The 56,317-nt window shown below is 63.2% G+C and carries 42 protein-coding genes and 1 tRNA gene; 14 read left to right on the top strand and 29 right to left on the bottom strand.

Going from position 1 to position 56,317, the window contains the following annotated elements; all coding sequences use genetic code 11:
- Positions 1-67: 67 nt before the first annotated feature.
- On the bottom strand, positions 68-709 hold the full coding sequence (locus ACO59D_RS07220) for an IS110 family transposase (protein WP_485126415.1): 642 nt from the start codon (positions 707-709) through the stop codon (positions 68-70).
- 485 nt (positions 710-1,194) lie between these two features.
- Here ACO59D_RS07220 and ACO59D_RS07215 point away from each other — a divergent pair, with 485 nt between their 5' ends.
- Complete coding sequence (locus ACO59D_RS07215) at positions 1,195-2,061, top strand: ORF6N domain-containing protein (protein ID WP_485126414.1); 867 nt, start codon at positions 1,195-1,197, stop codon at positions 2,059-2,061.
- Positions 2,062-2,379: 318 nt separating this feature from the next.
- Here ACO59D_RS07215 and ACO59D_RS07210 read toward each other — a convergent pair.
- The 7 genes from ACO59D_RS07210 to ACO59D_RS07180 form a co-directional block, all read right to left on the bottom strand.
- A tRNA-Met gene (locus ACO59D_RS07210) sits at positions 2,380-2,456 on the bottom strand.
- Positions 2,457-2,591: 135 nt separating this feature from the next.
- On the bottom strand, positions 2,592-3,389 hold the full coding sequence (locus ACO59D_RS07205; protein ID WP_130810742.1) for an HAD family hydrolase: 798 nt from the start codon (positions 3,387-3,389) through the stop codon (positions 2,592-2,594).
- Positions 3,386-4,237, bottom strand: a complete 852-nt coding sequence (locus tag ACO59D_RS07200; protein WP_485126413.1) for an HAD family hydrolase — start codon at positions 4,235-4,237, stop codon at positions 3,386-3,388. Before ACO59D_RS07200 ends, ACO59D_RS07205 begins: the two co-directional genes overlap by 4 nt.
- Before the next feature lie 168 nt (positions 4,238-4,405).
- Entirely contained in the window at positions 4,406-4,963 is a 558-nt protein-coding gene (locus ACO59D_RS07195) for a hypothetical protein (protein WP_485126412.1), read from the bottom strand.
- Positions 4,960-6,210, bottom strand: a complete 1,251-nt coding sequence (gene pepT, locus ACO59D_RS07190; protein ID WP_485126411.1) for a peptidase T — start codon at positions 6,208-6,210, stop codon at positions 4,960-4,962. The genes ACO59D_RS07195 and pepT overlap by 4 nt, the downstream gene beginning before the upstream one ends.
- A 494-nt stretch (positions 6,211-6,704) precedes the next feature.
- Positions 6,705-11,402: an acyl-CoA dehydratase activase-related protein gene (locus tag ACO59D_RS07185; protein WP_485126410.1), complete on the bottom strand. Its 4,698-nt coding sequence runs from the start codon at positions 11,400-11,402 to the stop codon at positions 6,705-6,707.
- Positions 11,402-12,121 carry a TetR/AcrR family transcriptional regulator gene (locus ACO59D_RS07180; RefSeq protein WP_485126409.1) on the bottom strand — a complete coding sequence of 240 codons (720 nt, stop codon included), beginning with the start codon at positions 12,119-12,121 and terminating at the stop codon, positions 11,402-11,404. The genes ACO59D_RS07185 and ACO59D_RS07180 overlap by 1 nt, the downstream gene beginning before the upstream one ends.
- A 153-nt stretch (positions 12,122-12,274) precedes the next feature.
- On the opposite strand from ACO59D_RS07180, the gene ACO59D_RS07175 reads away from it, so the two are divergent.
- Complete coding sequence (locus tag ACO59D_RS07175) at positions 12,275-12,490, top strand: DUF1905 domain-containing protein (protein WP_485126408.1); 216 nt, start codon at positions 12,275-12,277, stop codon at positions 12,488-12,490.
- On the top strand, positions 12,435-12,779 hold the full coding sequence (locus tag ACO59D_RS07170; RefSeq protein WP_485126407.1) for a DUF2200 family protein: 345 nt from the start codon (positions 12,435-12,437) through the stop codon (positions 12,777-12,779). The genes ACO59D_RS07175 and ACO59D_RS07170 overlap by 56 nt, the downstream gene beginning before the upstream one ends.
- A gap of 23 nt (positions 12,780-12,802) precedes the next feature.
- On the opposite strand, the gene ACO59D_RS07165 is transcribed toward ACO59D_RS07170, so the two are convergent.
- The 3 genes from ACO59D_RS07165 to ACO59D_RS07155 all read right to left on the bottom strand — a co-directional run bounded on the left by ACO59D_RS07165 (position 12,803) and on the right by ACO59D_RS07155 (position 17,955).
- Positions 12,803-13,165, bottom strand: coding sequence for an arsenate reductase family protein (locus ACO59D_RS07165; RefSeq protein WP_485126406.1), 363 nt, complete (start codon positions 13,163-13,165; stop codon positions 12,803-12,805).
- Between the two features lie 60 nt (positions 13,166-13,225).
- On the bottom strand, positions 13,226-14,743 hold the full coding sequence (locus ACO59D_RS07160) for a Wadjet anti-phage system protein JetD domain-containing protein (protein WP_485126405.1): 1,518 nt from the start codon (positions 14,741-14,743) through the stop codon (positions 13,226-13,228).
- Between the two features lie 707 nt (positions 14,744-15,450).
- Positions 15,451-17,955 (bottom strand): phosphoketolase, encoded by a 2,505-nt coding sequence (locus ACO59D_RS07155; RefSeq protein ID WP_485126404.1) that lies wholly within the window; start codon positions 17,953-17,955, stop codon positions 15,451-15,453.
- Between the two features lie 313 nt (positions 17,956-18,268).
- Between ACO59D_RS07155 and ACO59D_RS07150 the strand changes: the two genes are divergently transcribed.
- Positions 18,269-19,432, top strand: a complete 1,164-nt coding sequence (locus tag ACO59D_RS07150) for an IS110 family RNA-guided transposase (protein WP_485126403.1) — start codon at positions 18,269-18,271, stop codon at positions 19,430-19,432.
- A gap of 511 nt (positions 19,433-19,943) precedes the next feature.
- Here the strand turns inward: ACO59D_RS07150 and ACO59D_RS07145 are convergent.
- On the bottom strand, positions 19,944-20,966 hold the full coding sequence (locus ACO59D_RS07145) for a LacI family DNA-binding transcriptional regulator (RefSeq protein ID WP_485126402.1): 1,023 nt from the start codon (positions 20,964-20,966) through the stop codon (positions 19,944-19,946).
- Positions 20,967-21,169: 203 nt separating this feature from the next.
- Between ACO59D_RS07145 and ACO59D_RS07140 the strand changes: the two genes are divergently transcribed.
- Entirely contained in the window at positions 21,170-21,838 is a 669-nt protein-coding gene (locus ACO59D_RS07140) for a hypothetical protein (RefSeq protein WP_485126401.1), read from the top strand.
- 363 nt (positions 21,839-22,201) lie between these two features.
- Here ACO59D_RS07140 and rhaD read toward each other — a convergent pair whose 3' ends face one another.
- The 3 genes from rhaD to rhaB are packed head-to-tail and all read right to left on the bottom strand — an operon-like array spanning position 22,202 to position 25,766.
- On the bottom strand, positions 22,202-23,020 hold the full coding sequence (rhaD, locus tag ACO59D_RS07135) for a rhamnulose-1-phosphate aldolase (protein ID WP_485126400.1): 819 nt from the start codon (positions 23,018-23,020) through the stop codon (positions 22,202-22,204).
- 33 nt (positions 23,021-23,053) lie between these two features.
- Complete coding sequence (locus ACO59D_RS07130) at positions 23,054-24,337, bottom strand: L-rhamnose isomerase (protein ID WP_485126399.1); 1,284 nt, start codon at positions 24,335-24,337, stop codon at positions 23,054-23,056.
- On the bottom strand, positions 24,330-25,766 hold the full coding sequence (rhaB, locus tag ACO59D_RS07125; RefSeq protein WP_485126398.1) for a rhamnulokinase: 1,437 nt from the start codon (positions 25,764-25,766) through the stop codon (positions 24,330-24,332). Before rhaB ends, ACO59D_RS07130 begins: the two co-directional genes overlap by 8 nt.
- A 299-nt stretch (positions 25,767-26,065) precedes the next feature.
- On the opposite strand from rhaB, the gene ACO59D_RS07120 reads away from it, so the two are divergent.
- Positions 26,066-27,571 carry an MFS transporter gene (locus ACO59D_RS07120; protein ID WP_485126397.1) on the top strand — a complete coding sequence of 502 codons (1,506 nt, stop codon included), beginning with the start codon at positions 26,066-26,068 and terminating at the stop codon, positions 27,569-27,571.
- A gap of 361 nt (positions 27,572-27,932) precedes the next feature.
- On the opposite strand, the gene ACO59D_RS07115 is transcribed toward ACO59D_RS07120, so the two are convergent.
- The 5 genes from ACO59D_RS07115 to ACO59D_RS07095 all read right to left on the bottom strand — a co-directional run bounded on the left by ACO59D_RS07115 (position 27,933) and on the right by ACO59D_RS07095 (position 37,853).
- A complete protein-coding gene (locus tag ACO59D_RS07115; RefSeq protein WP_485126396.1) occupies positions 27,933-30,428 on the bottom strand; it encodes a glycoside hydrolase family 2 TIM barrel-domain containing protein in 2,496 nt (831 codons plus the stop codon).
- Positions 30,429-30,430: 2 nt separating this feature from the next.
- On the bottom strand, positions 30,431-33,001 hold the full coding sequence (locus ACO59D_RS07110) for an alpha-L-rhamnosidase (protein WP_485126395.1): 2,571 nt from the start codon (positions 32,999-33,001) through the stop codon (positions 30,431-30,433).
- A 98-nt stretch (positions 33,002-33,099) separates the two neighbouring features.
- Complete coding sequence (locus tag ACO59D_RS07105; RefSeq protein ID WP_130810777.1) at positions 33,100-33,552, bottom strand: hypothetical protein; 453 nt, start codon at positions 33,550-33,552, stop codon at positions 33,100-33,102.
- Positions 33,552-36,650: a glycoside hydrolase family 3 C-terminal domain-containing protein gene (locus tag ACO59D_RS07100; RefSeq protein WP_485126394.1), complete on the bottom strand. Its 3,099-nt coding sequence runs from the start codon at positions 36,648-36,650 to the stop codon at positions 33,552-33,554. Before ACO59D_RS07100 ends, ACO59D_RS07105 begins: the two co-directional genes overlap by 1 nt.
- 333 nt (positions 36,651-36,983) lie before the next feature.
- Positions 36,984-37,853 (bottom strand): MurR/RpiR family transcriptional regulator, encoded by an 870-nt coding sequence (locus tag ACO59D_RS07095; RefSeq protein ID WP_485126393.1) that lies wholly within the window; start codon positions 37,851-37,853, stop codon positions 36,984-36,986.
- 153 nt (positions 37,854-38,006) lie between these two features.
- Here ACO59D_RS07095 and ACO59D_RS07090 point away from each other — a divergent pair, with 153 nt between their 5' ends.
- Positions 38,007-38,642, top strand: a complete 636-nt coding sequence (locus ACO59D_RS07090) for a TMEM175 family protein (protein WP_485126392.1) — start codon at positions 38,007-38,009, stop codon at positions 38,640-38,642.
- Positions 38,643-38,951: 309 nt separating this feature from the next.
- On the opposite strand, the gene ACO59D_RS07085 is transcribed toward ACO59D_RS07090, so the two are convergent.
- Positions 38,952-39,329 carry a peptide chain release factor-like protein gene (locus ACO59D_RS07085; protein ID WP_485126391.1) on the bottom strand — a complete coding sequence of 126 codons (378 nt, stop codon included), beginning with the start codon at positions 39,327-39,329 and terminating at the stop codon, positions 38,952-38,954.
- Positions 39,330-39,576: 247 nt separating this feature from the next.
- Between ACO59D_RS07085 and ACO59D_RS07080 the strand changes: the two genes are divergently transcribed.
- Positions 39,577-41,508 (top strand): subtype A tannase, encoded by a 1,932-nt coding sequence (locus ACO59D_RS07080; protein ID WP_485126390.1) that lies wholly within the window; start codon positions 39,577-39,579, stop codon positions 41,506-41,508.
- Between the two features lie 131 nt (positions 41,509-41,639).
- Positions 41,640-42,143, top strand: a complete 504-nt coding sequence (locus ACO59D_RS07075; protein ID WP_485126389.1) for a pyridoxamine 5'-phosphate oxidase family protein — start codon at positions 41,640-41,642, stop codon at positions 42,141-42,143.
- 41 nt (positions 42,144-42,184) lie between these two features.
- On the opposite strand, the gene ACO59D_RS07070 is transcribed toward ACO59D_RS07075, so the two are convergent.
- Both ACO59D_RS07070 and ACO59D_RS07065 read right to left on the bottom strand, forming a co-directional pair.
- Complete coding sequence (locus ACO59D_RS07070) at positions 42,185-43,006, bottom strand: purine-nucleoside phosphorylase (protein ID WP_485126388.1); 822 nt, start codon at positions 43,004-43,006, stop codon at positions 42,185-42,187.
- Between the two features lie 134 nt (positions 43,007-43,140).
- The gene (locus tag ACO59D_RS07065; protein ID WP_485126387.1) at positions 43,141-44,655 is read right to left on the bottom strand and encodes an ATP-binding protein; all 1,515 of its coding nucleotides are present in this window, start codon (positions 44,653-44,655) and stop codon (positions 43,141-43,143) included.
- Positions 44,656-44,932: 277 nt separating this feature from the next.
- Between ACO59D_RS07065 and ACO59D_RS07060 the strand changes: the two genes are divergently transcribed.
- Together ACO59D_RS07060 and ACO59D_RS07055 are read left to right on the top strand one after the other, a co-directional pair.
- Positions 44,933-45,646: an SDR family NAD(P)-dependent oxidoreductase gene (locus ACO59D_RS07060; RefSeq protein WP_485126386.1), complete on the top strand. Its 714-nt coding sequence runs from the start codon at positions 44,933-44,935 to the stop codon at positions 45,644-45,646.
- 123 nt (positions 45,647-45,769) lie between these two features.
- Positions 45,770-46,759, top strand: coding sequence for an AraC family transcriptional regulator (locus tag ACO59D_RS07055; protein WP_485126385.1), 990 nt, complete (start codon positions 45,770-45,772; stop codon positions 46,757-46,759).
- A gap of 112 nt (positions 46,760-46,871) precedes the next feature.
- On the opposite strand, the gene ACO59D_RS07050 is transcribed toward ACO59D_RS07055, so the two are convergent.
- Positions 46,872-49,958 (bottom strand): glycoside hydrolase family 3 N-terminal domain-containing protein, encoded by a 3,087-nt coding sequence (locus tag ACO59D_RS07050; protein ID WP_485126384.1) that lies wholly within the window; start codon positions 49,956-49,958, stop codon positions 46,872-46,874.
- Between the two features lie 183 nt (positions 49,959-50,141).
- Here ACO59D_RS07050 and ACO59D_RS07045 point away from each other — a divergent pair, with 183 nt between their 5' ends.
- Genes ACO59D_RS07045 through ACO59D_RS07035 form a run of 3 tightly spaced genes read left to right on the top strand, consistent with a single transcriptional unit; the run spans position 50,142 to position 52,263 of the window.
- Positions 50,142-50,666 carry a LytR/AlgR family response regulator transcription factor gene (locus tag ACO59D_RS07045; RefSeq protein WP_485126383.1) on the top strand — a complete coding sequence of 175 codons (525 nt, stop codon included), beginning with the start codon at positions 50,142-50,144 and terminating at the stop codon, positions 50,664-50,666.
- Positions 50,558-50,860 (top strand): LytTR family transcriptional regulator DNA-binding domain-containing protein, encoded by a 303-nt coding sequence (locus tag ACO59D_RS07040; protein WP_485126382.1) that lies wholly within the window; start codon positions 50,558-50,560, stop codon positions 50,858-50,860. The genes ACO59D_RS07045 and ACO59D_RS07040 overlap by 109 nt, the downstream gene beginning before the upstream one ends.
- Positions 50,857-52,263 carry an ATP-binding protein gene (locus tag ACO59D_RS07035; protein WP_485126381.1) on the top strand — a complete coding sequence of 469 codons (1,407 nt, stop codon included), beginning with the start codon at positions 50,857-50,859 and terminating at the stop codon, positions 52,261-52,263. Before ACO59D_RS07040 ends, ACO59D_RS07035 begins: the two co-directional genes overlap by 4 nt.
- Before the next feature lie 440 nt (positions 52,264-52,703).
- Here the strand turns inward: ACO59D_RS07035 and ACO59D_RS07030 are convergent, their stop codons facing one another.
- The 5 genes from ACO59D_RS07030 to ACO59D_RS07010 form a co-directional block, all read right to left on the bottom strand.
- Entirely contained in the window at positions 52,704-53,939 is a 1,236-nt protein-coding gene (locus ACO59D_RS07030) for a glycoside hydrolase family protein (RefSeq protein WP_485126380.1), read from the bottom strand.
- An 81-nt stretch (positions 53,940-54,020) separates the two neighbouring features.
- Complete coding sequence (locus ACO59D_RS07025) at positions 54,021-54,230, bottom strand: hypothetical protein (protein WP_485126379.1); 210 nt, start codon at positions 54,228-54,230, stop codon at positions 54,021-54,023.
- Positions 54,227-55,129: an alpha/beta hydrolase fold domain-containing protein gene (locus ACO59D_RS07020; protein WP_485126378.1), complete on the bottom strand. Its 903-nt coding sequence runs from the start codon at positions 55,127-55,129 to the stop codon at positions 54,227-54,229. The genes ACO59D_RS07025 and ACO59D_RS07020 overlap by 4 nt, the downstream gene beginning before the upstream one ends.
- A 2-nt stretch (positions 55,130-55,131) precedes the next feature.
- A complete protein-coding gene (locus ACO59D_RS07015) occupies positions 55,132-55,872 on the bottom strand; it encodes a GDSL-type esterase/lipase family protein (RefSeq protein ID WP_485126377.1) in 741 nt (246 codons plus the stop codon).
- Positions 55,873-55,882: 10 nt separating this feature from the next.
- On the bottom strand, positions 55,883-56,317 hold a 435-nt coding region (locus ACO59D_RS07010), incomplete at its 5' end, for a hypothetical protein (protein ID WP_485126376.1).

The raw sequence follows: 56,317 nt of genomic DNA, 5'->3' as shown, positions 1-56,317 counted from the left end.
TGACTCCGAGGAAATCACCCCGTGAATCCGGCCATCTCTAAGCTATCTCAGACACTCTTCTGCCTTGCTACGGGCGGCCCCCCTCCCCCCGCCTCGAGGCATCTTGGATGTTTCGGGCAAGTGAGCCCTGCCTTCTGCGCCTGAGCCCGAAGGGCAAAGGTGACTTTGAGAGCACGGCCCTGGCGCCTTGGGAGAACATGTCCGGGAAGACGCCGTCGAACTCGGAGAAGTAGGAGTCCATAAGACAGATGCACTGGGTCTTTATCTCAGCAAGCTCTGCTTTGAGCGACTGCAGGTAGCGCGAGAGCGTGCGCAGCGGCTGCACCTCGTCGGTGGCGAGTCTGGTCGTGTCGAACTGCCCTATGCGCAGGGTCTCGGCCATGAGGCGGCTGTCCACCCGGTCGTTCCTGGCGCCGGAAAGCCCCTTGAGCCTGCGGACGGCCCTGTCCTGCATGGGGTTGATGACGCAGACCGCATAGCCGCGGGACGAAAGGTAGGCGTAGCGGGCCATCCAGTAGTGGCCGGTGGCCTCCATGCCGACGACCACGTCCTTCGGCTCCTCGGCCACCCCCTCGAGCCAGCTTACAGCACGCTCGAGGCCTTGGACCGAGTTCTTGAAGCCCATTGGCTTGCCAAACTCTTTTCCATGTTCGTCCACTGCCGCAATCACGTGGTCTATCTTTGCGATATCCACACCTGCGTAGATCATCCTGACCTCCTCCTGTGACTGCGGCGGGCCTACCCAGCACCTAGAACCGCAACCTCCTAAAAGAGATCCGAGGTAACGAGAAGCGAAGTTCCTCATCCAGCTCATTCGCGGCCTGCTCTAGATGGGGTAGGATGCCACTCTCCTTCGCGAGGTCTTGTAGCCTTAGCTGACATGTCGGCATCCCTACCCGCCAGATTCTGCATTGCATCTGGAAGCATTCGATATTCAGCTCTCAAATGCAACAACTAAAAGATAGGAGGCTTCCCATGGGCGTCCTTAGGCTCGTCTGGCGCTTCGTGCGCTGGCTCTTCCGCGCCGTTTCGCGGTGGATGTGAGCGCGCTTGATAGAATTGCATCAACGGTTCGAGGAGAAAGACTAAAGCCACGCCCGACAGAGAACTCGCCGGGAACGAAACGGCAATCATCGCTTCCAGCGATGCGCATATCAGGGACATGATCTACACCGTGCGGGGGGCCGGCAGGTCATGCTCGACAGCGACCTTGCCGAACTATACGGAGTTGAGACGAAGGCACTCAATCGCGCTGCCAAGAGCAACGAGGACCGCTTCCCCGAGGACTTCCGCTTCCGGCTTACAAGAGAGGAGCTGGACAATCTAAGGTGCCAGATTGGCACCTTAGCAGGGCAGGGCACCGATTCTTCAGTCGGCCGCACGTACCTCCCCCGCGTGTACACCGAACAAGGCGTAGCGATGCTCTCAGGCGTGCTCCGCAGCAAAGTAGCAGTCGATACGAGCGTCCGCATCATGCGTGCATTCGTAGAAATGCGCCACTTCATCGCCGATAACGCTCATTTGTTCAAACAAATTAGGACCATCGACCGCAGGCAGGTTGAGTTCCAGGCGAAGATGGGACATCGCATAAGCGACCTCGAGCGCTCGACCTACGAGCGCTTCGAGCGCGTCTTCGACTACATGGAGGCCCACGAGGCACCGAGCCAGAAGGTCTTCTTCGAGGGCCAGGTCTATGACGCGTTCGGGCTCTTGGCCTCCCTCGTGCAGAGGGCCAGGCGCGAGATCGTCCTGATCGACGGCTACGTGGGCACGGGGGCCCTCAACATCCTCGCCAAGAAGGCGTCAGGAGTTGCCGCCACCGTGTGGACGCACCCAAAGACCAGCCTCACCGAGGGCGATGCCGCGACCTTCAACGCGCAGTACCCGAACCTGGGAGTCCACCGGACCACGACGTTCCACGACCGCTACCTGATCCTGGACGGCGCCGAGGGTTACTTCGTCGGCGCCTCGTTTAAGGACGCAGGCAAGAAGAGCTTTGCAATAACCAAACTTGAGGATTCTTCTATCGTAGGACCGATTGTCGCCGCGCTTGACGAGTAGGTGGACAGGGTGTCCAACCTCTAAGGTCACAAAGGTACAGAGATTGCTTCCGAGGCGTCTCGCCCCCCGAGGAGATAGTCGCAGCACCTGCGTCCGGTTCCTGGCGACACCAAAGAAAACGGAGCGATCGCACCTGCCATCCCCCAATAGGGCGCAGCCTCGCCTCGGTGTTCATGTCCAATTCCCAGATGCTGGGCCGCCACACAAAATGGGCCCAGCCAAATCGAGGTTCATTCCAAGGCCGTTCCGGCCTCATTCGCAGGGCCAATGTAGTACCAAGAAAGTAGGGACCCTCACGAGTCCCTACCAAGTGTTTTATGGTCGCGGGGGTAGGATTTGAACCTACGACCTTCGGGTTATGAGCCCGACGAGCTACCAAACTGCTCCACCCCGCAATGGGTTGCGCCTCAGCGCAAGAAGTAACTATAAGCTCGCAGGAACAGACGGTCAACGCAATGCAGCATCTTCACAGATTGGACAAACGCCGCAGCTGAACCGAGAGCCGAGAGACGCACACCATCATCGCTCCCCTACTCCAACCCCTTGAGAATCGCGCGCATCTCCTTCTGCACGGCGTGCTCGACGTTGGTCCCCACGACCTTCTCGGCAATCTGCTTCACGGCGTAGCGCGCGTTGCCCATCACGTAGGGATGCCCCACATACCGAAGCATCGCGTAGTCGTTCATCGAGTCGCCGAACGCCGCCACGTCCGCACGGTCAATTCCGTAATAGCCAATCAACGTCTCCAGGCCCGTGGCCTTGCTTATCCCCTTTGGCGTCACGTCAATCCACGTGTTTCCCGACGGCATGAACGAGAAGACATCGCCCAGCTCGCGCTCGAGCACATAGACCATGTCCATGATCTCGCGCGGGCGGTCGTAGCAGATTGCGGCCTTAATGATGCTCACGTCCGGTGACGGCGGGTCAAAAACGCGCTCGGCGTTGGGCAGGTCCTTGTCCAGCTCGCGCACGTAGCTGCTCTGGTCGTTCAGCAGGAAGGTGTGCGTCCGGTCGTAAAGCACCAGGTGGAAGCAGTCGAACTCCTGGCAGGTGCGGAAGAGCCTCAGCACCGCCCGCGTCGAGAAGACCTCGCGGCCAAGCAGCTGCCCATCCGCATAGACCTGCCCGCCGAGAGACGCCACGTAGTCAACCCTGTCCGCCACGGGCTCGAACATCCAGCGCAGCGTGTCGTATCTGCGCCCGGAGCTCGCACAGAACATGACGCCTCGCTCGCGCAGCGCTTCTATCAGCTCAAACGTCTCCACCGGAAGTTGTGAGTTCTCGTCGAGCAGCGTGCCGTCCATGTCGGTCGCGATGAGTCGTATCATTGTCTCTCCTTCAAAAACGCCGGCATCTCGTGCGACCGCGCCGCACGGGCAATCTCGAAGAGCGCATCTGCCACGCCTTCGTCCGCGGACGCGCCGCAGGAGAAGTTCGCAACATCTCTGACCTCGGGCGTCGCGTTGGCCACGGCAACGGAGTAGTGAACCTCGCTCAAGAGCGCGATGTCGTTGCCGGAGTCACCAAAGACCACAACCTCGTCGCGCGTCGCCCCCACGGCATCAAGAATGGTATCGAGCGCCGAAGCCTTGTTAATCCCACGGGGCAGCACGTCAAACCAGTTGGGAACCGCCATCACGGTCTCCATCTCGGGACATGCCTCGGCGATGAGCTTCTCGCAATACGCGCGTCGCTTCTCGTCCCCGTTGCAGGCAATCGCCGCGGCAATGAAGTCGATCTCGGGCACCTCGTCCACGCGGCCGCCATTGAAGTGGATGAGCCGCTCGTACTTGCTCATCTCCTCCTCCGTGGCGTGCACGGCATAGGCGGGGTTCATGAGGTTCGAGTCCATAGGGAAGCACACGAGAAACATCCCGCGCTCGTGCCGAAGGGCATCCGCGATGCGGCACAGCCACTCGTGTGGGATGACGTAGGTCCACACGTCTCGCCCGTCCACGCGCACGCGCTTGCCATTGGACATGATGCCCGTCATGAAGCACGACTCGTCCATGTGGAAGAAGCGCATGAGTTCAACATAGTCGCGGCCGGTAGCAGGACCAAAATGGATGCCGGCGTTGGTGACGTCGTGGATGGCCTCGAGCGTGCGCGGCGAGACGTGCTGCGCCCCAAACGGGATGAGCGTGTTGTCCATGTCGGAGAGAACGAGCTTGATCACGGCGATAACCCCCGAAAACGCGATTGTGCAACTACGTACCATGATAGGGGTGCGCGGCCGCAGAACGAACGACAGATATCAGGAGCAGGCAAGCTCCGCACAAGCGGGTCGCTGGAGGCGTACCGTGGCGAGAGGGCGCAGACAATCAGGACACGGCGGGCCTCTCGCCTAGCGGTCCTGCGACATGCCGCCCACCAGCGCGTCGTCGCGGTTGATGCGCACAAGGATGTGCTCCAAGTCGAGCACGCCGGGAAGCCTTACCGGACGTTCCCCTGCCGGGCGAATCTCGAGGCTCCTAAAGCCCGTACCGCATCGCACGCCGCGCCACTCCATGCGCTCTATCTGGTCGTATCTCACCGTGCGGAGAGGCCCAATGTAGGGCCTCACGTCCATGAAGTCATCGTAGAGAGAGACCCGGTAGCGACGCATGAACGCCCACAGGGCAAAGACCACGATCACGAATGACGAGAAGAACGGCACCACGATGTCTGCACTGGCGTTGAATGCGCCAACGTCGCAGAGCCAGCCCAACATGAGCCCGATGGCCCCCATGAGCAGCATCGCAAACGCCAGGGAACGCAAAAGCGCCGAGGAGATCACAAAGGTGTCGTGATGGCTGTGGTGCCGCTCCGAGATATCAACGCTGCCCACCCACTCGACAAGGCCTGCGAGCACCGGCAACACCGCAGCCGCCACGGAGAAGAGGTCTGCCGCCTGGGGACTCATCGCACTACCTTCTGCGGGACGGCGAACTTGGCAACCAGGTTCTGGAGTATCTCGACCGTGGCCTCAAGCGAGAAGACCGGGATGAACTCGCGCACCGAGTGCGCGTTGTAGCCGCCGGTCGCGATGTTGGGGCACGGCAGGCCGCGCAGCGAGAGTTGCGAGCCGTCGGTGCCGCCACGCACAGCGACAACCGTGGGCTCCACGCCAGCCTCGCGGTTTGCCTCGAGGGCATCGTCGATGAGGAACGGGCAGTCGCCAAAGGCCTCGACCATGTTGCGGTACTGCTCGCGCAGCGTCACCGTGACGGTGCCCTCGCCGTAGCGCTCGTTCAGGAACGCAGCGATGTCTCGCAGCGCCTGCTGGCGACATTCGAAGGCCTGGGCGTCATGGTCACGCACGATGTAGGCAAGCGTGACCTCGGCGGCAGTGCCGCGAATCACCGTGGGATGGTAGAAGCCCTCGCGGCCGCTTGTGTGCTCGGGGCGCTCGGCGGCGGGAACAAGCTGGTCAAACTCGGCAGCCAAGGCGATGGCGTTCACCATCACGTCCTTGGCCATGCCCGGATGGACCATCACGCCGCGCACGTGCACCAGGGCCTCGGCGGCATTGAACGTCTCGTAGTTGAACTCGCCCAGCACCTCGCCGTCGACCGTGTAGCCCCAAGCGGCACCGAGCTTTTCGAGGTCGAGCAGGGCGGCACCGTGACCGATCTCCTCGTCGGGAACAAAGGCCAGCTTGAGGGTGGAGTGAGGGATGGTTGGATTTGCGAGAAGGCGAGCAGCAAGCGCACAGATTTCGGCGACGCCGGCCTTGTCGTCTGCACCCAGAAGCGTCGTGCCGTCAGAGCACACGATATCCTGACCCGCGAAGTCCTCAAGATCTGGCACCTGCTCGGGCGTGGTCACGACAGGCTGGCCGTCCACGATGCCGGCTACGAGGTCACCGCCCTCGTAGCGGACCACGTGCGGACGCACGCCCAGCGAGGGTGCGTCGGTGGTGGTGTCAAGGTGCGAGCAGAGGCAAAGCGCGGGCAGCCCCTCGGCGCCCTCAGACGCCGGTACCGTGCCCAGGACGTAGGCGTGCTCGTCGACGCTCACGTCCTGGCAGCCCATCTCCATGAGCTCGTCCGCCAGAAGACGGGCCATGCCGTGCTCCAGTGGGCTCGAGGGCACCTCCTCCTCGTTGTCCGGGTCGGAGGGGGAGTCAACCTGCACGTAGCGCAAGAAGCGCTCGAGGACATCGCTCATGCGGCCTTCCTTTCGGCTTGCGTGTGACGGCCCGCAGCCCGTGGGCCCGATTTCTCATCAGGCGAAAGTCTACACCGTTGTGGAGTGTGGGGAGTGCGGTCGTGAGGCGGGGGCGCGGGCCTCGGCGGCGCAGCGGAGGCAGGGCGGAGAACCCCGGCAAAAGCGTGCGGTCGTGCGTACTCACTAGTCGGGTCTTTTGCCGAGAAGGGCCCCCAAGGAGGCCGGTCTGGCAGGTTTTACGGCTCATGCGTGCGCACGAGTGAGGCTTTCTGGCAGCCGTTCGGCGTTCGCCCAGGTGGGCGAGAGGGGCCTGGCAGCAGGCGGGGCTCGTGCGTACGCATGACCAGACTTTCTCGCCAGCCCGTGGCCCAACTCGTGGATTCTCGCCGGTTAGGACCAGATAACCGTTCGGGATTTACGGCACGCCCAGCACCTACGCGCCCGCGGGAAGCAGCGCGCAACACCGGATGAGACAAAGGGACTGTCCCTTTGTCTCACTTCACGCCGGCGCGGCGCTTGGCATCCTCTATCTGGGCGAGCTGCTCATCCGTGAGGCGAAGCGCCGACACATCGTGGCCCAGGTCGTACCCCATGCCGCCCCCGTTCACGATGGAGTCGTGGCGGTAGCGCGACTCGTCCACGTACGGCGTCACGGCATCGTTCACCGTAGGGTCGTTGGGGTTCTCCAGGCGGAAGCCGCGCGAGTGGTCGTTGCGGTAGTTCTCCTTGGCCACGCTGATCATGAGCTTGATGCGGTTGAGCTGGTTCACCTCGGACGCACCTGGGTCGTAGTCCACAGCCACGATGTTGCTCTCGGGGTGCATCTGGCGCAGGCGCTTGATCACGGACTTGCCCACCACGTGGTTGGGCAGGCACGCAAACGGCTGGGCGCACACGATGTTGGGCGTGCCATGCTCGATGAGGTCGACCATCTCGGCCGTGAGCAGCCAACCCTCGCCCATGGTGTTGCACAGCGACAGGACCTGCTCGGCCTTGTCGGCAAGGTCGAAGATGTCCTCGTAGGGCTCGAAGCGCGACGACTGCGCCAGCATGCGGTCCATCGGCTTGCGCGCGGCCTCGATGAGCTTGATGCCCGCCATGTGCGTCAGGCGCTTGGAGGCCTTGGAGCCAAGCTCGCCCTTCATGTTGATGGGACCCATGAGCCCGAAGAGGAAGAAGTCGACAAGGCCAGGCACGTTTGCCTCGCAGCCCTCGGCCTCGATGACCTTGACCAGCTGGTTGTTGGCCGTGGGATGGAACTTGACGAGAATCTCGCCCACCACGCCAACGCGTGGCTTGGAGCGGTCGTTCACCAGGGGAATCTGGTCGAAGGCGGTGATGGTCTCCCGGCAGATTGCCTCGAAGCTGCGCCTGTTGAGCGTGTGCACGGCCTCCTTCATGCGGGCCATGCACTTGTCGTGCAGCGCATCAACCGAGCCCCTCCCGGCCTCGTACGGACGGGTGCGATAGACGCACTGCATCATGAGGTCACCGTAGAGGAGGATGTAGGTTGCCTTGGTGAGAAGCGCGGGGTCTTTGATGGACCAGCCAGGGTTGTCCTCGTCGAGGCCCGTTGCCATGTTGATGGAGATCACGGGGATGTCGGGGTGTCCGCTCTCGCGCAGGGCCTTGCGGATGAGGGCGATGTAGTTGGTGGCTCGGCAGCCGCCGCCTGTCTGGGAGATGAGGACGGCCGTGTGCGAGAGGTCGTACCTGCCGCTCTCGACGGCCTCCATGATCTGGCCCACCGTGAGGATGGACGGATAGCAGATGTCGTTGTTCACGTACTTGAGGCCTGCGTCCACCGCACCCTGGTCAACGGAGGGCAGAAGCACCAGGTTGTAGCCATAGTCGCGCAGCAGCGCCTCGGCAAGGTCGAAGTGCACGGGGCTCATCTGCGGGGCAAGGATGGTGTAGTGGGCGTCCTGCATCTCCTTGGTGTAGCGCACCTTCTGGAAGGCCGCGCTCTTGGCATCGCGGTAGACGGGCGTGCGGCGGGAGAGATCGGTCTTGCGGGCATGCTCGAGCGAGCCGTCGGCCAGGTGCACGCCCACGGGCTCCACCTCGTGCGCCTCTCCCTCGGCGGTCTCCTCCTCGAGCTGCTCCTGCCGCTCCTTGAGTGCCGCCATGAGCGAGCGGATGCGGATGCGCGCGGCGCCAAGGTTCGAGACCTGGTCGATCTTGAGCACCGTGTAGATCTTGCCCGAGGCCTCGAGGATCTCCTGGACCTGGTCGGTGGTCAGGGCATCAAGTCCGCAGCCAAACGAGAAGAGCTGGATGAGGTCAAGGTCGTTTCTCGTCGCCACAAAGCGCGCGGCGCGATAGAGCCGGCTGTGGAACATCCACTGGTCAACCACGCGGATGGGTCGCTCGGGGCCCATCTTGTGCGCCACCGAGTCCTCGGTGAGCACGGCAAAGCCAAAGGAGTGCACCAGCTCGGGGATGGCATGGTTGACCTCGGGGTCGTTGTGGTAGGGGCGACCCGCCAGCACGATGCCATGGGCGTTGTGCTCCTCCATCCACCTCAGGGCCTCGTCACCGGCGCGGTGCATGGCGCTCTTGAAGTCGAGGTCCGCCTGCCAGGCAACGTTCACGGCCTCGTCGATCTCGGAGCGCGTGATGTGGGGACCGCGGAAGCGACCCTTGCCCTTGGCGGCGTCCTCCTCGCGCTGGACCGAGATGAGCTCGTAGAGGCGGCGCTTGAGCTCGCGCTTGTCGTCGTACGGCACGAAGGGGGCGAGATACTCAACGCTCGGGTCCGAGAGCTCGTCCACGTTCAGACCCAGAGCCTGCGGGTAGCTCATCACGATTGGGCAGTTGTAGTGGTTGGTGGCGGTGTCGTCCTCCTTGCGCTCCCAGCGGATGCAGGGCATCCAGATGAAGTCCGGGTTCTTGGAAAGGAGGTCCATGATGTGGCCGTGGCTAAGCTTGGCCGGGTAGCACGCAGACTCCGACGGCATGGACTCGATGCCGTCGTCGTAGGTCTTCGACGACGTCTGGTCCGAGATCATCACCGAGAAGCCCAGCTTGGTGAAGAACGCGTGCCAGAAGGGGTAGTTCTCGTACATGTTGAGCGCGCGCGGAATGCCCACCGTGCCGCGCGGTGCCGTGTCGGCGTCGAGCACGGGACGGTCAAAGAGCAGCTTGTTCTTGAACTCGAAGATGTTTGGGGCGTCGTTCTTGGTCTTGCCCGAGCGGCCGGCACCCTTCTCGCAGCGGTTGCCCGTGATGAAGCGGTGTCCGCCGCCAAAGTCGTTGATGGTGAGCAGGCAGTTGTTCGAGCAGCGTCCGCAGTGGACGTTGGTGTGCTTGACCTTGAGGTTGTCGATGCCCTCGCGCGAGAGGACCGTCGAGGTACCCGTGGCGCCCGCACGGTCACGGGCGAGGAGGGCTGCGCCATAGGCGCCCATGCAGCCGGCGATGTCGGGACGGATGACCTGACGGCCGGTGAGCAGCTCGAAGGCGCGCAGGGTGGCGTCGCTCATGAAGGTGCCGCCCTGGACCACGCAGTACTTGCCAATCTCGTCAAAGTCGCGCAGCTTGATGACCTTGAACAGCGCGTTCTTGATTACGGAGTACGAGAGGCCCGCGGCCACGTCGCCGATGGTCGCGCCCTCCTTCTGGGCCTGCTTGACACGCGAGTTCATGAAGACGGTGCAGCGGCTGCCCAGGTCAACGGGGGCCTTGGCCGTAACGGCCACCTTTGCGAACTCCTGGACGGTCATGTCCATGGACTTGGCAAAGCTCTCGATGAACGAGCCGCAGCCCGAGGAGCACGCCTCGTTGAGCATGATGTGCTCGATGACGCCGTTTCTCACCTGCAGGCACTTCATGTCCTGGCCACCGATGTCGAGAATGAACTCGACGCCGGGGACGAAGGCCTTCGCGCCGCGCAGGTGCGCGACGGTCTCGATCTCTCCGGAGTCGGCGCGCAGGGCCTCGATGAGGATGCCCTCGCCGTAGCCGGTGGTGGTCACGTGGCCGATGGTCGTGCCCTCGGGCATCACGTCGTAGATGCCGTCCATGATGTGGCGAGCGGTGCCCAGGACGTCGCCGTCGTTGCTGCCGTACCAGGTGTAGAGAAGCTCGCCGGCATCGCCCACAACGGCGCACTTCATGGTGGTGGAGCCGGCGTCGATGCCGATGAAGGCGCGGCCGTGGTAGCTGGCCAGGTCGCCCTTGGGCACGACCTCCTTGTTGTGGCGTTCCTTGAACTCCTGGTAGTCCTTCTCAGTGGCGAAGAGCGGGTCCAGACGCTGGACCTCGGAGCCCTGGACGTCCTTGAGCTGCTCGAGCGAGCGGATGACGTCCGCGAAGGTCACGAGCTTGTCGGACTCGCCGGCAAGCGCCGCGCCCGTGGCCACGAAGAGGTGTGCGTTGGTGGGCACCACACGGTGCTCCTCGTCGAGGTTGAGCGTGACGTAGAAGCGGTGGCGCAGTTCGGAGAGGTATTGGAGCGGTCCGCCGAGGAAGGCCACGTAGCCCTTGATGGGGTGTCCGCACGCCAGGCCCGAGACGGTCTGCGTGACCACGGCCTGGAAGATCGAGGCGGCCACGTCCTCGGGGCGGACGCCCTCGTTGAGCAATGGCTGGACGTCTGACTTGGCAAAGACGCCGCAGCGGCTTGCGATGGGGTGAATCTGCGTGGCACCCTTGGCCAGCTCGTTCAGGCCCATCGCATCGGTCTTGAGCAGCGTTGCCATCTGGTCGATGAAGGCACCCGTGCCGCCGGCGCACGTGCCGTTCATGCGCTGCTCGATGCCGTTGTCAAAGTAGATGATCTTGGCGTCCTCGCCGCCCAGCTCGATGGCTACGTCGGTCTGGGGGATGAGCGCCTCGACGGCGCGCTTGGAGGCGATGACCTCCTGGACGAACTCGAGGTCAAGCCACTTGGCAAGCAGCATGCCGCCGGAGCCGGTGATCGAGACGCGCATGGGGACGTTGCCAACGATGCGCTGGGCGCCGGCGAAGAGCTCCTTGGCCGTGGCGCGGATGTCTGTGTGGTGGCGCTCGTAGTTGGCATAGACCAGGCTTCCGGACTCATCGATAACGGCAAGCTTGACCGTAGTCGAGCCCACGTCGATGCCCAGGCGCAGGCGTGCGCCGGTGAGGTCCTGCGGCGTTGCGGGATAGAGCTCGGCGCCGTTCTGGGTGAGCTCGAGGGGCTCGGCGGTTGCGTTGTTCTCGGTCATCAGTTGTTGTCCTCCTCATCGGGAAGCATGACTGCCAGCGCAAAGCCGGGCAGGTCGAGCTCGATTGGACTGTCGTACAGGTCACCGGGACGCACGAACATGAGGGCGGTCATGATACGCGCCATAGTGCGCACGCTCTCGCGCATGCCACCGTCGAGCCAGCGCAGAAGCACGCCGACCTCGGCGGATATCGCAAAGGTGAGGTAGTAGTCGAAGAACGCGCCCACCGCGCGCACGTCGATACCGTCAAGCGCGCGGTCGGCCACGACCGTGTGGACCATGGACCGGATGCGCTGCGAGAACGCGGGGTCTCCCCCCTCGCCCAGAAGCGGGCGCAGGTAGGAGCCACGCTCCTTGAAGTACGAGAGAAGCTCCAGCGAGCCCGGGCAGGGTTCCTGGTGGTTGATTGCCTCGGCAAGCTCGTCGAGGTGGACCTGGGAGAGCTTGGCCACCAGCGGGCGAAGCTCTGCAGCCGTGTCGTTCTCGATGCAGTTTACGAGGTCTGGGATGTCTTTGTAGTGCGAGTAGAACGTGCGACGCGTGACGCCCGCGCGGTTGGTCACGGCGGTCACCGTGACGCGGCTGAGGTCGCCCGCGGAGCAGATCTCCTCCGCGAGCGCGTCGCGGAGCGCGAGGCGCGTCCTGCGCGTGCGGCGGTCGGTGACCTGCGGGAGGTCGGCTGCAGCCCCTCGCGGGACGTCGCTGACAGTCTGGCTCAAGTCTTTTGCCCCCGATTCTTCACACCGTGAGTACTATTTCACGCCTTGTGAAGTATTACACAGAGTGAGTAGTTATTTCCCGACGCGATTGCCGCGGCGCAAGCGTCACATCTGCTCCACAATGGGGCAGGGGGAGTTTCCCTTTGTCTCATTGTGGAGGAGAAGGCCGTGAAGACCTACAGCTTTACCGCAACAATCGAGAAGGTCGAGGGAATCGACGGTGCGTTTGTGCAGGTGCCTCTCGATCTCCCTAAGGCATTTGGAGCGGGGAGCATCAAGGTTCACGTGCTATTGGCAAGGACCGGGGGGTGGCGTGGACGTTTCTCTCGTCTGCGCGCAGATAGACGGGCCCGCCAGGCGCTACGTTGACCTTTACCTTGCAAAGGTCGAGCGAAAGGGCCGCAGCCGAGAAGAGCTTTGGGCCGTGATCGAGTGGCTTCTCGGCTATGTGCCGTCAGACCTTTCCGACGAGAGGCTGGCGGCGGCAAGCCTTGCTGCGTGGCTCGATGACGCGCCAGCGTACGACCCGGCGGCAAGCCTCGTGCGCGGCAAGGCCTGCGGCATCGATGTTGCCCAGATAGAGGACCCAACCATGCACCGAGTCCGCGTGCTGGACAAGCTTGTGGACGAGCTGGCCAAGGGCCATCCGCTCGAATGAGCCAAGGGGGCTGTCCCCTTGTCTCACAGCAGGCAATCAGACCACTCAGGCTCCTTGAAGCCGACAAGCACGAAGTCATCCCCCACCACAATCGGGCGCTTGACCAGCATGCCGTTGGTGGCGAGAAGGGCAAAGGCCTCCTCGTCGCTCATCCCTGCGTCAAGCCGGGCCTTCACACCCATCTGCCGGTAGAGCTGACCGCTCGTGTTGAAGAAGCGACGCACGGGAAGGCCGGAGCTGGCCTGCCACTCTGCGATCTCGGCTGCGGTGGGGTTGTCCTCCACGATGTGACGGTCGGTGTAAGAAACGCCGTGCTGGTCCAGCCACGCCCTTGCGCGCTTGCACGTAGTGCACTTGGGGTACTCAACGAAAAGCAGGTCGGACATGGTATTCTCCTTGTAGATTTGATCAATGATGCATGCCGCTCAACGCCCAGCATCCGCCGCCTACAAATCTCTCCGCGTGAGAATCTCCTGCGGGATGAGGCGGCAGCCCTCCACCACGGTGCGCGCGTAGGCCGCGGCCTCCTCGGTGAGGCCGTCACGGAGAGGCGACGTGTCAGGCATGCCGATATTCACCTGGCAGGTCTGCTCGTTGTCGGCGGGATTGGGGTAGCGCTCCTGCGCCCTGTCAATCATGAGCTGGTAGGCGGGGATGAATGGCGCGAACGGGTAGTGCCCGCCCAAGACGTCGCGCAGACGCACCATGATGTCGATGCCCGCGCGGTCGATGTCTCCCCAGTAGAGAACCTCCACCGAGTCCGCGCCTAGCGTGTCGAGCAGCAGCGCCAGGCGGTTGTGCTCCAGGATGGGCGTGCCTCCGCCCAGAACCACGGCATGAATGCGCTCGCCCAGGATGGTGGTTCGTCCCTCCTCGTACATAAGGTCATGCACATCAAGCCAGGGGTCGAGGTTCTCGGTCACCAGCACGCGCATGTGCTTCCTGCGGCGCGGCGCGTGATAGAGAAGGTCCGGCTTGGGCATGGGCCTGTGGCGAATGACGTCCTCCATGCCCATGGCACGCAGGAGGCGGTGACCATCCGAGCCGTACTCGAAGAACTTCTCGTCTCCGCCCATCTGGTAGGCAAGCTGGCGGCGCGTGATGTCGCCAGGCAGCGCGCCGTTGACCAGCGCGTCGTTGAGCGCGGTGAGCTGGCGCTCGAAGAGCGTGTAGGCACCGGGGTGGCTGAGAAGCCAACCGTTCATCCAGAAGCGCTGGTCAAGCTCCAGAACCTTGGCGCGCATCTCGGTCTCGGCAGGGCCACCGCGACGGACGTAGGGGACGTCCGAGAGCTGCACCGGCTTTGAGGGCGAGCCCTTCCCCATGCGGCGGACGCGACCGTGCGTCTGGCGAACGGGCGGCCTGGCAGGTGCGTCGGGCGCAGGGGGCTCCGTCTCCTGTGGCGCAACGAGATCAGGCGCGGCAGGCTCGGGCGCGCTGGGCTCTGTTGGCACAACCGCAGCATCGTCTGGCTCGGCCACTGGCCTCCGCTTCGAGATACGGCGGCGAGCAGTGTGGCGCGGCGCGAGCGTTGCAGCCTCGACGGGAGGTTCAGTCGCATCGGGTGCCGCGACAACTGGGGCTTCTGGTGTCTCCGCAGGCTCTGGCGCTGGGTCGGACGTGAGCCCTGCCTCTGGCGCGGCGTCTGCCGGGGCAACCGGGGCCTCCGAGTCCTCCTCCATTGGCTTTCCCTCGGGAACGCGTAGTGTGTAGACGCCCTCCTGACCCTCGACGGGATTGAGTGCCCGAGACCTCACCGCTGCCTCGATGGCCTGGGCATCCTTTCCGCAGCGCTTGAAGATGGGAGCCAGGTCCTCCTCGGTCACAACCTCGCTCCGCACGCGCACGAGCGCGCTTGCCACCGACGCGGCCTTGTTCTTCTGCGAGGGCTCAAGGACGGCGCACAGGGCCTCCCTCAGAAGGTCCAGGTTCCTGCGTTCCTCGTCCGTCAGCTTGCGCGCCATATTAATCCTTTCGTGCGGTTATGCAAGAAGGATACGGCAAACCCGAGAACCACCCCAAATGGGGCCTGTGCAATCTTGTATAACTCCACTGTGGGACGATCGCTAACCAGTAAGCCTGCCCTCTTCAAGACCCTGCTTGGCCGAGAAGCACGCTCGTGCGTACGCACGATGCCGACTTTCCGCCGAAATGGGCCCCCCGGGAACCCCGCCTGGCAGAAAGGTGCAATCATGCGTACGCACGACCGTGGATTCCCGGCACAGCCCCGGCGTTCGCCCAGTTGGGCGAGAGGCCCATGGCAACAGGCGGGGCTTGTGCGTGCGCACAATGCGGCTTTCTCGGCAGGGTGTGGTCCCCAAAGGGCCCAGCCGTCAGATAACCGCATTTATGCGTACGCACAACGACAACAAACTGCCACCAGGAGGGGCGGCACCGCCGCCGAGCCCAAATCGCCACGAGCCCCGTTTTGCGAAATGACGGTTGGTGGCAGAATCAGTTGCATTACTTATATGTCATGATGCCAGTCGCAAACCCCTGACCTGCGCTTCATCAAACCTAGAACCGCTTTGTACTCGGAGCGATCCCGAAAAACTGCCACCAACCGTAAATTCGTGCCAAACGGGATCCCACTCTCCGCCCCCGCACAAGAAAAGGCCCGCCGACGCAAGCCGACGGACCCAGACAAAACACGCGGCAACGAGAGAGACGCCTACTCGTTGTCGCCGCCCGTGGCCTTGGTGGCACTGACCGCAGTGGCAGCGTCCTTGGCGTCGTGCCACACCCAGTCGGTGAAGGCGGGGTGGTCGTAGCCGTTGTCAACCGCAAACTGGAAGGCATCCTGACGGAACTTCTCCCACTCAGCAATCTGGTCGGCCCACTTCTCGGCGTCGATAATGCGCAACGCGTCGGCCGCGAGCGCCCAGCGGTCCATGTGGTTCAGGCGCAGCATGTCGTAGGGCGTGGTCGTGGAGCCCTGTTCCTCGTAGCCGTGGACGTGGAAGTTATCGTGGTTGGGACGGCCCCAGATCAGACGGCGAATTGTGCCGGGATAGGCATGGAAGGCAAAGAGGACGGGCCTGTCGGAGGTGAAGAGCGCCTTGAACTGCTCGTCGGTGAGGGCCTCGTCGTTCTCGGAGGCGTTCTGGATCTTGAGCAGCTCAACCACGTTCACCAGGCGGCACTTGACGCCCAGCTTGTCGAGGAGCTCGAGCGCGGCCATGGTCTCCTGCGTGGGCACGTCACCGCAGCAGCCAAGGACGATGTCGGGCTCCTCGTCGTCAGCGGTGTTGGACGCCCACTTCCACTCGGCGGCGCCAGCCGCGAGCTCCTCGCGGGCCTCGTCGAGCGTGAGCCACGTGGGGGCGGGCTGCTTGCCGGCAAAGACCGCGTTCACGCAGTTGGCCGAGGTATAGCAACGCTCGGCCACGGCCAGGAGCAGGTTCGTGTCGGCGGGGTAGTAGATGTTCACGACGTGATCGTTGTTGAAGCACTTGTTGAGAAGCACGTCCACAAAACCGGGATCCTGGTGAGAGAAGCCGTTGTGGTCCTGGCGCCAGACGTGGCTCGAGAGGAGCATGTTGAGGCCGGAGATGGGCTTGCGCCAGGAGATCTCGCGCACGGTGGCCTCGAGCCACTTGCAGTGCTGGTTGACCATGGAGTCGACAATGTGCACGAAGCTCTCGTAGCTCGACCACAGGCCGTGGCGGCCGGTCAGGATGTAGCCCTCGAGAAGGCCCTCGCACTGGTGCTCGGAGAGCTGCTCGATCACGTTGCCCACGGGCGAGAGGTGCTCGTCGTTGGCAGGGTCGTCGTTGAGGTCGCCGTTGAACCACTGCTTGTCCGTCACCTGGTAGCTGGGCTGCAGGCGGTTGGATGCCGTCTCGTCGGGACCGAAGATGCGGAACTTGTCGCGGTTGTTGTTGATGAGCTCGGCGGTGTACTCGCCCAGGACGCGGGTCGCCTCGGTGGCACCAAAGCCGTGGCCGCCGCCCTTGACGTCAATCTCGTACCTGGAGGTGTCGGGGAGGTCGAGGCCCTCAAGGAGCTTGCCGCCGTTGGTGTTGGGGTTGGCGCCCAGGCGCAGCTCGCCCTCGGGCATGAACTCGGTGACCTCGGGACGGATGGCGCCCTTCTCGTCGAAGAGGCCCTCGGGGCCATAGGACTCGAGCCAGCCCTTGAGGACCTCGAAGTGGGCCTCGGTGTCGCGGGCGGACGCCAGGGGCACCTGGTGCGCACGCCACGAGCCCTCGGTCTTCTTGCCGTCGATCTCCTTGGGGCAGGTCCAGCCCTTGGGGGTGCGGAAGATGACCATGGGGTAGAACGGGCGGGACGCCTCGCCGGCGGCCGCGCGACGCTTGATGTCGCAGATCTCGTCGAAGACGGCCTCGAGCAGCGCCGCAAAGCGACGGTGGATGGAGGCGTGGTCCTCCTCGTCGAAGCCGGCGACGAAGTTGTAGGGGTGATAGCCCATGCCACGGAAGAACTCGTCGCGCTCGGCATCGGAGATGCGGGCGAGGATGGTGGGGTTGGCGATCTTGTAGCCGTTGAGGTGCAGGATCGGCAGCACGATGCCGTCGGTGAGAGGGTCCATGAACTTGTTCGTCTGCCAGCTGGTGGCGAGAGGGCCGGTCTCGGCCTCGCCGTCGCCCACCACGGCAACCGCGAGCATGCTGGGGTTGTCGAGCACCGAGCCATAGGCGTGCGAGAGGACATAGCCCAGCTCGCCGCCCTCGTGGATGGAGCCAGGGGTCTCGGGCGCGTAGTGGCTGGGGATTCCGCCGGGGTAGGAGAACTGGCGGAAGAACTTCTGGAGGCCAGCCTCATCGTTGGTGATGTCGGGGCGAATCTCGCGATAGGTGCCGTCAAGGAGGGACTGCGCGGTGCCGGCGGGTCCGCCGTGACCGGGACCCATGAGGAAGATGGCGTTCTGGCTGTGGTCGCGGATGAGTCGGTTCACGTGGCCAAAGAGGAAGTTGAGGCCGGGCGTGGTTCCCCAGTGGCCGACGAGACGGTGCTTGACGTCCTCGCGCGTGAAGCCGACGGGGCCGTCCTGGTTCTTGAAGTCCGCACGCATGAGCGGGTTGGAGCGCAGGTAGATCTGGCCGACGGAGAGGTAGTTGGCGCAGCGCCAATACTTGTCGACCCACGCGATCTCGTCCTCGCTCACCGGTCCGTCGAGCTTCTTCCAGGGAGTTCCCAACACGGGCTGAGCCATACTCGTTCTCCTCTCGCTGGCGGCATGCTGTGCCGCTCACCCACCGGCTACTACTGTCTGCATATTTCACAGTGTAGTAGGTAAAACGTTTTATCATTGTGAGAACAGATCGGATTTCTCGAGCGGTGCGTAAGGTCTGCACAATTGGGGAGTGCGAGGTGGTCGGGCAGCGCTAGACGATATGCCCCGCATCCATGTGGCAGACATGAACGAAGGGCCCCCATCCTGTCTCCTCGCGGGCTCGGCTCGTGTACGCTGGTTGCACCATACAAACCGCGGCGAGCCTGCCGCACACAGGGAAAGGGGCCCTCTGATGGGACAGTATACCCTCGACTCGCGCCACGCGGGCGTCGTCGCCCTCGACCAGCACGCGCGCTCGGTGGCGCTCTGCGGCATCCGCCTCGACACCGCCGAGGTCCGCTCGACGAGGCTCGTCGGGTGCCCCTCGGCAAGTGGCATCTCCGGGTGGGCGCTCGCCTGGGTCGGGGCGCCCGTCCGCTTCGTCTACGAGTCCGGCCCCTGCGGCTTCCAGCTGGCGCGCGACCTCAGGGGCGCCGGCCTCGACTGCGACGTGATCGCCGTGTCGAGCATCCCGAGGAGCGCCTCCGACAGGGCCTTCAAGGACGACCGCCGCGACGCCAGGGCGCTGCTCGAGGCGGTCGTCGCCCCATCGAGCAGGTGCAGGGCCGTCTACGTCCCCTCGGAGGGGGCCGAGGCCGCCCGCGACATGGTCCGCGCCCACCAGGACGCCTCCGCGGCCACCAGGCGCATCAGGCAGCAGCTCTCGGCGATGCTCCTGAGGCACGGGCACGTCTGGGACGAGCGCACGGCCTCGGGGGCCCTCAGGAAGACCTGGACGAGAGACTACGTCGCCTGGGTCCGGTCCGTCGAGCTCCCCGAGCGCGACGAGAGGGAGGCGCTCGGGTTCTACCTTGCATCGACCCTGGACTGGATCGGGAGGACGGGGGAGCTCAGGCGCAGGTGCCTCGAGATCGCCGGCCGCGACAGGTTCCGGCCCTACGTTGACGCGCTCTGCCGCCCCAAGGGCGTCGACGGGATGCGCGCGCTCGCCTTCGTGGCCACCGTCGACGACTTCTCGCGCTTCCGGAACGGCAGGAGCGTCAGGTCCTACTTCGGCCTCGTCCCCTCGCGCCACGACTCGGGGGAGCGCACGGGCAGGAACGGCGGCATCACGAAGGCGGGCGACGCCACCGTGCGCAGGGCGGTCGTCGAGGGCCTCTCGTCGCTCACCAACCACCGGGGCGCCAGGAAGGCGGCGCCCGGGGAGGGCCACGGGGTCTCCGCCGCCGTGGAGGCGGAGGCGGTGAGGTGCAACGAGCGCAACCAGAGGCGCTTCGGCGACCTCGTCGCGCGCGGGAAGGGCGTCAACGTCGCCAAGGTCGCGGTGGCCTCGGAGGTCGTCTCCGAGATGTGGGCCCTGGGGCGCATGGTCGACCGCGAGCTGGGACGCGCGTAGGGCCCGCGGACGCATGACCATCCGCAGGCCCCCATGCCGGTCCGGAGGCGTCGGGGAGGCTCGCGAGGACGATTTGCACACCGCCTTGCGCGGCGCGTGCGTGACTAGACTCAAAGAAGGAGAGCGACCACCCCCACTGCCGAATCACGCGAAGTGTGGGCCGGCCCCGCCGGTGTCCACGAATCTGAAAGTGCCGCGACGCCCGCGTCCGCCGGCTACTTCAGCGGAGACCTCTCCGATTGGCATGGCGCCTGCCGATGCAGCCCGGCCCCGGGTCGACGGATCCGGGGCTGGGCGAGCCTTGCCCTTGACAGGGGTGCGGGGCATATGAAACGTTCGGGATTTGCGGCGAGAGAGACCTTCTCCGTAAAACATCACCGGTTAGACGGTCGTAATCGGTCGGAATTTACGGCAGCGCAATCATGCGTCGTCAACCCGCTTGAGCGGCAAGGATGCGCACCGTTCCCCACGCACGCCACCCGCGGCCAGCCGACCGCCATGAACCCACCGCCTACAACCACCGGACGCTGTCCTTCTCGACCAGCCGTGGCGTGAGCATGCGCTCGACCGACGGCGCAACCTCTGCATCGTCACCGTGCTCCCCCACGCGCGCGAGCATCATGTCGACCGCAACCTTGGAGATCGCGGGCACGTTCTGCTCGATAGACGTAAGCGCCGGCTCGAAGAGGGAGTCGGCCGCGCTGTTGTCGTAGCTCACCACCGAAAGGCCGTCCGGCACACGCAGGCCGTGCTCGTACACGCGCTTGAGCAGCCCCAACGCAATGTTGTCGCTGCTCGCAAATGCCGCCGTGGCATCGGTGGCAAGAAGGCCCTCGGCCGCCTGCCAGGCGTCGGGAATGTAGTAGTCGCTCTCGAAGACCAGCCTGGGGTCAAAGTCAATCCCATGCTCGGCCAACGCGCGCCTATAGCCGGCAAGGCGCAGTCGACCCGTGTTGGAGCCCGGGTTGATGATGCATGCCACCCGCTGGTGCCCGTGCCGCAAAAGGTGATCCGTAGCCAGGTAACCGCCAAGCTCGTTGTCGTAGCGCACGCGGTCTCGGCTCACGCCTTCGATAAAGCGGTCAACCATCACAAGCGGCACCGGCAGCTGTGCAAGGGCGTCGATAAGCTCCTGGTCGGTGGTGAACTCGTCCGCAACCACGAGGAAGATACCGTCGACCCCGCGGTTCACCAGCAGGCGGACCAGCTCGGCGTCGCTCTCGGACGAGCCCACGGAGTTGGTGATCAGCAGCAGATAGCCCCGCTCGCGACAGAGAATCTCGAGGTTGTTGGCGAGAGACGCAAAGTAGCGGCTCTGGATGTTGGGCACGACCAGCCCAAACGAGTGCGACTGCTGCATCACCAGGCTGCGCGCAATCTGGTTGGGGATGTAGTGCTTGCGCAACGCGACCTCCTTGATGCGGCGGCGGTTCTCCTCGCTCACGCGGCACGGTCGGTTGTTGAGAACGAGCGACACCGTGGCAGACGAGAGTCCCACTTCGCGTGCGATATCCTTGAGCGTCACCTTTGCCATTGCCACATCCCGCCGCAAGTAGTAAGCCCGCATGTCGGTATAGAAGATAGCCTGAGAACAAACTCCACGCGAGCCAGGCTCGCAAATTTGGGATCTTGGGCTGCGGAGCCCGTCACTGCGGGACCACCCCGCATCTGCGTGCGGGCTGACTCCGCTCGGGCTACACTGTTAGCAGCCGTAACCCTACGTCTACCGGAGACCCCATGGAGTTCAATATCGTCACCATCGTCCTCATCTGCGTCGCCGCAGCCTACTTCATTATCGAGCAGGTGCTGCGCACATCAAGGCTTGGGAAGTTTGCGCTGCTCCTTCGCTCCGACAAGTACGACGAGGCGCTCGACCTGCTCGAGACCCCAGGCTCGAAGTGGCTGTTCCCGCCGTACAACCGCGAGTACATGAAGCTCAACGCCTACCTCATGAATGACGACGAGAAGAGCGCCGCCAAGCAGTTTGACCTGCTGTTCTCCATGCGGCCCTCCAAGAAGCAGCGCGCCGACCTCGTCGTGAAGGCGTACCGCTACTACATGGAGCACGAGCGCTACAAGGACGCCAAGCCCCTGCTGGAAGAGATTGAGAAGACCGCCGACAAGTCCGTGGCGGATGAGTCACGACTCATGTGGGACATCTTTGCCGAGAGCGACTACAGCCACATCGACGAGATGGAAGTGCAGTACGAGAAGGCCAAGAGCGCGCAGGAGCGCATGAGGCTTGCGCTGCTGATCGCCACCCAGTACGAGAACGCCAAGAGAAAGCCCAAGGTCGAAGAGTGGCGCCGCAAGGCCGAGGGCGCCGCAAGGGAGCTCGAGGAGAACGCGCGGCATGCTGCGGAGAAGGGCGCGAAAGATGACCCAAAGGACACAGGGAGGAGGTAGACGGGCGGCCCCATCAGAGCGACCATCAATGCCGCCCGACAGGCAACCGCCCCGATGGCAGAAGGCCGCGGTCGTGCGTACGCACGACCTCGACTATCTGTCAATTTCACCTGCCAGAGGTCCCGTGATGGCAGAAAATCGCCATCGTGCGTACGCACGACCTCGATTCGTTACCATGTTCTTCTCGGCCAACTGGGCAAACACCAGAGTCCCGGCAGATTTACTTACTCATGCGTACGCACGATTGAGACTATTTGCCCGTCGGGACAAACCTGCGACTCAATTGCACCCCTGGCGGAGCCACGACCTGCAATTAAGCCGTAGTTTTCCCTTGGGCTGGCCAAGCCAGGGCCAGCCCCTCCCCTAGTCCAGCATCTCCGGGTTGAGCATCACGCCGAAGTCGCGTGCGATGGCACGTAGGTCGTCGTCGGTGATCGTCTGACGCGCGCCGCCGCAGGCGAGAACGCGCACGTAGACGCCCGCGCTCTTCTCGATGGTGTGGGCAAGCCCGAATGCGGCATCGAAGTCTGCGCCGCTCACGAACAGGCCATGCATGGCCCAGACCGCGGCCTGGTAGGTCTCCATCTTCTCACTCGTGGCACGCGCGATGTCGACGCCGCCGGGAACCATCCAAGGCACCACGCCCACGCCCTCGGGAAAGACCACCGGGCACTCCGTGGCGCTCTGCCAGAGCGCCCGCGTGAAGTCGCGGTCGGTGAGCGGCAGCACGTAGGTAAGGGCGATCACGTTGGTGGCGTGGCAGTGGTAGATCACGCGGTTGGCTCCGCCGGTCACGCGCTTGCGCACGCTGTGGTTCATAAGGTGCGTGGGGAACTCGCTCGTGGGCACGCTGCCGCCGAGAAGGCCCCACACCACGCGCCAGCGCTCGCCCCTCTCGTCCAGCTCGCAGATGCCGATGTTCGCCGCGGGATCGAGCGCCACGTTTCTCAGGTACTTGCCCGAGCCCGTCGCCACGAAGTACTCCCCCGCCAGGTTGGGCAGGGCAACGCCAATCTCGTGCCATCTGCGCGGCTCGTCAAAGAACGGTCGCGCGGCCTCCACGTCCTCCTCGCTCAGGCGATACGTGAGGTTGCCGCCGTTGCGCTCGTGCCAGCCCTGCAGCCAGCCGTCGTTGCACATACGCGCGAACCCCTGCACAAAGTCCAGATCGACCATAGCCATGATCGCTGCTTCCCTTCTCGCCAGACCACCCGCCTATGCGCGGGCGCTCAGAACCTCATCCTCGTATGCCTTGACCTTGTCCCACAGTTCGCTTTCGACCGGCGCACCCTCGCGACGGCAGTACTCGTCCCACACGTCGCCGAAGGGCATGCACTTGAACTGCTCGAGCACGATCATCTTGCGCGAGTCTTGGAACGTGTCCTGCATCTCCTTGAGCTCATCGTTTGGCTGGAGCAGCTGGAAGAGCAGGGCCTTCTCCATGGAGCGCATGCCGCACGCCCATGCGCCAATGCGGTTGATGGCGGCGTCGAAGAAGTCCATGCCAATCATCGACTTCTCCCAGGCACCCGGCACGCGCACGATCTCGCCCGCAAGCTCGCGCAGGTCGTCGTTGAAGAGGGTCACGTGGTCCGAGTCCCAGTGCATGGGACGCGTAACGTGCAGCGGCAGGTGGTCAAAGAAGAGCGCCAGTGCCGAGAGCTTGTCCGCCACGTTTTCGGTGGGGTTAAAGTGACCGGTGTCGAGAAGCACGCAGGCGCTCCCGCCGTGGCGCGCTGCCCAGCCCTCATAAAGCTCCTGGTCGCCCACCGTAAAGCCCTCGACGCCGATGCCAAAGACCTTCTGCTCGAAGGAGTCAACCACGTGCGGCGCGGGCTCGGCATAGATGCGATCCAGCGCGTCTACCAGGTTCTTGCGCAGGCCATAGCGGTCGGTGGGGGTATCCTTCAGGCCGTCGGGAATCCAGAAGTTGAGAAGGACCTCGTCGTCCAGCTCCTCGCCGATCCTCTCGGAGATCTGCCTGCAACAGATGGCGTGACGAATCCAGAACTCGCGGGTCTCCTCGTCTGGCGAGCTCACCGTAAGGCCATGGTTGACGCGCGGATGCGAGAAGAACGTGGGGTTGAAGTCGATGCCAAAGCCGTACTCGCGCGCCCACTCGACCCAGGGGCGAAAGTCCTCGTAGGTGAGTTTGTCGCGGTCGTGCCAGGGGTTCTCGTCCGAGAAGACCGCGTAGCTGGCGTGCAGGTTCACGCGCTTGGCACCCGGGACGAGGCTCGCGGCGTAGGCGAAGTCCGCCTTGAGCTCCTCGAAGTTGCGGGCGCGACCGGGGTAGTCGCCCGTGGTCATGATGCCGCCCGATGCGGGGTTGTCGCCCTGGTCAAAGCCCTGCACGTCATCGCCCTGCCAGCAGTGCATGGAGATGGGCTTGGCGGCCAGGCGCGCGAGAGCGGCCTCGGTGTCGATGCCGTAGGCGGCATAGCGTGCGCGGGCAGCCTCGTAGGCGGCGGGTGCGGCGACGGTGGATGCGTTACTCATGTGGTGTGACCTCCTTGATATCAAAGCTTTGAGCGATTGCCGCGCGGGCAGCGGCAAGGTCTGGAAGCTCCCCCGCAAAGATGAACTGCACGATCAAGTTCCCTAGGGCGGTGCCCTCCGTGGGGCCGGCGTAGACGGGAAGTGCGCAGGCGTTGGCCGTGGCCTGGTTGAGGTAGGCGTTGGCAGCGCCTCCGCCCACAATGTTCACGCTGGTAAACGGCGTACCCGTGAGCACCTCCATCTGGTGCACCGTGCGCGCGTAGTCCGCGGCAAGCGAGTCGAAGACCACGCAGGCCACCTCGCCCGTTGTCTTGGGTGCGGGCAGGCCAGCCTCTTCACAGGCGGCACGCACCTCCCCCACCATCGAGGCTGGCGAGAGGAAGCGCGCGTCCTCGGCGTCCACAACCGCACGGAAGCCCTGCTCGTGAGCGGTGCTGGCGGCAGAGACAAGCTCGCCCCAGCTGGGGAGGGTCCCATCCGGGCGTGCGGACTCGCGGCGCACGCGCTGAATCATCCAGAGGCCCATGATGTTCTTGAGGAAGCGATACCTTGCCTGGTAACCACCCTCGTTCGTGAAGTTTGCCGCCGCGCTGACGGGCGTGGTGACAGGCGCCACAAGCTCCGTCCCCAAAAGGCTCCAGGTGCCAGAGCTTAAGAAGGCGGCGTGGTCGTCCCGCGCGGGGACAGCTAAAAAGGCCGAGCCCGTGTCGTGCGTGGCGGGAAGCACCACCTCGGCGTCAAAGCCCACGCGACGGGCGACCTCTGGGCGAAGGCGGCCCAGCGAGCAGCCCGGCATGCGGACAGGCTGGAAGATGTCTGCCGGCAGGCCCAGGCGGGCGAGAAGCTCGCGGTCCCAATCGCGCGACGTAGCCCCAACCAGCGCGGTTGTAGACGCGTTGGTGTACTCGTTGGCCTTCTCGCCTGTAAGGAGGAAGTTGAGGTAGTCGGGCACCATGAGGAGGGCTCGGGCGGAGACCAGCTGCTCGGGATGCTCACGCTTGAGGGCAACCAGCTGGTAGGCCGTATTGAAGGGCTGATACTGGATGCCCGTGCGCGCATAGTGCTCCGAGAAGTCGAGCACGCCCGTGCGCCCCAGCTCCTCCCGCACGCCTTCTGTGCGGGGGTCACGGTAGCCAACCACGTCGCCTACGCGGCGGTCGTGGTCGTCGAGCAGCACAAAGTCCACGCCCCAGGTGTCGATGCCCACCGTGGAAGGCGTGAGGCCACGCTGGTGGGCGGCCGAAAGGCCGGCAACAACATTTTCCCACAGGGCGTCGATGTCCCAGCAGAGGTGCCCGTCTTTGCGCGTGAGGCCGTTCTCAAAACGGTGGACCTCCGTGAGGCGGATGCGGCCCGTCTCGTCCAGCTCTCCCACGATGGCGCGACCGCTCGACGCCCCGATGTCTATTGCCAGGTGGCACGAAGCCATGTTGCCTCCCTGAGTGTTGGGCAGAATATCGCTGTCGGTGTCTACGATACCTGTCTGTTCCCTCTTTTCGGTTGTGACTTAGGTAATTAATACCATAAATTCGCTAAACATTGGAAATTGTTTTCCAACCGGCATTCGAGCGTCTCTAGGGAACCTGTCACCAGCATAACCCAACCGTCTGCAAACCATTTTCATATTTTTCTGAATTCTTGTTAACATATTCCATACCGAGCCAAGCACTTGCTGGATTCGTCATCATTTCGGGCCAGTGGCCCACAACGCCTGACAGGAGGAAGCACATGGCAGAGACAGCAACGTCCCAGAAGCCCAGGAAGGGACTCTGGGAGAGTCCCTTCACCAGCTCGCTCGCGAAGCGCGACCGCGTCACGCCGCCCGAGGTCATCTTTGGATACTTCCTCGGCCCGTTTGGCGGACTTCTCGCCTCAGGCATCTTCACGAGCCAGCTGCAGAACTACTTCACGGACGTCCTGCGCCTCGATCTCTCGTTCCTCACGGCGCTGCAGCTGGTCTCGACCGTTCTCATCGTCATAGCGAACCTCATGGTTGGCCAGCTCATAGAGCGTACGCACTGCCTTGCCGGGAAAGCGCGTCCTTGGATTCTGCTTTCCGCCCTTACCCTTGCGGTGTCTACGGTCCTCATGTTCTTCGTGCCGTTTGAGGGCACCGCGCGCATGGTCTGGATTGCCATAGCCTTCAACCTATATTACTCGGTGGCATATCCCATCTACAACACTGCCAACTCGACGCTGGTCGCGGTCTCGACGCGCGACACCGAGAAGCGCGGGACCATGGCATCCTTCACAAACATCGCCGGATTTGGCGTCATGGGCGCCGGCACCATGGTCTTCCCCATCCTCGTCTCGTTCTATCTCAAGGAAGACCAGAGCCTCTGGCTCCCTGCGATGTCCGCCATTGCACTCTTTACTCTCATCACCGTCTACCTGCAGTTTCGCTTTACACGTGAACGCATCACCGAGGAGGTGAGCGCCTCTCAGGCAGAAGGCGAGAAGAAGGAGGCGCCGTCGCTCTCGCGCCAGCTCTCCTCCGTGGCGCACGAGCCCATGTGGTGGATCATCATCGTCGCGTACCTGCTCTACCAGTTCAGCGGTGCCTTCAAGAACGGATCGATGGTGTACTTCTGCAAGTGGGTCCTCGACAACGGGTTCTTTGGGACCGCAGAGGCATGGGGTGCATCGCAGTCGCTCCTCAGCATCATGGGCGCGCTTCCCATGGCGGCAGCCATCCTCTTCGTAATCCCTCTCTGCAACAAGTTTGGCAAGCAGCGCGTGTGCATCGTGGGCATGGTGGTCGGCGTTATTGGCGGAATCATCGCCGGGCTTGGCGGAAGCAACATCGTGCCCGTTGCAGCGGGTGTCGCCATCAAGTGCCTTGGGTCCGCTCCGCTTGGCTACATGATCCTTGCCATGCTCGCTGATGTAATTGACCACATCGAGTACAAGAACCACATCCGCACCGACGGCCTCACCATGTCCATCTACAGCTGCATCGCAGTTGCCGCCACGCCCATCTGCAACGCGATCTTCTCGGGCATCCTGGGCAGCGTGGGATACGACCAGGCGGCAGATATTGCGCTTGGCGTTGCCGCCCAGTCTGCCGCAGCCCAAACGGCAATCGCCGGCTGCTACATCTGGGTCGAGACCGTGGCATTCGCTATCTGCGGGGTGCTGCTTCTGTTCTTCACGGTCGAGAAGAACCTCCCGGTGGAGCAGGCCACCCTCAAGGAGCGCAACGAGGGGGTGGCAGCGGGGGCCGAGAGCGCATAGCGCAGAGCTCCTCATTGAATCGCGCAGTAGTCCGGGCACCGCAGGCAAGTTGCGGGGCCCGGACTTTTCGTCTGCCACTAGGCAACCCTGCCGGCTGTGCCCCCTGCCGGAGCCCCCATCGCCGGCCCCCTTTCGGAGCCCCCTCTGCCTTTCTTTTGCGGAATCCGTGAATCGCGATACTCACGAACTGCGGAAACGTCCAGTTCGATTCACGGATTCCGCAAAAGAATGATATTGCCACCGCGCGGCATTGCCGACAACCGAATCGTAGCCGAGCGGGATTGCTGCCGACTAAAAACCGCCGCCGGCAGCACCTCCGGCGGCGGCACCGGTGGCATCGATGGAGTTGGAGGCGAGCCCGCTAGCGAATGACCGGAACCTCCAGCGTCGCTGAGAGCGTGCCATCGGTGACCGAGAGGCACACGCCGCTCGAGTCCGGTGCCGGTCGCACGACCGCCAGGGCCTCACCAAAGTAGGTCTGGGTCTCCCCCGTGACAAAGCTGCCCTCGTTGAAGGGCGAGGCGCATCCAAAGCCGAGAAGGTCTCCACCCTTGACAGAAGCCTTCAACACACCCCTCGCAAGTGGACGCGTCTCGCCTTCCGCCCCGGTGTAGCGCATGCGGACAAAGGCGAGCCTACCAGCGCCAACGCCGACGACCTTCTCATCTGCCCCACCATGCCACACGTCCCGGCGCACAAACCCGCCCGGCACGCCGGCATACTCGACCTCGGCACGAAGCTCCGTTGGACCCTCGGCGCTTCTCAGCGCATGCCGCCTCAGCTCGCGTCCATCCTCGTCGAAGGCAACGGCCTCGAGCGTCCCCGGCTCAAACCTGCAGGACATTCGGGCCACGCACAAGCCCCTGAGCCTCCTGCGCCCGACCTCTCGGCCGTTGAGGAGCAGCGTCACCTCGTGCGCACGCGCGTAGACCTCGACGTTGGCGACCCTCCCCTCGCAGTCATCCCAGCTCCACGATTCGATGGCGTTCGACATCTTCCAGGCGCTCGGCGAGTGCCGCTCGCCGGTGTGGTTCACGGGGCAGACGGCGAGGTAGGGGCCAGCCTCTCCGGCAAGCGCCACCCGCGTGTAGAGTGCCTCGCCCAGGGGCTTGCCCGTGAGATCCACGCGACCCGACCCCGCCGTGAGCCAGCCAAAAACACTCTCGCGCGGCGCGTAGTCCTTGTACTCCCAAGAGCCAACGCCCGTCTCGCCGAGGTAGTCCATGCCCGCCCACACGAAGTCTCCTATGAGCCGCGGTTCCCTCTCGGCGAACTCGCTGAATCGCTGCGCGTCGGAGCAGAAGGTCTCGCTCCCCAGGATGAGCCGGTGCGGATACGCTCGCAGGTCGTGCTTGTAGCGGTCGATGCCGTAGTTGTAACCGGCAACGTCCATCTGCGCGAAGGCGTCGCGCGTGACTCGGTCGCATACGGGAAGCGCAGCGCCCTTCTTCATGAACCCAGCGCCGAGAAGCCCCGCCAGCCTGTTGTAGAACTCGCTGCCCACCGCGCGGTGAGGAGCAACGCCCTGCCGCGCGGCCCACTCGGCCTCTCGACGTGCCTTCTCGTCGGAGTACTGGCCCAGCCCCAGCGAGCTCAGCAGGTTGAAGAAGATATTGACGCCGCAGGTGACGGGTCGCGTGGGGTCCAGCGTGTGCAGGCGCTCGACCATCTGGCGGGTGAGAAGGACGCCGCGCTCCTGTGCCGTCTCGGCAACCTCGTTGCCAATCGAGTAGAGCACGACGCTGGGGTGGTTGCAGTCCTTCTCGACCATGTCTTCCAGGTCCTTGTACCACCACGCGTCGAAGTGCTCGACGTAGTCGTGGAGCGTCTTGTGGATGTACCAATGGTCCACGTACTCGTCCATCACCAGGACGCCAAGATGATCGCAGGCGTCGAGCAGCGCCTTCGAGCAGGGGTTGTGGGCAGAGCGCAGGGCGTTGTAGCCTTGCTCGCGCATGAGAAGGACCTTGCGCCACCCCGCGTCGGCGTAGGCGCAAGCGCCCAGCACGCCGTTGTCGTGGTGGACGCAGGCGCCTCGCAGCACGATTCGATTGCCGTTGAGGAGCAGCCCGTCGTCGCCCCACTCGAGGGTGCGGATGCCGCAGAGCGTCTCGGCGTGGTCGATGCGGCCGCCCTCACCAGCAAGGGCGACGCTGCATCGGTAGAGGTCCGGATGCTCCGGCGACCAGACGCGGGGCTGGGGCACCTCGAGCGTGAGCGCTCCGGTGCCGTCAGCACCCAGCTCGACGCTGCCAGCGGCGACGGGCTCAGAGGAGTCTTCCGGCAGCAGTTCGACCGTTGCCAACCCAGTGTCGCTCGCCCTGAGGGCAACCCTGACGCTGGCGCAGCTACCGTCCAGCGAGAGCGTGCGCACGGCGATGCCGTTTGGCAGGAGCCGCACCCGCTCACCCACCCACAGCGTGACGGGACGGTAGATGCCCGCCCCGGAGTACCAACGGCTGTTGGGCTGGTCCGAGTTCCTTGCAACAACGCGCAGCTCGCACGGCCTCCCGGGCTCTGCCAGCCCATCGAGGTCAACGTAGAAATTCGTGTATCCGAAGGGCCTTTCCGCCACGAGCGCGTCGTTGACCCACACCTCCGCGAGGTGGTAGACCCCCTCGAACTCGAGAACGAGCGACTTGCCCGCCAACTCCTCCGGCGGAACCCAGGTCTTGGTGTACTCGTAGTCGCGCCCCTCGAACCAGCCGCTGTTCTGAGCCGATACCGCCTGCGGGCTGCGCTTCTCGCCAATCATCGCGTCGTGGGGAAGCGTGACGTCCTCGAGGGGCGCGTTCTTCTCGCCTTCGAGGGCAAGCCTTCGGAACTGCCATCCGTCATTGAACGACTGGGCCCTCATCGCTATTCCCCCGCTTCCTTGGCTGCCGGCATCGTGCAGACGAACGAGTACGTACCACACCACACCTCGTGCGCGCTGCCATCGGGCAGCACGACCTCGCACGAGGTGCCCAGGGGCACCTCGACATCGAGCGAGAATGCCGTCCCATCAAGTTTCCAACTGCTTCCAAGCCTGCCGAACGGGGTCTCCACCGTGCCGCTGGCAGACCGGAGGCCTCCCCCGACGAGCGGCTGCACGCGGGACCTGCGGTATCCCGGCTCGAGTGGCTCCAGGCCCGCCACTCGCCGGTAGAGGAAGTCTCCCACCGCTCCGCTCGCGTAGTGGTTGTACGAGATCATCTGATCGGTGCCGTCGTCGCCGATGGGACAGCTGCCGTTCTCGTCCAGGCCGTCCCAGCGCTCCCAGATCGTCGTTGCGCCGTGGACCACCTCGTAGAGCCACGAGGGACACTCCGTGCACTCGAGCATCTTGAAGGCCACGTCCTTCTGGCCGTGGTCCGCAAGGGCGAAGAGGATGTACGGGGTACCAGGAAAACCGGTGCCAATGCGGTATTCGCCCTGCTCGACCAGCTGAGAGAGACGAGCCACCGCCGCACTGAGCTCTTCGCCCTCGAACATCCCAAACTGAATCGGCAGGACGTAGGCGGTCTGGAACTCCCGCTTGAGCCTGCCGTGGCCGTCGGTGAAGACGTTGCGATACGCCCTGGCAACGCGCTCGCTCAGACGCCCGTACTTCTCAGCGGCGTCCTTCTCGCCAAGAATCTTCGCAATGCGCGCAACGAGGCCGCTCGTGTGCTGCAGGCTCGCCGTGGCCGTCCACCTACTGCGGCCCTGCCACTGGCTCATCTTCGGTACGTCGGGGGCAACCCAGTCACCAAAGTGGAGCACCGCGGGCGTGTGCCAGATGTAGTGGTAGTCACCCACGCCAAAACCAGCCCAGAAGCGGCATGCGTCGACGTAGCGCCTCATGGTTTCAAAGTTCTCGCGCAGTACCTCCTCGTCCCCCTCTGCCAGGTAGAGCGCCCACGGCACCAGGACGCAGGCGTCGCCCCAGAAGTCCACCGCCATGGGAGGGATGGTCGTGGGGAAGCCAAAGCCCTGCGACGGGACGGTCACGGGGATGCCGCCCGTGCGGTACTGCTCCACTCGCACGTCACGGAGCCATTTACGCAGGAAGCGACCCATGTCAAAGTTGAAGCAGGCGGTTGGGGCAAAGACCGCGATGTCACCGGTCCAGCCCATGCGCTCGTCTCGCTGCGGACAGTCGGTGGGGATGTCCATGAGGCTGGACTTCGAGCTCCACACGATGTTTTCCTGTAGGCGGTTAAGGCGCTCGTCTGAGCAGACGAACTCGCCGGTCTGGCGCAGGTCGGAGTAGAGCGCCCGGGCGCGCACCTCGATGTTCGCCTCGTCCACACCACTCACCGACACATAACGAAAGCCCATGTACGTGAGACGCGGCGAGAACTCCTGGCGCCCCTCGCGGCAGACGTAGGTGACGGTTGCCTTCGCCGTGCGCAGGAAGTCCGTGTTGAGCGTCCCGTCCGGCTTCAGGATCTCCGCATGGCGCACGACGATGGTCTGGCCTTCGAGCCCATCCACGACGAGGTCGACGACGCCTGCGAAGTTCTGCCCAAAGTCGTAAACCAGCTCGTTGCCCACCTTGGTGCAGCTCTCGGGCCGCATGAACTCGTGGGCGCAGACGGGCGCGCCATCCTCGGCGAGAAGCGCCGGGCTCACGTGCAGGGTCTCGTGCGCGGCCGGGCGCCAGGCGGCGTTGTCCAAACTCACGCGTGCGTCGTACGTCTCGCCGTCGTAGAAGCAGGCCATGTGGCACGGACCGTCCTCGGTGACCTCCCAGCCGTCACCGGTCCCCAGGACTTGCGTCGACCCGTCTTCATACTCAACGCGCACCTCAAGAAGGAGCGCCTGCCTGTCGGCGGTGACGCGGTTCGCGCGCGTGTAGGAGAACGGCCCCACCGCCCAGCCGCCGGCGACGGTCACCACAAGCTCGTTCGTCGCAGCAAGCCGGTCTGTCACGTCATAGGCCTGGTACTGGAGCGTAGAGGCGTACGAGGTGAAGCCTGGCGCAAAGTAGCGCTCGCCCACGCGCTCGCCGTTGAGGGAGATGTCGTAGATGCCAAGCGCCGTGGCGTAGACGCGGGCACGGCGCACCCCGCCCTCGAGCGGGAAGCCATACCGAAAGACCATGGGCACAGGCGCAACGCCCCTCTCGCCAAAGTGGTAGGAGGCATCGCTTATCCACTCTGCCTCCCAAGCACCGCCGAGAAGCCCCGTCTCGAACTCGATCGTGCCCTTCGCGGACTCGCCAGCATCATCGGTTGCGCAAATGCGTGCCTGGTAGGTGGTGCATGGCGAGAGAGGCGCACCATCGTAGCGCACAGACGCCCGACCGGTGTCGCGCCATGTCCAGCCATTGGCCTCGAGCGTGACCTCGCACAGGCTCGCCCCGCTGCGGTCGCTCTCGAAGGCGAACGAGAAACGCGGGTGCGTCTCGTCTGTCACGCAGCCGTTCTCAAGGCCCTCACAGGCAAATCGTCGTAGTCTCAGCATGCCATTCCCCATTTCAAGAAGGGCGGGCATGGGACGCATCCCCTGCCCGCCCGCTGCTGTCCATTCTCACCGACGCGAAGGCGTCGGCCATGCGCTCGCTACTTGGTGCCCTTACCCCTGCCCACAAAGGCAGAGACCACAGAGAGGAGCCAGGTTACCAGGGACACCACGATGATCGCAACCGCCTGCATGGCGGCTTCGTGGGCCTCAACGTTGCCAAGCTCGAGGTTCGAGCCAAGGACCTGGGCCAGTGACTCTACGCGTGCGGAGATGAACATCACGCCCGCGACCGCGACGAAGGCGGGAACGGCAACGCGAAGGACGTCGGAGAGGACCGCCTTGGCGCCTCCTCGCGAGCCGCACCCTAGCGCGATGACCAGGACCTCGCAGGCGACTGCCAGGACGAGAAGCACGACGATGACGGGGCTGAGGTCGACATAGTACGCGCGGGTCGCGTTCATGACATAGAGCACGAACGTCACGATGCTCAGCAGGCAGACGCTGACGTAGAGCACACCCGCTGCCCCCAAAGACTTCTTCTCAGAACCCATTAGTTCTCCTCCTTAGCTTCCTTCTCGTCACGCGCGCCCTTCACGGCGTCGCGCACGTACAGCGCGCCGAACACGGCGGCAAGTCCATAGCCGGCGACCGTGGCTCCGTTGAGCGCGGCCTCCCACCAGGGCGTGACCCTCACGGTCTTGATGTTCTGGGCGGCACTCTGGGCAAACGCATAGAGCTGGTACTTCATGTTCTGGCGGGCGTACTCGACGAGCGTCGCATCCGAGACGATGAGGTCGTGGGTCATGTAAGGCCAGCTCTCCTGGACGTCTGCCAGGGTCTCGTCGGTCGAGAAGTCGGCCATCATCGTCACGCCACCGTAGATGCACATCTCGGGACGGAAGTAGCCGGGGTTGCTCACCATGTCGGTCGACATGAGACCGTTGAAGCCCCACTCACCGCGAAGGATGTTGCGCAGGAGGCCCCACGATCCGTTGACGGGCGTCGCGCCGACCCTACCGAAGGCGGTCATGATTCCAAGGGCGCCAGCATCCTCGAAGGAGGCGCGGAAGGCGCGCAGCTCGCCCTCGCGGGCCTTCTGCTCGGTGAAGTAGGGAGCAATGCCTCCGCGCCTCGACTCCTGGTCGTTGAAGGCAAAGTGCTTGGGGCCGATGATCACGCCGTACTCGAGCGCACCCTCAACCGTGCGGACGGACATGGCGCTCGAGAGCACCGGATCCTCTGAGTAGTACTCGAAGTTGCGTCCGTTGTAGGGGCAGCGGTGAATGTTGGCAGCGGCGCCCCAAAGCAGGTAGTTGCCACTCCAGAGGCCATCGTTGCCCAGCAGCTCGCCCCAGCTCTTTGCGATGTCCTCGCTGAAGGTGCTTGCGATGGCCGTCTCGCTTGCCATGGTATTGAGGACATAGGAGGCATTTGCGTCGTCGGTGTGGAGGCCGCGGCCAGAGATCGTAGTGTTGAAGCCATTGGGGCCGTCGTTCTGGTAGACGACGGGATTCTGGATCTCGGGGATAAGGTCGGACTGGCTTCCGCCCTTGATGATCTTTGCGAACAGCGTGTCCACGGGGATCTCGTCCACGAGCCTGTCCCACTGGGAGTCGTCGACGTTGTCATCTCCCGCGAGGTCGGCGAGAGTCAGGCCCGCCGAGGCGCCATCGATGTCAGTGACCTCGCCGTTCTGGGTAATCTCGTACTGCTCGCAGCAGAGGTTCTTGATCCACTCCTCTTGCTTGTCACCGTCGATTGTCAGGTCGTCGTAGGTGCGGGGGAAAGTGCCGTTCCAATCGCTTCTCGTGAGCTGGGTGGCGTAGTCCGGCTTGTAGTAGTTCACGTCGGCGCTCGCGAGCTGATTCGTAACCTCGGTGCCATTCTTCGACTTCGAGAGCGTCGAGTCATCGACGATGCCCTCGGAGCCAATGGACTTGATGCTCACCATGGACGCGTCGCCCTCCGCGCCCTTGCCCTGGGCAGCCAGGACGTTGTTCACGGCTGCATGGGCGTTCTCGGCAATGAGGAAGCAGTAGTCTCCCCCATCGAGAATCCAGCCACCCTTGCCGCTCTTTGCGAAGACATCCCAGCTGGCCATGTCATACAGGTCGGCGGTGATGGTGAGCTGCTGGTCGTCGCCTGGCTTGAGCTCGTCGGTCTTCGCGATGCCAATGAGCTGGATCGCGGACTTCTCGACGCCCGCCTTCTTGTCGTAGTCGGTGTAGGGCACGGAGACGTAGAGCTGAACGACATGCTTGCCAGCTACGGAGCCGTTGTTGGTGACGGTAACCTTTGCGGTGACGGTCTTCTCGTCCATGTTCACCTGGACGTCGTCGAGCGTCTGCTGGAAGGTGGTGTAGGACAGGCCATAGCCGAAGGGATAGGCGACCTCCTTATCGTAGTCCCATGATGAGGCACCGTTGGAGGCTCCGGCAGAACCGGTCGCGTTGCCTCCGCCGACCACGGCATCGTAGTAGCGGGTCTCGTAGTACTTGTAGCCGGTGTAGATTCCCTCTGCCTCGATGAGGTAGTAGGCGGATGCCGTGCTGTTCTCGCCACCGAGGAAGCCGCCCGCGATGTCGGTGCCCATGGTGCCCATAAGCGAGTCTGGCCAGGTGATCATGGACGTGTCGGCGATTTTGATGGAACCGAAGTTCTGCGATGCGGGGGCCATGGCGGTGTCCACAGCGAAGGTGTCGGGGAGGCAGGCCGAGGGGCTCACGGTACCATCGAGGACGTCTGCCACGCCGAGCATGCCATACGCGCCGGGGAAGCCGATGTTGAGGATGGCGGTGATCTTGGAGGCGTCCTTGAGGTCGCCCAGCTCCATGGTTGAGCCGCTATTGACGAGCACAACCACCTTGTCGAAGTGCTCCTCGGCGAGCTGGATGAGGGCGCGCTCGTTGGTGCAGATTCCCAAGGGGTTCTTAGTTCCATAGGTCTCGGCGTCGATGCCTGCGGCACCGGGGTAGTAATCGCTGCCCTCAGAACCGGGACGGGAGAGCACCACGATCGCTGCGTCTCCGTACTCGGCGAAGCTGCTGGCAAAGTCCTCGCTTGCGCCACCCTCGCTAACGTAGGTGTCGAAGGACGGCTCGTTAGGCACGTAGGGGGTCGCAAAACCAGCGGGGCGATACTTGTAGGAGACGGACTTCATCCAGGGCGTCGGGTTGGCGGCGGCGGTGTCCTCGACGGCGCCAAGGGTCTCGTAGATGCCGGTCATGGTGGGATTGAGCTCAAAGCCCGCCTGTTCGAGTGCTGTCACCAGATCGACCGCGGCGTCAGTGGTAATCGTTGAGCCCATCTTGCCGCCCAGGAAGGGGTACATGGAGCCCATCCCCAGGAGCGTCACCTTTGCACCCTTTGCAAGCGGCAGCGCCTGGCCCTCGTTCTTCATGAGGACGGTGCCCTCCTGGCCAACGCGGCGCCCCAGATCCTCGTGTGCCTTAATCAGGTCATCGGTCGTCGCGATGCTCGGCGTGAACTTGTCATCCGCCGTCTGCTCGGAGCTCGTCGTACCCAGAGCGGAGTCGATGGTCCCCCTCCAGGAGTCCACAACGCCGTGCAAGCCCGTCAGTCCAAGGCCGGCAGACAGTGCAAGGGCAACGGCACCACGGCGCGTGACCTGCTTCTGTTCAATCCTCATCCGATTGCTCCCTCCAAATGCGTGATTGCCGGCCGCAAATTCGTTCGCCGCTTACGCGGCCCTTCATGTGGCCAGTCTCTGCGGCACTCATGCCGTTTTCATAAAAAATAATGCCATAGAAATCAAATTCTATGAAAATGATTTTCCGCCAATGGTACTGTGGACCCTGCGAGCGCGATATAGAAGGGATTGGCGTTATCCCCATTGCACAGAAGCGGGCGATACTCCCCTCGGGGAAGCATCGCCCGATGAAACGGCGGATGCCCGGTAAGGCCGGCGCTTCTCGCTAGCCTTCCTGCTCGCTTGCCTCCTGCTTGCCCGCCTTCCTTCTCGCTAGCCATTCTTCTCGCTAGCGATGGTACGGTTAAAGAGCTGGAGGTTGTAATCGTTTGCGTCACGCGAGCTGTGGAAGAGCAGCAGGAGGATCGACTCGAGCACGTAGTTGATCGAGTTGTGAGAAAAGTCAAAGTCGTTTACGAGCAGATAGTCTCGGGAGGCCACCTTGAGGAAGACGTCCGCGCGCTCGACAAGCGGTGAGCCCTCGTTGCGCGTGATCACGATGGTGGAGACGCCGCGGTCGATGGCATTGTTCATTATCTTACGCAGGCGGTCCGACCGACCGGAGTTCGAGATCACGACCAGGCAGTCCCCCGGCTGCATGAGCGAGGCGGTAATCATGGCACCGTCGCTCGTAGAGGGGGAAATGGCGTTGACGCCTGCCTGGGAAAACTTGATGGCTGCGCTCTGCGCCATAGGAAGCGAGCTGCCCACGCCCACGAACATCGCGATGCGCGCAGACGAGAGCATGCCCACCGCCTTGGTGACGCTTTCCTCGCTGAGGGCGGCGAACGTGCTTCTCAGCTCCTCGATCTTTGTTTCGAGCACATAGTCGAGCGAGCCACGGATATCGGAGAGGCCTATGCCGCGCGAGTCATCGAACGAGTGCTCCTTGCTCGCGGTCTCCTCGCGCGCGAGGGCATAGCGCATGTCCGCAAAGCTTGCGTAGCCCAACGAGCGGACGAAACGCGAAACGGTAGTGTTAGAGATGCCCGAGAGGCGGGCTATCTCGACCGCCGAGAGCGACGAGACGGTCCCCTTGTGGTTGAGAATGAAATCCGCGACGGCCTTCTCGGCGTCCGAAAGGTCCTCGTAGCGCTGCAGAATTGCGTCGATGACCCCCCCGCGGGTCTCGTTTCCTGTCATGGCTTCCCCTCTCTGGATAGGACTCTAGGGTAGCACCCAAAGAACTCCAGGACTCCGGGAGAGACATCGCCGACGCGAACCTAGGGCACCGTCGGCGGAAGCGAGTTCCTTGCGCTATTCTGAGTGCGCACATGCGTTAACGAGGGGAACCACATGGACAAAGATCGCATGGAGGCGTTCAGCGATGGCGTGATTGCCATCATCATTACAATCATGGTTCTTGGGATTTCTGCGCCGGAGGGCAATTCGCTCGCCGACCTTCTCAGCCTTGTCCCTGCCATCTGCGCCTATGCGGTGAGCTTCGTTGGCGTGGGAACATACTGGAACAACCACCATCACCTGCTCAAGCTCGTCTGTCGCGTGAACGGCCGCATGCTCTGGGCCAACCTCGCTTTCTTGTTTATGCTCTCGTTCTTCCCTCTCGCAGCCGACTGGATGCAGAAGACTGGATTCTCGGCACTGCCCACCACCTGCTATATGTTGCTCAACATACTTGTTTCGCTTACGTATATGAATCTGGAGCGCATCATTCGTCACCAGTTGAGTGGGAGCACTCCGGCTGCGGCAGCCACCGAAAGCGAGATGGCAAAGCGTGCCGCCATGGAAAAGCGCTCGCTCTTGAAGGAGCGGCTAACCTTGGCATTTGAGACGGTAGCGCTGGTGCTGACGCTGCTTTTACCCAGCTCACACTATGCCGTTGTGCTGCTTGCCCTGGCCTTCCTCCTGTGGATTGTGCCCGACCTACGCATCGTACGGCTGCTCGATTTCCTCTCCGAAGAGGATGGGTAGACTTCCGCAGCTGCACAAAAACGCCCTATCGCGGGGGATTCGGCACCTCGTTGCACAAAAACGCGCTAACGCGGGACACTAAAAGCCAGCCAATATCAAATTTACAACTACATATACAGTTTCTATAATATTTTACCTATTATTTCCATTATTATGTATCAAGAAGTTCAAACACTGATATCGGTCTCCCAAATGCCCCCGCGATAGCCCGTTTTTGTGCACCGTACCCGAGATTTCCCAGCGATAGGACGTTTTTGTGCAGGAAGTGCTTGGTGCACCACCGCCGGCCACGCGAGCGACCTTGATTCGCTACTCGTTCATGCCAGGATGACGTCGCAGGCGCTTGACTGCGGCGCGTCGGCCCTTCTCATCCAGCCGCCGACGCACGGACGCCCACGTAGGCTTGGTCGCATGCCGCTTCTTTGGCCGGCGTGAGCGTCGGGCCAGTTCGGCATGAATTTTCTCGAGGCAGCGCTCACGATTCCGCAGCTGACTGCGCGACTCCCTGCTCACCACGGTAATGTCCGTAGGCGTATGGCGCATGCGAACGGCGGAGTCGGTCGTATTGACGCCCTGTCCGCCCGGACCCGTAGCGCGAAATGCCTCCACCTCGCACTGGCGCGCAAGTTCCGCCGATGAAAGGTTCGCATAGTGGGCATAGTCACGATATGTTAGTTTCTTCTCCATGGGCAAACCTTACGCCAAGGCGGGAATCGCGTCGAGAGGATGTCGCAGTACCTTGCGCATCAATCGTGCTCGAGATTTTCAGATAACTTAAGTCATATGCCTCTGTCGTGTTCACCCTAGGAAGCCGCAGAGGATGCCCCCGCTGTTGGATAGAATCCAGACAACCGCAGGCTATCCCATCAGACAAAGAACGTGCCACAGCCGGTTCACACCTTGGCGCGACGCGGTGACGCGATTGGGGGATACCATGTCCAAGTCCAACAGCAGCACTACCGCTGACGCAATCACAAGGCGGTCGTTCGTCCTTGGTGGCGCGCTTGGAGCCCTCACGCTTGCAGGCTGCTCCAACAGCAAGTCTTCGGAATCGACCAAGGGCGCGGAAGGCGCTGCAACGGCGGGTGCGTCGACTGACACTCTCGGCACTAACCCCACAGATCTCTCATCCGTCACGATAGACCCCGCCGCTTGGAGCTATGACGCCACGAATGGCGTCTACTACCAGATCGGCATCCAGTACTGTGCCACGCCAGCTGCCACGGATTACGAGTCCATGGACGTCTACGTTCCCAGCGCGTACTTCTCGGCAACCGCAAACGGCGACGGCACCTATACCTGCGCAGTCAACTCCTCCGCTACCGTGGGCAACTTCACTGCAGCCACGGCCCCCGTGGTCATCCCGGTGAACACCGCCGGCTACTCCGCCCAGGCCGCACCCACGCAATACAGTGCAAACGGCCTCACGGACTACCTCAACGCCGGCCTCGTCTACGTCTACCCCGGATGTCGCGGCCGCAACAACGGGACCAACTCCGATGGCACAAGCTTCGCCGGCGGTGCTCCCTGGGGCGTAACCGACCTCAAGGCCGCAGTTCGCTGCTTGCGCTACAACGCCTCCGCGATTCCTGGCGGAGCCGAGCGGGTCTTCACGTTTGGACACTCGGGCGGCGGCGCGCAGAGCGCGCTCATGGGCGCAACGGGTGACTCTGCCCTCTATGCTCCCTACCTTCAGTCCATCGGCGCCATCTTCGCTGACGAGTCCGGCGCAGCTATCAGTGACGCCGTGACCGGCTCCATGTGCTGGTGCCCCATCACCTCGCTTGACGTGGCAGACGAGGCCTACGAATGGATGATGGGCCAGTTTGCCACCACCGGCACGCGCGCAGATGGCACGTGGACAAGGCTCCTCTCGTCAGATCTTGCTGAGAAGTTCGCCACCTACGTCAACGACATGGGCTTTGTTGACTCCGAGGGCAACGATCTCTCGCTTCAGGAAGGCGGAGAGGGAGCCTTCACCTCGGGCAGTTACTACGACGCCGTCGTGGAGGCGATCGAGGCCTCGCTCAACAACTTCCTGGCTGACACCGAGTTTCCCTACACGCCCAGCTCGACGACGATGGCTGACGGCGGCTTTGTGGGAGGCGGTAGCGGCACGGCGCCCACGGGCGACGGCGCACCTTCCGACGGCGGCAGCGCACCCACGGACGGCGCGCCCTCGGGCGATGACACCGGCCCAACCGCTGGCACAGGTGCGGAATCAAGCAGCGCAACCACCTACGAAACCGCCGAGGACTACATCTCTTCGCTCAACTCCGATGGGGCTTGGACTACGTACGACTCATCAACCAACACGGCATCCATCACGGGCATGGGAGACTTTGTGACGCACTGCAAGTCGGCATCGAAGGACGTGGGGGCCTTTGACGCGCTGGACCGAAGCCAAGCCGAGAACTACCTCTTTGGCAACGCCCAGACAGACAACCTGCACTTCGACGCCACCATGGCAGGCCTTCTCGACAGCGAGCAAGACGGGTACGCCACCTGCTCGGACTATGACTCAAGCTATGCGAGCGCATATGCCAACGACATGGGCAACACAGATGACCTTGGCACCACGACCTCCGTGCGTCAGAACATGTACAACCCGCTGTACTTCCTCGCCCAGAACATGAATGGCTATGGCAGCTCGACCCCGGCCGCACATTGGCGGATTCGCACCGGCATCAACCAGGGCGACACCTCGCTCACGACCGAGCTTGACCTTGCGTGGATTCTCGAGGCAAATCCCTCGGTCTCAGATGTGGACTTCGCAACCGTCTGGGGGCAAGGCCACACGACCGCCGAGCGTACGGGGTCAAGCACCACCAACTTCATCGCGTGGGTTGAGGAGTACGGCAAGTAGAGCTTGGATGGGTGCCTCGGGCGCCCTGAGGTCGGGAGCGGCGGCATCCGGAGCAACCCGGGGCAACGCGAGCCGAAAGGCCCGCCCCCGTCGCGCAATAGAATGTCATAAGTCATCTGATAGGAGACATCATGACCCACGTGCGCCGCGCGGACCGCGCCATCACCGACAGGCACAAGATCGAGAGGATCCTCTCGCAGGCAAAGATCGTCCATCTGGGCCTTGTCGACGCTGGCAGACCGTACGTCGTGCCGCTCCACTACTGCTACGAGTACTCGGCCAACGCCCTCACGCTCTACATGCACTCCGCCCGAGAAGGTCGTAAGCTCGACGTCATCGCCGCCTCGCCGACGTGCTTCGTGGAACTGGAGTGCGACGTCGACCTTGACGACGGAGGAGAGGCGCCCTACGAAATCCCCTGCAGGTACGGCTCGTTTTACTCCAGCGTCATGGGAGACGGCACGGCCGGCATTGTCACTGACCCTGCCGAGAAGATCCATGCACTCGAACTCCTCATGGAGCAACAGTCCGGACGGCAGTTCGCCATCACGGCGCCCATGGCGGAGAGTGTCGCCGTGATCAAGGTTGTCGTTCCAGCGGACAGGCTCACCGCCAAAGCCCACGTACGCGGCTAGAGCCAGCCCACGGCCGACCGCCGCAGCCGGCTGCGCAACCCCTATTTCTCTCCAAGCGCCTCGATGGACTTCTCCACCAGGCATGTAAAGCGAGGCTCCGCCTCGTTGGCGGCGGCAAAGACCTCCTCGGCCGAGAGCGGTGTGGGCGAGATGCCCGCTGCGTAGTTGGTCACGAGAGAGACGCAGCACACGCGCATCCCCGTGTGGGCGCCCACGATGGCCTCGACAACGGTGCTCATCCCCACGAGGTCGGCTCCGTTGCCCTTGAGCATGCGTATCTCCGCCGGAGTCTCGTAGCAAGGACCCGTAAGCTGCGCGTATACGCCATGTCCAAGCTCGATGTTGTTCTCGTGTGCCACACGCTCGATGATGGAGCCCAGCTCGGGGTCGTACGCATGGGTCATATCCGGGAAGCGAACGCCCTCGTCATCGTCGTTGGGCCCAATGAGCGGGCTGGGCACAAAGCACGAGATGTGGTCCGTCACGAGGACAAGCGTCCCGGGACGAAGGCCCTCCCCAATGCCGCCGCAGGCGTTTGTGAGAAACAGCACGCTGGAGCCAAGGCCATGCATGACGCGAGCCGGCAGCACCACCTGGTCGACGGGGTAGCCCTCGTAGAGGTGGACCCTCCCCTTCATGCAGACGACAGGCACATTGCCCACGTAGCCAAAGATGAACTTTCCGTCGTGTCCCGGTGCCGTGGAGACGGGAAGACCGGGCAGGTCCCGGTATGAGATCTCGAGGGGGTCACGCACGCGTTCGGCAAAGCCACCCAGGCCAGACCCTAGGGTGAGCGCCACCTTGGGAACAAAGTCCGTGCGACGCCTGACCTCGCGAACAATTCCGTCTACCGTGGCATTCATCAGTGCCGACCTCCCTGGTTGCCTCTTCTGACAGGCGCTTTGCCTGACCTTTTCCGTAGTTTGGACGAAGTCCCTTCCTGCACGCAAGGACAAGCCAACGAGCGCGCACCAGCAGAGGGACAATCGGATTCCCATCAAAGCGTAAGCGTATAGCGTCTTGTCGGGCTGTTGACGGCACCCGGAGTGACTGAAACCAGGCCCCGTTGCAGGAGCTCCCTCAAAGCCTTTGCGACCGTGCTTCTGCCAAGTCCGGAACGCTCGGCTATCTCGGACGTCCTGGCCGTTCCCAGCTCGTCCAGTGTGGAAATCACAGCATCCTCTACCTGCGAGGCCTTCGAATTTCCCGCGACGGCGGCATCCGCACGTAGATCAGATTTGCTGCGGTCATTCTCAGGCTCCTCGGCCCCTCTCCTGCGCATCACTATCTTGAACAGCAATGGCCTGTCAGTGACCTCGGCCTTGGGCATGCCGTTTGCACCAAGTTCCGACTGTATGAGAGCGAACCCGGTTCCCCGATTCTCGGCCACATACCCCCCGCCTTCATACGGGGTGGTCTCGAGCAGCGCAGACAGTGATGGGTTTCTGGTCGAGGACGCGCCCACCTCTCCAAGCATGTCTACCGTCACGGCGCCATACAGCCCTCCGGGACTCAGCACCTCGAGACGGTCCTCGTACATGTTCACCTGTATCTGGGCACCACGCTCCATCGGGAAGTAGTCGCGGTGCATAAGCGCGTTGCAGACTGCCTCGCGCACAGCATCGAGCGGATAGTCCGGCACATCGTACCTAAGTCCACCCTCAAGCACGCCCCCGACGCGCATGTTCCTTCGCACCACGGCGACGGTGTCCAGCAGGACCGCGGGGATCGGTCCGACCATGCTCTCTGAGTCCAGGAACTTGACGCTCCCCTGCAGGGTCTTGCCCCTCCCGGGAAAGCGCGCGAACGTGACGGTGAGGCGCGGATAGAGGTGTTGGGGGTACGTGTCCAGAGCCAGCAGCCCCGCAAGCGTGACGCAGTCCCTCCTCTCCTTCCGCACGAGCACGTTGAGCGCCCTCAGGGCATCCTCATCAGACAGTCGACCAAATATCCGCGGGTGGATCTCCCTCTGCCTGCGTACCACGCCGCCCACGAGCTCCTTGTCCAGGTCGTCAAGCGTGGCACCTTCCACAACGTCCAGGTCATGGTGCGGCTGCGTGCGCTCCTCCACGAGCCGGTCGACCTCATGCTGCGTGAGCAGGCGGTCGCCGTCCCCCGTCCTGATGAAGGAGTCCCGATACATGCCTCGCGAGCTAACGTAGCAGGGCTTCTCCGCAGGAGGAAGCTCAGGGATAGTGCCCACGACGACCTGTCCGCCCTCGAAGGGCACCTGCTCGACCTCAGCTCGCACTGGTGGCGTGAGGTCATCCGCGCAAAGCCGCGCGAGTGCGTCGGCGATGGTGCGTGCATCGAACCCCGGCACCGGTACGAAGCCGTGCTTTTCCGAAAGGCCGAGAAGGACGAGGCCTCCGGAGCCGTTGGCAAGCGCGGAGACCGACTCCCCTATCGACTTCGGAAGCCCGCGAGCGGCCTCCTTCACCTCGATGCGCTGCGAGTCGTTCCCGGAAAGACGGAGCGTCGCGACAACCTCACCCAAGCTCTTCTCGTCCATGCCTCCCCCCGCAAGCAGAGTATTTACTGCACAGTATACTCGACACTCTCTCCTTGTAGATAGTTACTCTCTACTTACTGTCTTTTTACTCTCTCCAACCGTTTTCCAGAGGACAACGGCCCAACCTATTGCGCCACACCACCCTCGCCACGCGTGGCGCAATCTGATAGCACGTTGGCGCGTGCTGATGTTCTTTGGCGCGGGCGTCCCCCGTATTCTCTTCATCGTCAAGAGAGCAGCGGCCACAGGGGCCGCGCAGGGGAAGGGAACCCACACCATGAAGAACGCAGCCCTCAAGAACGCAGCACTCATCACCGGCTCCTACGGCGGACTCGGCACCTGCTTCGTGAACATCCACGCCGAGAGGGGCGGCAACCTCATCCTGGTCGGCCGCAGCCAGAAGAAGCTGGACGCCCAGGCGGACCAGGTGCGCCAGAAGTACGGCGTCGAGGCCGTGACCATCGCGGCAGACCTCTCCAGCCCCGACGCTGCCCAGAAGGTCTATGATATCTGCCACGCCAACGGCTGGGAGCCGGAGGCCATCATCAACAACGCCGGCTTCGGAGGCCAGGGCGACTCCGCCCGCGAGCGCACCATGGAGCAGGACCTCTCCATGATCGCCGTGAACGTCGAGACCCCCACCCGAATCCTCAAGCTCTTCCTGCCCGACATGATCAAGCGCAGTCACGGCAAGGTCCTCAACGTCAGCTCCACCGCCGCCATGATGCCTGGGCCCCCGCAGGCCGTCTACTACGCCACGAAGGCCTACGTCACCAGCTGGTCGAACGCCCTCTGGCGCGAGCTTAAGGGCACCGGCGTCACCGTGACCGCCCTCATGCCCGGCACCATGCAGACGGGCTTCGCCAACGCGGGCGGGCTTGCCGACACCAGGCTGTTCGCAAACGCGGTCGACCCCATGCAGGTGGCACGAGACGGCTACGAGGGAATGCTCAAGGGCGAACTCAACGTGACGAGCGGCCTGCCCGGCTGACAGCGTCCCATGATGGCACTGGCACCGCTCTTCCCCAAGAAGACCATGCTGGACTTTGTGTATGACCAGCAGGTCGCCGGCAGCGCCAACAAGTAGACTGCTAGGCAGACGGAGGTGACCACCATGAAGCGATACATCCTTGACCGCGAGTACCCGCGCATGCTGGCGGCGTTCGGTGTGAGCGCCGAGGAGGCCCTGCGCCGCGCGGGAGCTCCCGAGGACACCTTCGTGCGGGAGACGCCCACCATGACCGCCGAGGACTACTTCGCGTTCATGGAAGCCGTGGGCCAGCTGGCAGCCGGCGAGGACGCCGCTGTGCGCATGGCCAGCGCACAGGGCATCGAGCAGTTCAGCCCGCCCATCTTCGCCTCGTATTGCGCACGTGACGGCCGCGCCTGCATCGAGCGCCTCGCGCGCTACAAGCGCCTCATTGGCCCCATGGAGTTCATCGTGGACGAGAAGGGCGGCCTCCTCTCCGTCGAGATGACCTGCGGCGATGCGGACCTCACCATGCCCGGCTTCCTCGTGCAGGTGGAGTTTTCCTTCCTGGTGAACCTCCTGCACACGGCAACGCGCCAGCACATAGGCGCCGCCGAGACCCAGATGCAGGAGCCGCCTGAGGGCACGTCCTTCTCGGCATTCCTTGGGTGCGAGCCGCAGAAGGGCCCGCGCAACGTGCTGGCGTTCGTCTCGACGGACATGGACGTCCCTTTCGTAAGCCACAACGATGCCATGTGGAGCTACTTCGAGCCCGAGCTGGGCCGGCGCCTGGCGGAGCTCGAGGTGGACGAGTCCCTCTCCGCCCGCGTCCGCAGCGCCCTGGTAGAGATGCTGCCCGCCGGCGAGTGCGGGGCGGACGACGTAGCGCGCAGGCTTGGCATGAGCCGTCGCACCATGCAGCGCAAGCTGGGCGAGGAAGGCACCACGTTCCAGAGGCAGCTCAACCACACGCGCGAGCTCTTGGCCAAGCACTACCTCACAACCACGTCCATGGGCACCGACCAGATTGCCTACCTGCTGGGATACCTGGAGCTCAACAGCTTCCTGCGCGCGTTCAACTCATGGTGCGGCATGAGCCCCAGCGAATGGCGCAAGCGCAACACAACTGACTAGCAAGGAGACGAGGAAAGCGGCCACATAGCTAGAGAGTAGGCCTGGGACGCTTGTTCGGCATCCCAGGCCTTACTTGACTTAGAGCGTTACCAAGACGGCGGAGGCGCCGGCGCTACTTCTGTACCTTCTCGGCGGCACGTTCGGCTGCGCGCTTCTTGTGGTTCCTCCAGCCGGTCCAGACGATGAGGGCAATGCCTGCCACACCCACGACATTGATGCCGATACGGACCTTCATCGCGAACTGAACGCCCGGCACATAGATGCTGCCCGGCATGGAGCCGCACATGGCCTTGGAGTTCGCGATCGTATAGAGCAGATGGTGCATGGCCTCGCGGGCATAGTGGTACTGCTCGGAATCGTTCGAATCGAAGGCCCACTCGTTGCCGGTCGTAGGCATGTACGTGAGCTTCGTGTCGCCACCAGCCTCGATCATCTGCTGGGCACTCATGAACTTGCCGTCATTGGCTGCATCGGTGATGACCCAGCCCTCGAAGCCCCACTCGTTGCGAGCGACTTCGGTCAGAAGCGCATAGCTGCCTCCTGCCCAGGTGGCACCGACCCTGTTGAACGATGTCATGATTGCCTGGCAGGCAGGAAGCTCGCGGGTGGCGTTCGTGTAGGTGCCGTCGCCGTTGTCCTTCACATAGCTCTCTTCGACGGTGCCCGCTTTGGCGCACATCTCGAAGGGCTTGAGGTAGGTCTCGCGGATGGACTGCTCGTTTGCCCAGGTGACGAGGCTTCCGCCATCACCACGGTCACCGCGGTGGTTTTCCTGGTCGTTCAGGGCAAAGTGCTTCATCGTGCAGTACATGCCCTTCTCGGCAGCGGCACGGATCTCGAACGATGCGCAGGTGCCGCTCAGGAACGGGTCTTCCGAGTAGTACTCGCTGTTGCGGCCGGAATACGGCGTGCGGTGGATGTTCATGCATGGGGCATACCAGCCAGAGGCGCCACCGAGGATGGCCTCATTGCCAATCATGTTGCCGAAGGAGGTGGCAAGGTCCTGGTTCCAGGTCTGCGCCAGCACGATTGGGCTGCAGAACGACATGGCCCCTCTCGCCACCATGGATCCGGAGCCTCCGTAGATGAGGCCCGACGCAGAGTCAGCATCGAGGCCGAAGGGCTTGCCGACGCTCTCGAGGTACTCGGTGCCGTAGCCACCACGGTTGATGCTGATGTCGTAGTCGGAGACGGTAAGCTCGTCCAGGAGCCTGTCCCACTTGGAGTCGTTGTAGTCAAGCCCGCGCATGTCGGCGAGCGTGAGGCCGTTCTTCTGCCCATACGTGGGCGTATCGCTGAAGTCGGAGCTTTCCGTCTCTGGGTTGCCCGAATCGTACGAATTGAGCCTGTCCAGAAGTGACTGGCTCGCTACCTTGCCATACACATAGCTCTTGCCATCTGCATCGTTGATCTCGTTGCCCCACGTGGAGGTCTCGCCCGTGACCCCTCCGTCGTGCTTCGGGAACGTGCCCGTCCAATCAGAGCGAGTGAGATAGGTCACATCTCCTGCTGCATCGTCGAAGCGGTTCGTGACCTCTGCGCCGGTCTGCGTATCCGTTGCATACGTCGTCGTGTCGACCTCGGTGTTGGCAGGGACGTACGTGGCAACCATCGCGGTGTCCCCTGCCGCATCGGCAGGGGCAGCACCCTTTGCCGCAAGCACATTGTTCACGGCGTCGTGGCTCGTATGAGCGGCGGTGAGGTAGTAGGTACCGGCATCGAGGATCCAGGTCTTGGCGCTGTTCGAGTCATACGAGGCAAGCTGGCTCTGGTCGAACGTGACGGTCACGTCCTGGCTCTCGCCGGGCTGAAGCTCGTCCGTCTTTGCATAGCCCACAAGCACGACAGAGGACTTCTCGACGCCGTTTGCCTTGTCGTAGTCCGTGTAGGGAGACTGTGCATAGAGCTCCACGACATCCTTGCCGGCAACGTCGCCGGTGTTCGTCACCTGTACCGTTGCCGTGCAGGTCGTGCCGTCCCAACTCGTTTGGAAGCCAGACCAGTCGAACGTCGTGTAGGAAAGTCCGTAGCCAAACGGGTAGACGACCTTATCCGCATACGTATAGTCTCCGGCATTGCCCTGTCCGAGCACGGCATCCTCGTAGCGCGTCTCGTAGTACTTGTAGCCGACATAGATGCCCTCGGCATAGCTCACGTAGTTGTAGCCGGTATCCGTGCCATCCTCATTGAGATAGGCGTAGTCGCCGAAGTTCTGGGCTGCCGGGCTTGCAAGCGTATCCACAGCAAAAGTATCCACGGTACGGCCGCTCGGATTGATGCGCCCACTGAAGATGCCGGCGAGAGAGTTCACGCCATACGTACCCGTACTCGGCACATAGAGGACGCTCTTGATGTTCGGGAACTGGGAGAGCCAGCCAAGCTCCATTGCCTGGGAGGTATTGACTACGAGCACGACATCAGAGTAGTTGTCATTGAGGTACTGCAGGATCTCGAGCTCCGTGGAGTCAGGCTCGAGGTACGTCTTTGCTTGGTCCTCTGCATTGTCTGCATGGTTGTACATCGAGCGTGCGGCATCCCTGCCCTCGCCGGCAACACGCTTCAGAACGAAGACGGGCACGGTGTCCTGGGCAGAGTCGAGCACGCCGTCAGAGCCCTGAAGGGCCGAGAGCGGGCACTCATTGATGGAGAAGTCCTCTGCGTCGCCCCAGCTGATGGAGCCCTTGCCTAGGCTGTAGTCCTTGCCAGCACCTGTGAGGTAGAAGTCCTCGAGCGTGGTATTGACGTTCATGCCCTCCGCTTCGAACGCCTTGTTCAGGCTGTCATACGAGCCGCTGGTGCCCAGATAGGAGCTTGCGGTCGTTTGACCAGAGAGCGTCTTTCCCGACTCGCCAAAGAAGCTGAATGTGGTGCCTTGCGCAAAAGGCATCGTGTTACCGTCGTTCTTGAGCAGCACGTATCCCTCACCAGCAATCTGCTCGTCGAGCGACTTCTCTGCGTCTTTGATAGTGTCAATCGTGTAGTCAGCCTTGTTGTACTCGAGGTCGAGTCCTGCGGTATCCACCTTCGAGTTGTCCCAGGACTGCTCGTAGCCGAGCATGTTGTTCAACATGCGTGCATAGGTCGGCAGCACCGTATTGCCCGCCACCATAAGCGCGGAAAGAAGCACCACGAGCACAGTCTTTAGCACGCTCTTTATGACCCGCCCTACCTTGCGGGCAGTGCTGATCCTTTTGGCCATTGCCCCTCCCATCAGAGTATCGATGCTGCCCTTACCAGCGAAAACATAGCTTCAGCTGGGCTTGGGTGCTTGAGTGTTGACTGATTCTGCCGGCTGCGCGACAGAAGCCGCTCTGCCAGACCGTGAGGACAGGACCGGTTGAATCTAGTACGCTACAGGAGGTGGGGATGGAAGGGGTGTCTCATGACAGACTGCAGGATACTCATGGTGGAGGACTCCGATGAAGAGGCCACCATCCTTCTCGACCACCTCGAGCACTATGGGAAAGTGCATGGCGTCCGCTTCATCACGACGCGCTCGGTCACGGCCTTCGAGCTGGTAAACGACGCCATTCAGGCAGACCTCGTCTTCATGGACATCGACCTGCCCGGCATCAACGGCATGGAGGCGGCAGAGATGCTTCGCGAATCAGACACCACGACGCCACTCATCTTTGTGACTAACCTCGCTCAGTATGCGGTACGCGGCTATCAGGTCGATGCACTGGACTTCATGGTCAAGCCCATCGCATATGGGGACTTCTCGATGCGCATGGACCGGGCCATGCGCGCCGTGAAGAAGAACGCAGGCAGGACCGTGGCATTCCCACCGCTGGCGGAATGCGACTCGTTGAGATTGATGACATCATCTATGTCGAGCTGTCCAAGCACGACCTCGTGTTCCATCTGCACGGAATCCAAGGGGGCCTTCGGAGACGAGGCAGCATAAAATCGCTGGTAGATGAGCTTCCCACGGACAAGTTCCTCCTCGTGAGCCAGGGATGCATCGCAAACATGGGGCACATCGCGACGGTGCGCGGGGATGCGGTCATGCTCGATGACGGCACGACGCTCTACTTCAGTCGATCGCGCAAGCGTCCAGGCATGGAAACGCTCGCACGATACCTGGGTGGCACCATATGACGCCGATCCCCATAGACATCGTTGCCCAGGCCATCTCGTCCACCGCGATGTTCGCGGAGGTCCTCTGCGCATCCAGCCTGTTTGCGCATGGGCAGCCACGCAGATCTCAAGCGCCCGTGCGCGCAGCGGCTATTGTGGTTGGTTTTCTCGGTATCTCTGTAATCATGATCTGCGTGACGTTTCTCGTTGCCAGTCCCGAGGACATCCAGCGCGCAATGGAGATTGGGAGAATCGGAGCGGAGCTCCCCGCGGTCATCGCCCCCTTGGCGTTTTGCGCCATGGCCCTCGTTGCCACCATACCTGCGTTGCTCTCCTGCTTCGAGATGAGCTTTCTCGCAGCGACCTATTGCACGACAGCGGGGTATGCGCTTCAGAACCTGGCGAGTAGCGTCTGGGAGCTTATTGGCCTGACTCCCGTAGGTGCGAATCGCCTCTTCGCGGCGATGCCCCTTGCTCTCACCGTTGCATACTACGTATTGGTATATGCAATGGCATGGCAGGTGTTCATCCGTCGCATTGACCCCTCGGGACTTGCCGGGCATCTCGACCCAACGCTTCTTCCCATGATTGCCGTGGTTGTGTTTGGCGTGATTGGCTTCGACCTCATCCTGAAGTATGTGGTCCTTGGCGCACTCCGCATGGATGCGGTCATATGCCTGCGTCTCATCCATATATTGGTCTGCTCGTTCGTGATAGCCGCGGAGGTGCAAGTCGTGGCGGTACACCGGCTCGCGGGCGAGAAGGCCACGGCAGAGCGCCTGCTCGCCGAGCGCGAACGCCAGTATGCCATGAGTCGGGAGAACATCGAGGCCATCAATCTCAAGTGCCACGACCTGCGCCACCAGATAAGGACGCTCGCCGACGGTGGCACCTCCGTAGACAGGTCCGCGCTCGACGGCGTGGCCAGCGAGATTCGCGTATACGACTCGACAGTGCGCACGGGCAACGAGGCCTTGGACACGATTCTCACGGAGAAGAACCTTGTGTGCGAGAGAAGCAGCATTACACTTAGCTGCATCGCCGATGGCACGGCGCTAGCGGGGATGGCACCCGCTGACATTTACTCCTTCTTCGGAAACGCCCTCGACAACGCGGTACGAGCGGTGACTGCGCTCGACGACCAAGCGCACCGGTCAATCTCGCTCATCGTTCGCATGCGCGCTGGCATGGCAAGCGTCCATGTCGAGAATTACTATGATCCGGGTACCCATGACCTGGAGTTTTACGACGGCCTCCCACGGACCACGAAGGCCATTACCGCAGACCACGGCTTTGGCACCCGTTCCATGCGCGCCATCGTAGAGCGCTACGGCGGCACCATCAGCTTCTCCGCTAGCGATGTGACGTTTTGCGTGGATGCCCTGTTGCCTATGGAGAAGAACGGTGCGCCGAACTCGTGCTGAGCACGGCACCGCGGCCGCACTGGCTTTTGAGGCCGCCAACTGACCCTGCCCCCACCTACAGCCCCTCCCGCCCAGCGAAGGGCAGGAGCAGCAGATGGGTTCACATCCATGGGAACCGACCAGATCGCCTGCCCCCAACCTCGAAGCTCATCGCGTGACAAGGCAAGCCTTACGGACATGGCTGAGTAGAGAGAAGCCTGTCTCACAACCAAGTGAGTGATGGGGCAAGGCAACCCGCCTCCAGCGGGGTGCGCCACTCCCAGCACGGCACGCCACCCCGTGGCCCCCTGGCGTCGCCAGACCTTTCGACGGCAGCAATTAATGCACGTAACTTTACGGTTGCTTCTCGCCCAACTGGGCAAACGCCGAGGAGACCAAAAGCTGCGCGCGATAATCTCAGAGGCACCAGTTCCAGACGGCCCCAAGGGCACCCGCAACACCTAGACAAGCTCCAATGCCAGCAGGTCCAGGCACCCATTCAAGCACGCAAGCTCAATCGAGGCGCGAGCGCCGAGTCCATGCACATCCACCTGCGAGGTCTGCCACTCGGCACTATCCAGCTGAAGTCCTCCTACAGAGGCACCGTCCACTCGAACCTCCAGCGACCCGCTGCCACGCCCCACGACTCCGACGCCACGGGTTCTCGCCAGGTCGAAGTAGCGGTAGAGCGCATAGCAGCCGCCAGACATTCCTCCCACGAAATGCACCGCATCTGACCCCTCGCCCTCGTGGGTCACCATGGGGATGCCTTGCACCGCCCGATTGCCCGTATGCGGCATGTGCCCGTTCGTGAGGTGGCAGCAGATGGTGGCGGGATAGCTGCCCCACCCGCGCAGGTCGCCCTCGCTAAGTCCGCACGAGGTCAGCGGCACCTGCTCAATCGAGCCGTCTGCCTGTGGAAAGATCTTCTCGGCACACATCTGGCGAGACCAATCAGTGCCGTGCGTCAGCCGATGGTAGAACACGTACCACTGGTCGCCGATGCGCTCGATGGAGCCGTGCGTGGTGCCCGTGGCATTGGCGCGGTCGCGCTCGTCGCGGCCGTCCACGCCCACGTCGCCGTTGCTCACCAGCACTCCACCATACGTGAAGCCCCCGTCGGGGCGGTCGCTTGTGGCGTAGCACAGCTCGTGGTTGTTCACCGAGGAGTATACGAACACATAGCGCTCCCCCACCTTCCGTATGCTGGACGCCTCGAAGAACCCATGGCCCACCATGCCATGCCCCGCAGACAGTGCTGGAATGGCGAAGTGGCTGGCGAACGGCGTGTGCCTGGTGTCTGTGGGTAGCACCCGGACGGGCTGCGTGGCCACCGTCAGCATGTCATCCTGCAGCGTGCAGGTGACGGGTCCCATGACGCCACCAGGTTGCGCGGCTATCTGCTGCGGCGTCTTGCCAAACATGCCTGCCTCCACGCGACGGAAGACCGGGCGCAGCACGACAGGCATCTGGTCGAATGGCCACCACGTGCCGTAGTACAGGCGGATGGTGCCGCCGTCGTTCATGACCGCCGGGTCGAAGGGCACGAAGCGCCGCAGGGGCGAGCCATCCTCGTTTCGAACGAACCCCAGGTAGTCATAGTTGCCGTCGGGCTCATCGCACACTGCCACGCTGATTGGCCCCTGGTAGCCGGTCAGACAGTAATACAGGTAGAAACGGCCGTCGTTGCCACGCACTACGTCAGGGGCATAAGCGTAGCGACGCTGAGGGCTCCACAGCGGGTCCTGCCGCGGACTGTAGCTGACGCCCCTGCTAGTCTAAGCCGAGAGGTCATCTACCGGTGCCGAGAAGAACTCGTAGTCGCCCATGCAGAACTCATTTCCACCCTCGACGTCGTGGCTGCCAAAGAGATAGGCGCGCCCGCCAAAGACGTGCACCTCGCCGTCAGCCACGTAGACGTCCTGCGGCAGGAAGGGGTTCACCGCCTGGCCCCGCAGCCCGTCGAACTCACGCAAGCCAGTACTCACCGGCCGCCACCGTCCATGAACGCGAACGCCGCAGCCAGCGCCGCACGTGCCTCGGGCATGCGGGTGAAAACCTGGAACGCGTGGCAACACCCGTGCTGGATGTCGATTGCGCAGGGGTGCCCCGCGTCGCAAAGCCGCTGGTGCAGCTCGCGCGAGTCGTCCAGCAGAGCCTCGGTGTCTGACGCGTTGAGAAACACCGGCGGCAAGCCCGCATAGTCACCGTACAGGGGCGAGACGATGGGGTCGCGCAGGAATGCCCGGTCGTCTCGGTGCTTCCCGTAGACCAGACGCAGCTGTCCCTGCTCGACAGCGTGCCGCAGCATGTAGTCGGTATCCGCGTTTGCCCTGTGCGAGGCAAGCACCTCAGCCTGCGTCACCGAGGCAGAGAGCGCGACGATGCCCTTGGGCTGTGCCATTCCCCGCTGCTTGAGCAGCAACGCCAACGACAGCGCCAACGTGCCACCGGCGCTCTCGCCTGCCAGGATAACCTCGCTGGGATCGACCCCTAGGGTGAGAAGGCCCTTCCACGCCGCAAACGCGTCATCCATCTGTGACGGCCACAGATGCTCTGGTGCCAGCCGATAATTGCAGCTCACGCAGTTGTAGCCAAGGCGGCCGGCGATGTATTGGCATATCTCGCGGCGCTCGCGTGCGGACCCAACGGTAAAGCCACCACCATGGATGTAGAGCACCCAACCGTGGTGATTGCCGGGCTTCGTGACACGCTCCCCACCCAGTCCGTTAAGGTCAATCTGCTCGACCACCACGCCCCTGGGAGGACGAGGCGGCTTGCGGTCGTTGCGTTGCCTCTCGGCCACGTAATCGTGGGACTGGCCGGGCTCGTCCTGTGGCATCAGCCGGAAGACTACGTTCATCAGGTGTGCAAACGCGCTGGTCATGGCTAGTGCCTCCTGCAGCCCTGCGGAGCAACCTCGTCGAGAGCGGGCAGGATGTACCCGTCACGCCACGCAAGCTCTCCCTCGTGGTTCAGGTGGATGCCATCACTCCTAAAGAGGTCGCTACGATACTCGCCTGCGTCATACGTCATCGCAGACGCATCCACGAACGTCATGTAGTCCGAGTGCTCCTCGCACAGCTTTGCAAGCTCCTCGTTCACACGCTGCGTCAGCGCAGTGTACTCGGAACGACCCGGGAGCAGCAGCCCGCTCATCACCACGAACTTGGCATCGGGAAGCCTATCGTGGAACGTCGCGTACATGTCCCTCTTGTAGTCCATGCACTTGCGAAGCTTCTCGTCATCTGTCCCCACCATCTGTGTGTAGTCGTTCGACCCAGTTTGAAACACTACGACCGCGGGGTCATACGGATAGAGCAGACGGTCCGCATACTTGACCAGAAGCTCGTCCGTACTTCCGCCGAACCCATGGTTCTGGACCCTGTACTGCGGGAAGTCGTCATCCAGCTGGCTCCACAACGTGAAGTTGCTCATGCCGTAGAAGATGACCTCCCCCTCGCGCGAGCTCGCGTCGTAGCGGTCCTCGATTGACCTGACGTCGGGCTCCCAGTCGCGCAGCCCCGCGAACGGGCCCCAGCCTATGCGCTGCCCCGTGACCACGAGACCCACAAGCACCGCCACGGCACCTGTGGCAACACCGAACACCATCTTCTTTCCCAGGTCCATACGCTTGCACCTACCTTCTGTGCCAGGGCGCGTGGCCGTTGGCCAGGTTCAGGAGCGCGTTTGCCAGCCACACGGGCATGGCACCACCCGAGCAGTTCACCAGACCAAACAGCGCACACCCCGCGCTGGACATGATTGACATGCGGCACTGCGGGTCGGCCTTGTCCTCGTAGCCGCGCTCGATGGCACCCTTGATCTGGTTGGCGAAGAAGCGGCAGGCACCGGAGGTCTCGGCCATCTCGAGCAGCGAGTCCGTCTCGTCGTAGCTGCCCTTGGTGTGGCGTGTCTCGGGGGGAATGGCGTACCCGAGCAAGGCCTCGAAGTCTGCCTGGGTGGGCTTGCCCTTGGGCGCCTGGTGCCACGTGCCAGCAAGCGCATCGGGAGCAGTGGCCTCGGCGCCTTTCACCTCCAGCGTGCCCGAAAGCCGCACGTCCTCAACTGAGGA

Source organism: Tractidigestivibacter sp. (assembly GCF_057241865.1).
This window is presented reverse-complemented; position numbering and strand designations above follow the sequence as displayed.

What these genes read in the sequence shown, in the direction of transcription:
- ACO59D_RS07015 (WP_485126377.1), bottom strand. Translation starts at nt 55,872, where the DNA reads ATGGACCTGGGAAAGAAGATGGTGTTCGGTGTTGCCACAGGTGCCGTG.
- ACO59D_RS07090 (WP_485126392.1), top strand. Translation starts at nt 38,007, where the DNA reads ATGGACAAAGATCGCATGGAGGCGTTCAGCGATGGCGTGATTGCCATC.
- ACO59D_RS07185 (WP_485126410.1), bottom strand. Translation starts at nt 11,402, where the DNA reads ATGACCGAGAACAACGCAACCGCCGAGCCCCTCGAGCTCACCCAGAAC.
- ACO59D_RS07130 (WP_485126399.1), bottom strand. Translation starts at nt 24,337, where the DNA reads ATGAGTAACGCATCCACCGTCGCCGCACCCGCCGCCTACGAGGCTGCC.
- ACO59D_RS07095 (WP_485126393.1), bottom strand. Translation starts at nt 37,853, where the DNA reads ATGACAGGAAACGAGACCCGCGGGGGGGTCATCGACGCAATTCTGCAG.
- ACO59D_RS07145 (WP_485126402.1), bottom strand. Translation starts at nt 20,966, where the DNA reads ATGGCAAAGGTGACGCTCAAGGATATCGCACGCGAAGTGGGACTCTCG.
- ACO59D_RS07045 (WP_485126383.1), top strand. Translation starts at nt 50,142, where the DNA reads ATGACAGACTGCAGGATACTCATGGTGGAGGACTCCGATGAAGAGGCC.
- ACO59D_RS07215 (WP_485126414.1), top strand. Translation starts at nt 1,195, where the DNA reads ATGCTCGACAGCGACCTTGCCGAACTATACGGAGTTGAGACGAAGGCA.
- ACO59D_RS07070 (WP_485126388.1), bottom strand. Translation starts at nt 43,006, where the DNA reads ATGAATGCCACGGTAGACGGAATTGTTCGCGAGGTCAGGCGTCGCACG.
- ACO59D_RS07195 (WP_485126412.1), bottom strand. Translation starts at nt 4,963, where the DNA reads ATGAGTCCCCAGGCGGCAGACCTCTTCTCCGTGGCGGCTGCGGTGTTG.
- ACO59D_RS07075 (WP_485126389.1), top strand. Translation starts at nt 41,640, where the DNA reads ATGACCCACGTGCGCCGCGCGGACCGCGCCATCACCGACAGGCACAAG.
- rhaD (WP_485126400.1), bottom strand. Translation starts at nt 23,020, where the DNA reads ATGGCTATGGTCGATCTGGACTTTGTGCAGGGGTTCGCGCGTATGTGC.
- ACO59D_RS07110 (WP_485126395.1), bottom strand. Translation starts at nt 33,001, where the DNA reads ATGCTGAGACTACGACGATTTGCCTGTGAGGGCCTTGAGAACGGCTGC.
- ACO59D_RS07205 (WP_130810742.1), bottom strand. Translation starts at nt 3,389, where the DNA reads ATGATACGACTCATCGCGACCGACATGGACGGCACGCTGCTCGACGAG.
- ACO59D_RS07140 (WP_485126401.1), top strand. Translation starts at nt 21,170, where the DNA reads ATGGAGTTCAATATCGTCACCATCGTCCTCATCTGCGTCGCCGCAGCC.
- ACO59D_RS07035 (WP_485126381.1), top strand. Translation starts at nt 50,857, where the DNA reads ATGACGCCGATCCCCATAGACATCGTTGCCCAGGCCATCTCGTCCACC.
- ACO59D_RS07060 (WP_485126386.1), top strand. Translation starts at nt 44,933, where the DNA reads ATGAAGAACGCAGCCCTCAAGAACGCAGCACTCATCACCGGCTCCTAC.
- ACO59D_RS07055 (WP_485126385.1), top strand. Translation starts at nt 45,770, where the DNA reads ATGAAGCGATACATCCTTGACCGCGAGTACCCGCGCATGCTGGCGGCG.
- ACO59D_RS07150 (WP_485126403.1), top strand. Translation starts at nt 18,269, where the DNA reads ATGGGACAGTATACCCTCGACTCGCGCCACGCGGGCGTCGTCGCCCTC.
- ACO59D_RS07085 (WP_485126391.1), bottom strand. Translation starts at nt 39,329, where the DNA reads ATGGAGAAGAAACTAACATATCGTGACTATGCCCACTATGCGAACCTT.
- ACO59D_RS07040 (WP_485126382.1), top strand. Translation starts at nt 50,558, where the DNA reads ATGCGACTCGTTGAGATTGATGACATCATCTATGTCGAGCTGTCCAAG.
- ACO59D_RS07155 (WP_485126404.1), bottom strand. Translation starts at nt 17,955, where the DNA reads ATGGCTCAGCCCGTGTTGGGAACTCCCTGGAAGAAGCTCGACGGACCG.
- ACO59D_RS07165 (WP_485126406.1), bottom strand. Translation starts at nt 13,165, where the DNA reads ATGTCCGACCTGCTTTTCGTTGAGTACCCCAAGTGCACTACGTGCAAG.
- ACO59D_RS07105 (WP_130810777.1), bottom strand. Translation starts at nt 33,552, where the DNA reads ATGGGTTCTGAGAAGAAGTCTTTGGGGGCAGCGGGTGTGCTCTACGTC.
- ACO59D_RS07065 (WP_485126387.1), bottom strand. Translation starts at nt 44,655, where the DNA reads ATGGACGAGAAGAGCTTGGGTGAGGTTGTCGCGACGCTCCGTCTTTCC.
- ACO59D_RS07220 (WP_485126415.1), bottom strand. Translation starts at nt 709, where the DNA reads ATGATCTACGCAGGTGTGGATATCGCAAAGATAGACCACGTGATTGCG.
- ACO59D_RS07020 (WP_485126378.1), bottom strand. Translation starts at nt 55,129, where the DNA reads ATGACCAGCGCGTTTGCACACCTGATGAACGTAGTCTTCCGGCTGATG.
- ACO59D_RS07120 (WP_485126397.1), top strand. Translation starts at nt 26,066, where the DNA reads ATGGCAGAGACAGCAACGTCCCAGAAGCCCAGGAAGGGACTCTGGGAG.
- ACO59D_RS07160 (WP_485126405.1), bottom strand. Translation starts at nt 14,743, where the DNA reads ATGGCGCGCAAGCTGACGGACGAGGAACGCAGGAACCTGGACCTTCTG.
- ACO59D_RS07050 (WP_485126384.1), bottom strand. Translation starts at nt 49,958, where the DNA reads ATGGCCAAAAGGATCAGCACTGCCCGCAAGGTAGGGCGGGTCATAAAG.
- pepT (WP_485126411.1), bottom strand. Translation starts at nt 6,210, where the DNA reads ATGAGCGATGTCCTCGAGCGCTTCTTGCGCTACGTGCAGGTTGACTCC.
- rhaB (WP_485126398.1), bottom strand. Translation starts at nt 25,766, where the DNA reads ATGGCTTCGTGCCACCTGGCAATAGACATCGGGGCGTCGAGCGGTCGC.
- ACO59D_RS07080 (WP_485126390.1), top strand. Translation starts at nt 39,577, where the DNA reads ATGTCCAAGTCCAACAGCAGCACTACCGCTGACGCAATCACAAGGCGG.
- ACO59D_RS07100 (WP_485126394.1), bottom strand. Translation starts at nt 36,650, where the DNA reads ATGAGGATTGAACAGAAGCAGGTCACGCGCCGTGGTGCCGTTGCCCTT.
- ACO59D_RS07115 (WP_485126396.1), bottom strand. Translation starts at nt 30,428, where the DNA reads ATGAGGGCCCAGTCGTTCAATGACGGATGGCAGTTCCGAAGGCTTGCC.